Here is a 55,117-nt window from a genome sequence, read left to right as displayed (position 1 = left end):
GGGGCGCAGGCGCAAACACCGACGCCGTCGGCCCCGGCCGAAACGGCCGCGGTGCGGAGCTTCGCGATCCCGCCGCAGCCGCTGGCCTCCGCCCTCACCGCTTTCGGGATGGCCGCCAATCTGGAGGTGGTCTACCCCGCCGGCATGACCGGCACCGCCCGTTCGCCCGGCGTCACCGGACGCTTCCCGGCGACCGAGGCGCTGGCCCGGCTGCTGGCCGGCACCGGCTTCTCCTACCGGATGACCGGGCCGACCTCGGTCACGCTGGTGGAGCTGCGCACCGACGGCAGCGTCACGCTGGATCCGGTCATGGTGCGGGGTGCCGGGGCCGGCCCCTATGGTCCCGACAGCGGCTACACCGTCCGCCGCAGCGCCGCCGGCACCAAGACCGACACGCCGATCCTGGAGACGCCGCAGTCCATCTCGGTGGTCACCGCCCCGCGGATCGAGGCGATGGGCGCCACCAACGTGAAGGAGGCGCTGAGCTACACCCCCGGCATCGAGATCGCCCCCTACGGCACCGATTCCCGTTTCGACTGGGTCCAGCTCCGCGGCTTCGACGTCTACACGCCCGGCTTCTACCTGGACGGGCTGCAACTGCGCAACATCGACACCTGGTCGGTGTGGCGGGTCGAGAATTACAGCGCGGAGCGGATCGAGGTGCTGCGCGGCCCCTCCTCGGTCCTCTACGGGCAGAGCGGGCCGGGCGGGCTGGTCAATGTGGTGAGCAAGCGCCCGACCGCCACGCCGCAGGGCGAGCTGCGGTTGCAGCTCGGCACCGACGCCCACCGCCAGCTCGCCGGCGACGTCTCCGGTCCGGTCGATGCGGAGGGGCGTGTGCTCTACCGCTTCATCGCGCTGCTCCAGGATGCCGAACTGGCGGCGGAGGGCATGCCGAACGACCGCGTGTTCGTGGCACCGTCCGTCACCCTGCGCCCGAACGACGACACCACGCTGACCCTGCTGGCGCAGTACAGCAAGAGCTGGTCCGGCACCCTGACCCGCAACGCCCCGGAGGTCGGGTCGCTGATCGCCACACCGGCCGGCACCAAGGTTCCGTCCTCCACCTACAACGGGGAGCCCGATTACAACCATGTCTTCCAGCAGCAATGGTCGCTGGGCTATCTGCTGGAGCATCGGGTGAACGACGCGGTGACCCTGCGCCAGAACGCCCGTTACAACCATCTCGACATCGACTACCGGCAGGTCAACGGGCGCAACTTCATCGCCGTCAACGGCGACGAGACCGACCCGGCCAACTACCGGACGGTGCGGCGCAGCGTGTTCACCAGCGACGAGACGCTGGGCAGCCTGACCATCGACAACCAGGCGCAGTTCGACCAGCGCTTCGGACGGTGGTCCAACCGGGTGCTGGGGGGTCTCGATTACCAGCGCACGCGGGTGGATCAGGTCACCGTGTCCGGCGGCAGCGTGGCCCCGCTCGACCTCTACGCGCCCGTCTACGGTTCCCCCGTCATCCCGGCGGCGCCCTATTGGGACGGGCGGACCACGGTGTCGCAGTTGGGCGTCTATCTGCAGGACCAGCTCAAGTTCGACGAACGCTGGGTGCTGACCGTCGGCGGCCGCTACGACCGCGCGCGCGTCCAGGCGGTCAACGAGGTGGACGGCACCGATATCGACGACACCGTCCACCGGCTGACCGGCCGGGCCGGGCTGGTCTATCTGCACCCGAGCGGGCTCGCCCCCTATGTGAGCTATTCGGAATCCTTCGTGCCGAGCGCGGTCGTGGACCCCGCCACCGGCAAGCTGATGGAGCCCGAGACCGGCCGCCAGTACGAAGCCGGTCTGCGCTACCAACCGCCGGGGACCGACGACACCTACGGCATCGCCGTGTTCGACCTGCGCCGCCGGAACTACGTCACCTACGATCTGGACGCCATGCCGCGCCAGACCGGCGAGGTCACCGTGCGCGGGGTGGAGCTGGAAGCGGTGGTGCAGCCCCTGCCCGGCCTCACCCTCACGGCCGCCTATGCGTGGACGCCCAAGGCCGACGTCACCGCCAGCAGCAACCCCGACGAGGTCGGCAAGCAACTGAACGCCGTGTCGAAGCACCGCGGCTCGCTGTGGGCCGACTACCGGCTCCCCGGCGGGCTGAAGTTCGGTGCCGGCGTGCGTTACAACGGCTCAAACCACGGTATGGGGGAAACCACGGTGGCCGCCGTGCCGTCCTACACGCTGTTCGACGCCATGATCGGCTACGAGTTCGAGGACTGGAACCTCGCGCTCAACGCCCGCAACCTCACCGACAAGGAGTACATCGCCAATTGCTCCTACGGAAGCTGCTACTACGGCGAGCAGCGCACGGTGATGGCGACGGTCAGCCGGCGCTGGTGACCGCTCACCGGCAGGCGCGGAAGCGCCCCATGTCGAGGTGGAAGTGGTCGCGGTGGGCGGCGTTGTAGTCCGGCCCGAGCACCACGTCGAAGAAGCGGCAGGCGCCGTTCCGCGCGTCGCGCAGGAAGGCGGCCTTGCGTGGGTCGGCGCTGTCCCAGTCGGCGGGCAGGGCGATGCGGGTGCCGTCGGCGAGCGTGAAGCCGGCGATGTCGATGGCGTTGCCGGTGGCGTGCTCGCTGCGCCGCCCCTCCGCCCGGCCGTACAGGTTGCGGCAGGAATAGGTGCCGAGATGCCGCACCCCCACCACCCGGCTGCCGAAATGCGCCTCGGCCGCCGGCTGCAGCGCGTGCCGCTCGAACAGCAGCCACGCCGCGGCGACGGCGCAGGTGGCGGTGACGCCGTCGTTGAAGCGTACACCCGTGCGCTCCACGCGCACGGCGTCGGTGAAGCCGCAGCCCTCTGCAGTCTGCCGGTCGGGCACGGGGGTGAAGGGCTGGCCGGCGCCGTGCAGCACCAGACGGCACAGCACCCCGTCCTCCTCCAGCCGGTGCAGCTTGTGGCGGGTCAGCAGGCCGGGCTCCGCGTCGATGCGCAGCGGCGCCCAGGGGTCGTACGCCTCGGGCAGCACGATCACCCCCTGCCACACCAGCGGGGCCAGCACGGCCAGCCCCGCCAGCACCAGCAGCGACACCCAGCGCAGCAACCGCCCCATCAAGCCCTCACCCTGCCGTCCCCGACCCACCCTTGAACGCGGCGGCGGGACGATCGTCCCCGCCCGGTGTTCCCCAGGAAGCACCGGAAGGGAGGCGATTTCATGGACGAGACGACGCTGCGGCGGATGGCCGAGGCGCTGGGCGACACCCCGGTCTTCGACAAGCACCAGACCGGGGAGATCATCACCATCCGCCTGCGCGACCTGCTGGAGGATGTCCGCAGCTTCGACCCCATCTCGGTCGATGAGGTGCTGATGACGCTGGCGAAGCGCGCCGCGGCGGCTCAGTAGCCGACGGTGACCGCGGCGTTGACGATGTAGATCAGGTCGTTGCGGTCGCCCTTGTCGGGCAGAACCACGCCGCTCGGCGTCACCATGCCGCCCGGCACCACCTCGACCGTCACCTGACCGTAGGGGAAGACGGCGCGCACCGCGTCGTGATCGACCTTGTCCGCGTCGTCGGGCACGGCCAGCCGCACATGCACCTTCATGCGGCTGCTGTCGCCGCCGACGAGCGTGCGCATGCCGGGAAGCGAGTTGCGCTCGATGGCGTTGCGCACGGCGCGGCAGGCGGCCTTGGTCACGTCCTGCCCGTGCAGGTCGGCCCCCATGCCCAGTTCGATGAACATCACGTGATCCATACCCGGTGTCTCCGTCCCTCATGTGTGCGGTACCGTGCGGGACACCGGTTTGCCCAGGAATTGGGCAACTGGCGCCGCCGCTGGCAGCGGCATGATGCCACGGTCTGCGCCGCAGCGCGCTCCCGATGGTGGCACAGCGCTTGAATAAGGCCGGGCAAACCACCCGTTGGAGACTGTCATGCGTTTCGCCAAGTTCCTCGGGGCCGTCGGCTTCGCCGCCGCCCTGTTCGCCGCCGCCGCACCCGGACCCGCGCGTGCCGACGCGCTGGAAACCATCACCAAGGCGGGCGTGCTCAAGGTGGCGGTGCCGCAGGACTTCCCGCCCTTCGGCTCGGTCGGCCCCGACCTGAAGCCGCTCGGCTACGACATCGACACCGCCACCCTGATCGCCAAGGAGCTGGGCGTGAAGGTGGAGCTGGTGCCGGTGACCAGCACCAACCGCATCCCCTACCTGACCACCGGCAAGGCCGACCTCGTCATCTCCAGCCTCGGCAAGAACGCCGAGCGCGAGAAGGTCATCGACTTCTCGGTCGCCTACGCCCCCTTCTTCAACGGCGTGTTCGGGCCGGACAACGTGAAGGCCGACAAGGTGGACGATCTCGCCGGCAAGGCGGTGGGCGTGACCCGCGGCTCGGTGGAGGACATCGAGCTGTCGAAGGTGGCACCGGCGTCGGCCAACATCCGCCGCTACGAGGACAACAACGGCACCATCTCCGCCTTCCTGTCGGGGCAGGTGGAGCTGATCGCCACCGGCAACGTGGTGGCCGCCGCCATCCTGGAGCGCAACCCGCCGCGCAAGCCGGTGTCAAAGTTCCTGATCAAGAACTCCCCCTGCTTCATCGGCGTGAGCAAGGGCGAGACGGCGCTGCTGGAAAAGGTCAACGCCATCATCGCCAAGGCGAAGACCGACGGCTCGCTCGACGCCATCGCCCAGAAGTGGCTGAAGGCCCCCCTGCCGAAGGACCTCTGACACCCCCGTCCCCGTCATCCCCGCGACGGCGGGGATGACGGGACTGGCGATTTCCACCGGCGACGGGATACCCCATGGCCTACAGTTTCGATTTCCCCGCCGTGTTCGATTACACGCCGGTGCTGGTGGACGGCGTGGTGTTGACGGCGGCGCTGACCGTGGTCAGCACGGTCGCCGGGGTGTCGATCGGCATCGCCGGGGCGGCGGCCCGCACCTCCGGCGTCAAGGCGCTGGACACCGCCGTCGGCGTGTATGTGGAGGTGATCCGCAACACGCCCTTCCTGGTGCAGCTCTTCTTCATCTTCTTCGGCCTGCCGACCCTGGGGATACGGCTGCCGGAGTGGCAGGCGGCGGTGCTGGCGATGGTGGTCAACCTCGGCGCCTACTCCACCGAGATCATCCGCGCCGGCATCCAGGCCACGCCCAGGGGCCTGATCGAGGCGGGGGAGAGCCTCGCCATGACGCGGGCCGAGATTTTCCGCCACATCGTCATCAAGCCGGCGATGAAGAAGATCTGGCCGGCGCTGTCCAGCCAGATCGTCATCGTCATGCTGGGCTCGTCCGTCTGCTCGCAGATCGCGGCGGAGGAGCTGACCTTCGCCGCCAACTTCATCCAATCCCGCAATTTCCGGCCCTTCGAGGTCTATTTCGTGGTGACCGCCCTCTATCTGGGGCTGGCGGTGCTGCTGCGCTGGCTGCTGGCACGGTTCGGAAACCTGGTGTTCGCGCGGAGGGCTGCCCGTGCCTGAATTCACGACCTGGGACATCCTCTACAACCTGATCCTGGCGGCGCGCTGGACGGTGGTGCTGTCCATCCTGGCCTTCATCTGCGGCGGCATCGCCGGGCTTCTGGTGCTGCTGGGCCGCGTGTCGCCGCTCCCCTGGCTGCGCCGGACGATGAACCTCTACATCGAGCTGTTCCAGGGGACGCCTCTGCTGATGCAGATCTTCATCGTCTTCTTCGCCTTCCCGCTGATGGGGGTGGAGACGACGGCCTGGACCGCGGCGGTGGTGGCCCTCACCCTCTTCACCAGCGCCTATCTGGCCGAGATCTGGCGCGGCTGCGTGGAATCGGTGCCCAAGGGCCAGTGGGAGGCGTCGGAAAGCCTCGCCATGAGCTTCACCGAGCAGATGCGTTACGTGATCCTGCCGCAGGCGCTGCGCGTGGCGGTGCCGCCTACGGTTGGTTTCTCGGTGCAGGTGATCAAGGGCACAGCGGTGACGTCCATCATCGGCTTCGTGGAGCTGACCAAGGCCGGCACCATGATCACCAACGCCACCTTCCAGCCCTTCCTCGTCTACGGCCTCGTCGGCCTGCTCTATTTCGCGCTGTGCTACCCGCTGTCGGTGTACGCCAAGCGCCTGGAAAGGACGCTCCATGTCGCTCGTTAAGCTGACCGGCATCCACAAGTCCTACGGCGACAACGAGGTGCTGAAGGGCATCGACCTGAAGGTGAACGAGGGTCAGGTCGTCGCCCTGATCGGCCGCAGCGGCTCCGGCAAGAGCACGCTGCTGCGCACCATCAACGGGCTGGAACGGATCAACCAGGGCTCCATCGAGGTGGACGGCGCCTGCGTCGATCCCGGCCAGTCCGACCTGCGGGCCCTGCGCCTCAAGGTCGGCATGGTGTTCCAGCAGTTCAACCTGTTCCCCCACCTGACCGCCGGCCAGAACGTCATGCTGGCCCCGGTGGTGGTGAAGAAGCAGTCCAAGGCCGACGTCCGCACCATCGCGGAGGAGGCGCTGGCCAAGGTCGGGCTGGCCGACAAGTTCGACGCCTACCCCGACCAGCTCTCGGGCGGCCAGCAGCAGCGCGTCGCCATCGCCCGCTCGCTGGCCATGAAGCCGCGGGTGATGCTCTGCGACGAGATCACCTCCGCCCTCGACCCCGAGCTGGTGAACGAGGTGCTGGCTGTCGTCCGCAAACTGGCCGAGGAGGGCATGACCCTGCTGCTGGTCACCCACGAAATGCGCTTCGCCCGCGAGGTCTGCGACACCCTGGTCTTCATGCACAAGGGCCGCATCGCCGAACAGGGCGCCCCGGAGGAGGTCTTCACGAAGCCAGCGACGCCGGAACTGGCGCAGTTCATTGGGATGGTGACGGAGCGGTAGGGACGCCGAGGTCAACGGCCGGGTCTACGCGATGAACTGACCCGGCCAATACCCAACTAAGAATGCTTCCTGGTGCAGACTCGTAATTCCAATTGCGGTAATTTCCGCAAGATTGTTTCGGAAGAATTTAACAAACATCTATTTCTCCTCTTCATCAATATACGAAACACTTATAGGCTCACCGTTCTTGCAGTTTTGAATGAAAATTTCTTTTGAAATTGGCCCAACTGCTCCCACATTTTTTTCAGAGTCGAAAATTATCAAACGCCAAAGATTTTCCCCACCAAAATCTAGATAGACCTTAGCGCCAGAATCGGCCCAGTTATGGAGAAGACGACTTCGCCCCCACCAATTTATCTTATAAGCAAGCGGATTATTCTGAACCGGCCCGCTGATACCAATGTTAAAGTAAGTCAAATCAAACGAGTTTCGCAATCCATCAACCACCCAAATCATATTTTTGTAAAACGCTTCTCGCTCATATCTTTCAGTATGATGAATGATGGAATGCTGAAATTCGATTACAAATCCATAGGGAGTTTTGATATCGGCAATATGTCTCTCTCCGGAATAGGGGTCGATATGGCTTACCTCTTGCCAATCCATTGGGAAGCAATTTTTCCATGCACGATGCCAATTAGTCTCGGTTTCCCACCATGGATCACAAGGTGGACAGCCTTTATGAGCCCAGTGCCAAATTTTCACGCGCCCGCATTTGGCAACCATTTCAGCATCACAATTAGGGCAGTGCCCTTTTAATTTTGGCTGTGCTTCCGACTTTTTGCCATCTACGATCGCATATCGCATACATCGCCTCATTCATTTATCAGCTTCTGCTGACTGCGCGTAAGGTATAAATTTTTCGGTTAAAATTCCAATCAAGTTTAACTCTAGCACTCCAAGCGAGCCTGCCACTCTCAGGGCTATTTGAGGAGATTTGCTTCCACACCTCCCCATAAAATGTAGCGAGGCTGGCTAGCAATATCAGTGCGAACCCCATCAGCACCGGTGAGTTGATCGAGAGGGAATGATCCTCTTGCCTGACCGCATCAAGAAGCACTCCAGCATCGTAGCAGCCTTCTAAAAGGGGCTATTATTTGGCGGCAAGATCCATATCATTTCTCGCCATAGCACCCTCGCCCCACCGGGGAGAGGGTGGAGCCGGAGGCTCCGGGTGAGGGGGCTGCGCCGCGGCTGTCGGGCGCTACGGAACCTCTCCCGCCCCGGGAGAGGTCGGCGCCGGCAGGCGCCGGGTGAGGGTCTGCGCCGGGGCTCCGCCCAAGATTGCTGCCGAGGACCCTCACCCGGACGGCTGACGCCGTCCACCCTCTCCCGGGGCGGGAGAGGGTTACCCCCCCCACCCGGCGCTGCGCGCCACCCTCCCCCGCTGGGCGGGGGAGGGTTCTTTCATCACGCCACCGCCGCAATCGGCTTCGGCAGCAGAGGGCTGTCCACCTCGATCAGCTCGCCCGCGCGCAGCGAGAACGCCGGGACGAACATCTGGTCGGCCGTCACCGTCTCGCCGCTGTTGTCGCTGAGCTGCCAGCGGCCGGGGAGGAGGTCGAGGACGGCCACGTCGGCGGCCATGCCGGGGGTCAGCGCGCCGATCTCGTCGGACATGCCCACCATATGGGCAGGGTTGGTGGTGACGGTCTTCATCACCTCCATCAGCGGCACGCCGAGCGCCAGCAGCTCGGTCATCGCGTGGGCGAGGCTGAAGGGGGCGACGCCGAAGAAGGGGTTGGCGCTGCGGTCCGCGTCGTTGGCCGCACTCGGGGCTTTCACGTTGTAGCCGTGCATGTCCGCCCCCAGCGTCGTCGGCAGGATGCCGGCGGCCAGCGTGCGGCGCGCCATCTCGAAGCTGAAGTGGGAGCCGTGGCCGACATCCACCGTCAGCCCCAGCTCCAGCGCCTTGTGGATGATCGGGTGCACCTCGCCGGTCTTGGTGGAGATGAAGCCGCCGGGGTGGCGGGTGAAGGGGTGGGCCAGGATGTCGCCCGGCTCCAGGATGGGGATCAGCTCCTCCACCAGCAGGTCGGGGTCGACCGCCTCGCCGTCCTCCGCGTCCGGCCACAGACGGCCGAGATGGACGTAGAGCGGCACGCCGACGCCGACCGCGATCTTCTTGGCGAGCTTCATCACCTCCAGCCCCCAGCGGGACGCTCCGCCCATCTCGCAATGGGCCTTGATGCCCTTCACGAGGTCGCGGTTGGCGAGGCCGACGCGGATGGTCGCCTCCACATCCACGCAGTCGGGGCGGTAGAGCTGCGGGTAGTAATGCCCCTCCAGACCGCCCACCAGATAGGCGGACAGGAAGCACAGCGTGCGCGAGCGCGACGGCTCGGCGATGAAGCGGCGGAAGCCCGGCAGCGTCATCAGGCTGGGGCCGCCCTGGTCCACCAGCGTGGACACGCCCGACCGCACGCCCACCATGTCGGGGTTCAGCCCGAAGCGGCCGGTCACCCCCTCGTACACATGGGCGTGGGTATCGATCAGGCCGGGGGCGACGAGGCGGCCGGTCACGTCGATGACGCGCGCGGCGGCCTCCTCCGGCAACCGGTCGGCCACCGCCTTGATGCGGCCCCCCTGGATGCCGACGTCGCCGGCCGCGTCGCGCCCGCTGGCGGGATCGAGGATGCGCCCACCCCGGAGGATGAGATCGAAGCTGTGCGGTTCTGACATGCTCTGGCCTTGCTGAGCGAGGGTTCCCGATGCGGCGAAACGCCTTTTGCGGATGGTTCGCAATCCCCGTGCCACGCGAGTGTTGGGCCCGTCAACCCTCCGCACACTGAGGGATTCCGCCGAACCCCGCGGGCGGCCGATGGATTGGCGCCACCATGCGCCCACGCGTTGGGCACAGGCTAATGCTCAGTATGCTGACAAATGCCCGCGCCGTGGGCAGTGTCCATGCGGCATGTGGTCGCGCGACACTGCCGGACCCCTGCGCCCACGGGATTCCCGCCGCTGGCACGCCGCTTGCTGAAGTTCCGGGCAGGGATTGGCCGGCATCCCCGGAGCACGGGGCCGGATCCAGGCACACAGGGAAAGAGACAGGAGAGACCCGCCATGGCGGAATTCCTCCAGCATTGCGTCAACGCGCTCGTCCTGGGCGGCACCTACGCGCTGCTGGGCATCGGCCTCACGCTGATCTTCGGCATCATGCGCGTGGTGAACTTCACGCATGGGGAGCTGTACACCTTCGGCGCCTACATGGCCTTCGTGCTCGGCAGCCTGCTGGGGCTGGACTTCTTCCTGTCGCTGCTGCTGGCGGCAACGCTGGGGGTGGCGCTGGGGGCGGTGATCGAGTTCGTGCTGCTGCGCCCGCTGAAGGGGGCGGACATCGACACCACCATGCTGGTGATGATCGGCGCCGGCATCGCCATGCAGGCGTCCGAACAGCTCACTTGGGGCGGGGTCGCGAAGATGGTGCCGCACCCCTTCCCGCCCGACCCGCTGGTGTTCGGGCCGGTGGCGGTGGCGCCGGTGCGGCTGTTCGTGCTGGGCGTGGCGGTGGCGCTGCTGGTCGCCTTCTACCTGCTGATCAACCGCACCCGCCTCGGCGTCGCCATGCGCGCCACCTTCCAGGATCCGGACACCGCGGCCCTGATGGGCGTCAACAAGGGGCTGATGTACACGCTGACCTTCGCCATCGGCTCGGGCCTTGCCGCCATCGCCGGGGCGCTGCTGGCGCCGATCTTCCTGGTCTACCCGACCATGGGCGATCTGGTGTCGCTGAAGGCCTTCGCCATCGTGATCCTGGGCGGGCTCGGCAACATCGCAGGCGCCAGCATCGGCGGCTTCGTGCTGGCCTTCGTGGAGGAGTTCGGGGCCGGCTACCTGTCGTCGGGTTACCGCGACGCCATGGGCTTCCTGCTGATCATCGCCGTGCTGATCCTGCGGCCGCAGGGCCTCTTCGCCGCGAAGGAGCGCATCGGATGACGACCGACCGGATGACGACCGACCGGATGACTGGCCCCCTCCTCGGCTGGCTCTTCGTCCTCGTGATGGCCGTGGGGCCGCTGTGGTTCGGCGACCTCTATGTGCTGCACGTGCTGACCTCCACCGGCATCTTCATCATCGGGGCGATGAGCCTGAACCTGCTGCTCGGCTACACCGGCCAGCTCAGCCTGGGACACATCGCCTTCTTCGGCATCGGCGCCTACACCAGCGCGCTGCTGGCGCTCGGCTTCGACCTCGATCTCGGCGGGTCGGAACCGGTGGTGTTCGGACCGAAGCCGGTGTGGGTGGCCTTCCTCGGCGGCATCCTGGTGGCGGCGTTCTTTGGCTTCCTGATCGGCAAGCTGGCCTTCCGCGTGCGCGGTGCCTATTTCGTGATCGTCACCATCAGCTTCGCCCAGGTGGCGCGGATGGTGGCGCTGAACTGGGTCGACCTGACCGAGGGGCCGATGGCGCTCAGCGGCATCCCGCCGCTGTCGGTCTGGCTGCCCGGACAGGGCGTGGTGCCGCTCTACGCCAAGGAATACAACTATCTGATCGTGCTGGCGGTGGCCGTCATCAGCTTCCTGGTGATCCAGCGGCTGGTCGACAGCCGGGTCGGCCGCGCCTTCGTGGCGCTGCGCGAGAACGAGCCGCTGGCCCGCTCGGTCGGCATCGACGTGACGCGCTATCTGGTGGTCGCCACGGTGATCGCGGCCGGCATGGCGGGGGCCGCCGGCGGCCTCTACACCCACTACATCCGCATCGTCGATCCCGACGTGTTCCTGTTCATCTACACCGTCACCATGGTGATCATGGTGCTGACCGGCGGCAAGGGCACGCTGGCCGGCCCGGTGGTCGGCGGCCTGCTCTTCGGCATCATGCCCGAACTGCTGCGCGAGGTGGCGCGGCCCGAGGTGCAGTGGATCGTCTACGGCGTCGCCATGATCGTCGTCGTGTTCTTCGTGCCCCGCGGCATCGTGCCCGCCGTCGGCGGCCTGTGGGCGCGCACCGTGGCCAAGCGCGAGCGCCCGGCGTCGGCGACGCTGGTCGCCGGCAAGGAGACCTCGGCATGAGCGCCGCCCTGGAGCTCGAAGCCGCACCCGCGCTCGAAGTGCGCGAGGTGGCCGTGCATTTCAGCGGGCTGGTCGCGATCGCCTCGATGAGTTTCCGGGTGCCGGAGGGGCGGATCGTCAGCCTGATCGGCCCCAACGGGGCCGGCAAGACGACCGCCTTCAACGTCATCACCGGCTTCCTGCGGCCGACCAAGGGGTCGGTGCTGTTCCGCGGCACCGACATCACGCGGCTGACGCCCGACCGCATCGCCGCACTCGGCGTCGTGCGCACCTTCCAGCGGACCAGCATCTTCGCCGGCTGCACGGTGTTCGACAATGTGCTGACCGCCATGCACCTGCAGGGCAAGGCGGAGACCTGGGCAGCGCTGCTGCGCCTGCCGTCCGCACGCCGGGAGACGGAGCGCCAGCATGTGGCGGTCCGCGAGATCCTGGAATTCGTCGGGCTGACCCACCGGGCGGACGAGCTGGCGAGCAACCTCGCCTATGGCGAGCAGAGGCTGCTCGGCATCGCCATCGCGCTCGCCGCCTCGCCGAAGCTGATCCTGTTCGACGAGCCGGCCGCCGGCCTGAATCCGTCGGAGACGGAGGAGTTCATGGCCGTGGTCAAGCGCATCCGCGACCGCGGCGTGACGGTGCTTCTGGTCGAGCACGACATGCGGATGGTGATGTCCATCTCCGACCTCGTGGTCGTGCTGAACCACGGCCGCATCATCGCCGAGGGGCCGCCCGAGGCCATCCAGTCCAACCCCGACGTGATCCGCGCCTATCTGGGACAGGGGGTGAAACGTGCTCAAGCTTGACGGCATCACCGTCTGCTACGGCCAGATCCCGGCGCTCCGCCGGGTCTCGCTGACGGTGGAGGAGGGGGAGCTGGTCACCCTCATCGGTGCCAACGGCGCCGGCAAGACCACCACCTTGCGCGCCATCAGCGGGCTTCTGCCGCTGACGGAGGGCTCGATCACCTTCCGCGGCCAGTCGATCGGGGGGGCGGCGCCGCGCGTCGTCCTCGGCCAGGGCATCGCCCATTGCCCGGAGGGGCGGCGGGTGTTCCCGCAGCTCAGCGTGCGCGAGAATCTGGAGATGGGCGCCTATCTGCGCCGCGACCACGCCGCGGTGAAATCGGACATGGAGCGGCTGTTCCACCGCTTCCCGCGGCTCCAGGAGCGGTTGCAGCAGGCGGCCGGCACCCTGTCGGGCGGCGAGCAGCAGATGCTCGCCATCGCGCGGGCGCTGATGTCGCGGCCGAAGCTGGTGCTGTTCGACGAGCCGTCGCTGGGCCTCGCCCCCAACCTCGTGGAGCAGACCTTCGCCATCGTGTCCGACATCCGGCGCGAAGGCACCACCGTGCTGATGGTGGAGCAGAACGCCTACGCGGCCCTCGACATGTGCGACCGCGCCTATCTGCTGGAAAGCGGGCAGGTGGTCCAGCACGGCACCGGTCAGGCGCTGCTCGCCAACGAATCCATCCAGAAGGCCTATCTGGGCGCGTAAGCGCGCCGAGCGGAGCGGAGACGACAATCATGGACACCCCACCAACGGCGGCCGGCGTCGGCGCCCGGGTCCGGCGGAAGGAGGACGAGCGGCTGCTGCGCGGGCGCGGGCGCTTCGTCGGCGACATCGCCATGCCCGGCATGCTGGAGCTGGCCTTCGTGCGCAGCCCGGTCGCGCACGCCCGCATCCGCGGGTTCGAGATCCCCGAGGAGCACCGGGACGCGGTCTTCACCTGGGCCGACATGGCCGCGGCCGGCATCAGGCCGATCCGCGCCGTCTCCGGCCTGCCCGGCTTCAAGGTGTCGGAACAGCCCGCACTCGCCGACGGCAAGGTCCGCTTCGTCGGCGAGCCGGTCGCCGTCTGCGTCGCCGCCACGCGGGCGGAGGCCGAGGACATCGCGGCGCAGATCTTCGTCGATGTGGACGAGCTTCCCGTCAACACCGACATGCTGGAGGCGGTGAAGCCCGGCGCGCCCAAGGTGCACGAGCACTGGGCCGACAACGTGTTCCTGGAGACCAACGTCGGCGGCAGCATCGCGGACGTCGCCGCCACCGCCCCCATCAAGGTGTCCCGCAGCATCCGCACCGCGCGCCAATGCATGGTGCCGATGGAGGGCAAGGGCGTGCTGGCCCACTGGGACCGGCAGGCGGAGCAGATCGTGCTCACCGCCTCCACCCAGCTTCCCCACATCGTGCGCGCCGGTCTGGCGGAATGTCTGGGCATCGAGCAGGGTCTCGTCCGGGTGATCGCACCCGACGTCGGCGGTGGCTTCGGCTGGAAGGGGCTGTTGCAGCCGGAGGAGGTGGTGGCCGCCTGGCTCGCCATGAAGCTCGACCGCCCGATCCGCTGGACCGAGGACCGGCGGGAGCATCTGGTCGCCGCCGCCAACTGCCGCGAACACCATTACGAGATCACCGCCTACGCCGACGAGCGCGGCAAGCTGCTGGGGCTGGAGGCGGACGCCTGGGTCGATGCCGGCTCCTACTCCGTCTACCCGTTCTCGGCCTGCCTGGAGGCGGCGCAGGTCGGCAGCATCCTGCCCGGCCCCTACGATTTCCAGAATTACCGCTGCCGCACCTTCTCCGTCGCCACCAACAAGCCGCCCATCGTCCCCTACCGCGGGGTGGCGCGCACCGGCGTCTGCTTCGCCATGGAGCAGATGATCGACGCCGTCGCCGAGGCCGTGGGCCGCGAGCCGTGGGAGGTGCGGGCCGAAAACCTCGTGCCGCCGGAGAAGATGCCCTTCGACAACATCACGAAGAAGCATTTCGACAGCGGCGACTACCCGGAATCCGTCCGGCAGGCGGTCGCCGCCATCGGGCTGGAGGGCTGGCGCGCGCGCCAGACGCAGGGGGAGCCGGACGGCCGCATGATCGGCGTCGGCTTCGCCACCTATTGCGAGCAGGCGGCGCACGGCACCGCCGTCTATCACGGCTGGGGCATCCCCATGGTGCCGGGGCACGAGCAGGCGCAGGCCCGCGTCACACCGGACGGCGGGTTGGAGCTGCGCGTCGGCGTGCAGTCGCACGGGCAAGGCATGGAGACCACCTTCGCCCAGGTCGCGCACGAGGTGCTGGGCATCCCGATCGCCAAGATCAAGCTGGTGCATGGCGACACCGGCCTGACCCCCTACTCCACCGGCACCTGGGGGTCGCGCAGCATGGTGATGGCCGGCGGTGCGGTCGCCACGGCCAGCCGGCAGATCGCCGAGCGGCTGCGGAAGATCGGCGCCCACCTGCTCCAGGCCCGCGTCGAGGACACGGTGCTTCGGGGTGGCGCCGTGCACGCCGGTGCGGCCAGCGTCTCCATCAAGGAGATCGCCCACACCTGGTACCGGGCACCCCAGCTCCTCCCCGCCGACGTGGACCGTGGCGGGCTGGAGCTGACCGCCGGCTACAAGCCCAAGAGCGACCACGGCACCTTCTCCTACGCCACCCACGCGGTGGCGGTGGCCGTCGATCCCGATCTCGGCACCGTCGAGATCCTGGATTACGTCGTCGTCGAGGACGCCGGCACCATGGTCAACCCCATGGTGGTGGACGGCCAGATCTGCGGCGGCGTGGCCCAAGGCATCGGCACCGCGCTGTACGAGCGGGTGCCCTACGACGAGACGGGGCAGCCGCTCTCCTCCACCTTCGCCGACTACCTCATCCCCGGCTTCACGGAGGTCCCGCATGTGCGGATCATCCACATGGTGACCCCATCCCCCTACACCGAGTTCGGGGTGAAGGGCATCGGCGAGGGCGGCGCCATCGCCCCCCCGGCGGCCCTCTGCAACGCCATCAACGACGCGCTGCGCCCGCTGGGTGCGCGCGTCACCAGCTCCCCCATGACGCCCGACGCCATCCTGTCCGCCATCGCGGAGGCCGGACGATGAAGGCGGCACTCTTCGACTACGAGCGGCCGGACGGGCTGGACGGCGCGCTCGCCCTGCTGTCCCGCGACGACCTGTCGGTGCGGCCTGTGGCGGGGTCGCAGTCCTTGGGGCCGATGCTGAATCTGCGGCTGGTGCAGCCGGACCTGCTGGTCGATGTCTCCCGCCTGCCGGAGCTGACCGGCATCCGGCGCGACGGCGACCATCTCGTCATCGGCGCCAGCGTCACCCACGCGCGGCTGGAGGACGGCGATTATCCCGACGTGACCGGCGGCGCGCTGGCGCGGGTGGCGGCGGGCATCGCCTACCGCCCGGTGCGCAACCGCGGCACCATCGGCGGCAGCCTCGCCCACGCCGACCCGGCGGCGGACTGGGTGTCGGCGCTGACCGCCATGGGGGCGTCCGTGGTGCTGGCCGGCCCCGCCGGGCGCCGCACCGTGCCCATGGACGGCTTCATCCTCGGCGTCTTCGAGACCGCCCTGCAGCCCGGCGAGGTGATCGCGGAGGTCCGCGTGCCGGCCTTCTCGCCCGCCGCGCGCTGGGGCTATTACAAGGTCTGCCGCAAGACCGGGGAATTCTCGCACGCCACCGGGGCGGTGCTGCTCGACCCGCCGCGCGGGGTGGCGCGGGCGGTGATCGGCGCCGTCTCCGGCCCGCCGCTGGTGATCGACGATCCCGCCGTCTTCACCGACCCCGCCCGCCGCGACGCGGTGGCCGCCGACCGGCTGGCGACCAGCTCCATCGCCGGCGACCCAGCCGCCATCCGCACCCACATGGTGGCCCTCGCCCGCGCGATCGCCCAGGTGAATCCATGACGAAGACCATCACCCTCACCATCAACGGCCGCCGCGTGACGGCCCAGGTCAGCCCGCGCACCCATCTGGCCGATTTCCTGCGCGAACAACAGCTCCTCACCGGCACCCATCTCGGCTGCGAGCATGGGGTGTGCGGGGCCTGCACACTGCTGATCGACGGGCAGCCGGCCCGCTCCTGCATCACCTACGCCGTCGCCTGCGACGGGCGGGCGGTGACCACGGTGGAGGGGCTGGACGCCGACCCCACGGCGGCCGAGCTGCGCGACGCCTTCTCCGCCGAACACGGCCTGCAATGCGGCTTCTGCACCCCCGGCATGCTGGTCGCGGCGCGCGACGTGGTGCTGCGCAAGCCCGACGCGGACGACCGCCAGATCCGTGTGGAGATGAGCGGCAATCTCTGCCGCTGCACCGGTTATGTCGGGATCGTCAACGCCATCCGGCGCGTGCTCGACGCGCGCAAGACCAACGCGGGATAACCCCACCCATGCCGCAGATCACCCAGAGCCTCGTCGTCCAATACCCGCGCCCGCAGGTGTGGGCGATGCTGGCGGACGCCGAACAGGTCGTGCCCTGCATGCCCGGCGCCTCCCTCACCAAGCCGCCGGAGGGCAGCAGCATCGCCGGCCAGATGCGGGTGAAGCTCGGCCCCATCACCGCGCAGTTCGGCGGCCAGGGCGAGCTGGTCATGGACGACGCCACCCACACCGGCGTGCTGCGCGGCCAGGGCAACGACGCCAAAAGCAACTCCCGCGCCAAGGGGGAGGCGGCCTTCGCGGTGACGGAGGCCGACGGCGGTGCGGCCACCACCATCGCGCTGACGGTGGACTACACCCTGTCCGGCACGCTGGCCCAGTTCAGCCGCGGCGCCATCGTGCAGGAGCTGGTGCAGCGCCTGACCGCCGAGTTCGCCCGCAACCTTGAGGCCCGGCTGGCGGCGACGGCACCGGCCACCACTCCGGCGCCCACCGCCGCCGCGCCGGAACCGGCCCTGGAAGCCGCCGCCGGCCCCGCCGCCGCCATCCCGGCCCCGGCTCCCGCCCCCGCTCCCGCCGGGGAGCTGAACGCCGGCGCCCTGCTGTGGGCCATGGTCAAGGACTGGGTCAAGGGCCTGTTCGCCGGCCGCCGCGCGGCGCCCTGACCATGCCGGCCCCCACACGAGCGGGTGGGGGCGGGCGTGGCGGAAACGGTCCCGTTCCGATTAGGATGCGACACCCGATGGACCAAACGGTAGCGCCCCATGCCCACAGACGACACGCTGTCCGACGACTCCTACCATTCGTTGGCGCAGCGCCCCGGCTTCCTGATCCGCCGCCTGCACCAGATCCATGTGGCGATGTTCATGGAGGAATGCGCGGAGTTCAACATCACCCCCGTGCAGTACAGCGTGCTGACCGTGCTCGCCTCGATGCCCGACATCGACCAGGTGACGCTGGGGGCGCAGATCGGCATTGACCGCACGACCATCACCGGGGTGCTCGCCCGGCTGGCCGACCGCGGCCTGATCACCCGCCGGGCGAGCGCGGTGGACCGCCGCATGCGGCTGGCCGCGATCACGCCGGAGGGGCGCAAGCTGCTGCGCCGGATGGACCGCAAGGCCCAGCGCGCCCACGACCGCACCATCGCCCCGCTGCCGAAGGAGGAGCGCGCCGCCTTCCTGCGCTCGCTCGCCCATCTGGTGGACGCCTGCAACGACTACGGCCGCACCTCGCTGCACCTGCCCTGAGCGGGGGCTTGAGCGGGGCCCTGGGCAGGGCCCTGGGCAGGGGATGCGGCCGGGAGGACCGGCCATGACCCCCGATTTCGCCGCCAATGCGCCCGTCGCCGACACCGCCACCCTGGTCGCCGCCCGCCGCATGGCCGCCGCCGTCCCGCTGTGGACCGGCTGCGGCCGGGCGGCCGCGCTGATCGGGCTGGAGCCCGGCGTGCTGCTGCACGCCGGCCCCGCCTTCCGCGACCCCGCCGCCGTCTGCGCCCCGATCCTGAACGCCGCCGCGTCGGCGCTGGTGTTCGAGGGGCTGGCGGACGGGTTCGTCACGGCGCGCGCCATGGTGCGGAACGGCGCCGTCACGCTGCGCCCGGCGCAGGATCTGGGGGTGGTCACGCCGCTCGCGTCCGTGGTGTCCGCCTCCACATGGCTCCAGGTGGTGGCGGACCCGCGTACGCCCGGTGTACGCGCGTACAGCCCGCTCAACGAGGGCGCCGGGCCGGCCCTGCGTTTCGGGCTTGCCGGACCGGCGGTCGTGGAACGTCTGGTCCTGCTGCGCGACGTGGTGGGAACGGCGCTGGCGACGGCGTTGGCCGAACCGGTGGCCTTGTGCTCCATCGCCCGCATCGCCCTGGCGGAGGGGGACGAGCTGCATGCCCGCACCGGGGCCGCCACCCTGCGTCTGGTCGAGCTGCTGCGCCCGCGCCTCGCGGGGCATGGCGAAGCCCTGGCCTTCCTCGACGGGGCCGGCCAGTTCTTCCTCAATCTGTGGATGGCGGCCTGCAAGGCGATGATGATGGCGGGTGATGGCGTTCCGGGGGCCGCCCTGGTCACCGCAGCCGGCGGCAACGGGGTGGAGTTCGGCCTGCGCCTGTCCGGCGGCCAGGGCTGGACCAGCGCCCCCGCCGGCGTGCCGGAAGGACCCGACGCCGGGCCGCCCGGAGCACCGAAGCGTCCCCGTCTTCCCGCCATCGGCGACAGCGCGGTGGTGGACGCCATGGGCTTCGGCGCCCTGGCGCTCGACGCCGCCCCGGCGCTCCGCGCCGACCTCGGCGCCGCGGCGGACAGCGTGCCCGCCGACCTCGGCGCCCGGCTGCTGCTGATCGACCACCCCGTTCTCGGCCGCCGCGTCGGGCTGGACGCGCGGGCGGTGGTGGCGGGCGGAGCCGCCGCCCCGGTTTGCCTCGGCGCGCTCGACCTCGCCGGGGAGGCGGGCATCGTCGGCCGCGGCATCGCGTGGCAGCCGACGGCCTGCCACCGGGAGGCGGTGGCGGCGCTCTGACGGCGCGTCCATCTCCCCGGGGCAACCCTGGCCCCCCCGCCGCTGTTCCTCCCTGCGACACGGTTCGCAAGGAGGACGACGCCATGGAGCACGCCAACGACAGCCGCCGCCGCACGGTCAGCCGGGCCGAGGCCGAGGAGGCCGTGCGGACCCTGCTGCGCTGGGCCGGCGACGACCCGTCGCGCGAGGGGCTGCTGGGCACCCCCGGCCGGGTGGCGCGGGCGTTCGAGGAGTGGTTCGGCGGCTACGACGCCGATCCCGTCACCGACCTCCAGCGCACCTTCGAGGAGGTGGAGCGGTATGACGAGATGGTCGTGCTGCGCGACATCCGCTTCACCTCCCACTGCGAGCACCATCTGGCGCCCATCCTCGGCGTCGTCCACATCGGCTATCTGCCGGCCGGGCGGGTGGTGGGGATCAGCAAGCTGGCGCGCGTCGTCGACACCTTCGCCCGCCGCCTGCAGATCCAGGAGAGGATGACCGCGCAGATCGCCAACAGCATCGCCGACGTGCTCCAGCCGCAAGGCGTCGCCGTGGTGGTGGAGGCGTCGCACCAGTGCATGACCACCCGCGGCGTGCACAAGACCGGCGTCACCATGGTGACCAGCCGCCTGCTCGGCGTCTTCCGCGACAATCCCTCGACCCGCCGCGAATTCCTCGACCTGATCGGCAACCCGGTGTCGCGCCCCGCCTGACCCACGCGACGATCCGCCCGCCCCGCCTGTTGTCCACCCAGGCAGCAGGATGGAGAGCACGCATGGACAAGGACCAGCCGGACGACACCCGCAAGCCGGAAAAGGCGGAGGACGGCAAGCCCCAGACCGGACCGAAGACCGGGCAGAAGATCGACGAGAAGGCCCAGGAAGAGGCCGCGGAGGAGCGCAAGGAAGGCGGCTACCAATAGGAACCAGCGCCTCCCCCGCTCCGCAGCGGGGGAGGCGCTACGCCCCGTATCAGTCGAACGCCAACCCCACATAGTTCTCCGCCAGCGCGGTCGCCGCGGCGCGGGAGCTGGTGACATAGTCCAGCTCCGCCTGCCGGATGCGCCGCTCGAAGGGGGTCTCCTCCTCCGTGCGGTGGAGCATGGTGGTCATGTACCAGGAGAAGCGCTCGGCCTTCCAAATCCGGCGCAGCGCGGTGGCGGAATAGCCGTCGAGCCCGTCGCTGCGGCCCTCGCGGTAGAAGGCGTCCAGCGCGCGGGCCAGCACCAGCACGTCGGCCACCGCGAGGTTCAGCCCCTTGGCCCCCGTCGGCGGCACGATGTGGGCGGCGTCGCCGGCCAGGAACAGGCGGCCGTGGCGCATGGTGTCGCAGACGAAGCTGCGCATGGCGATGATGCCCTTCTGGAAGATCGGCCCCTCCTTCAGGCTCCACCCCTCCACCGTCTCCAGCCGGGTGTGCAGCTCGGCCCAGATGCGGTCGTCGGACCAGTTGGCGATGTCGTCCGTGGGATCGCATTGGATGTAGAGCCGCTGCACCTCCGGCGAGCGGGTGCTGAGCAGCGAGAAGCCGCGCTCGTGGCTGGCGTAGATCAGCTCGTGGTGCGAGGGCGGGGCGTTGCACAGGATGCCCAGCCAGCCGAACGGGTAGATCTTCTGGTACTCGGTGCGGAGTGCTGCCGGGATCGCCTGCCGGCTCGGCCCGTGGAAGCCGTCGCAGCCGGCGATGAAGTCGCAGCGCAGCTCCTCCTCCGGCCCGTCGGGCGTGCGGCGGTAGCGGATCGACGGGCGGTCGCCGTCCAGCCCGTGCAGCGACGTGCCGGACACCCCGAAGCGGATGTCCCCGCCGTCGGCCAGCCGGGCCGCCACCAGATCCTTGATCACCTCGTGCTGGGCGTACACCGTCACCCGCTTGCCGCCGGTCAGCCCGGCCATGTCGATGTGGTGGCTGCGGCGGTCGAAGCGCAGCGTGATGCCGCTGTGGAAATGCCCCTCCCGCATCATGCGGTCGCCCAGCCCCATGGCGTTCATCAGGTCGACCGTCCATTGCTCCAGCACGCCGGCGCGGATCGTGCCCTCGATCTCCTCGCGCGTGCGGCTCTCGACGATGACGGACGCGATGCCCTGGCGGTGCAGCATGTGGGCCAGGAACAGCCCCGCCGGCCCGGCGCCGACGATGCCGACCTGGGTGCGTTCGACCGTGGTGCCCATGCCCCTTCCCTCTCCCTCGTTCGTCCCGGAAATGGCCGTTGTCTCCCGGCGAACCATATGATTGGCTGACCCAACATTGAAATGGACGAAGCCGGCGAACTCTTGCACTTTTCACCAGGACGATCCGCCACCGACGACCGATGACCGCCCCGATCCCGACCTTCATGCTGTATGGCGAACCGCCGGGAGAGGTGGAGCCGGGCTTCGTCCATGTGGAGTCCATCCCGACCCGCGGGCGGCTGGTGGATTGGACAATCCGTCCACACCGGCACACCGGCCTGCGCCATGCGCTGCTGGTGTCGGGCGGTGGCGGGCTGTTCCGCGTGGACGAGGCGGTGCGCCCCTTCCGCGCGCCGGCCTTCCTCGCCGTGCCGGTCGGGGTGGTGCACGGCTTCGACTTCGAGCCGGAGACGCAGGGACAGGTGCTGACCATGTCCGACGGCTTCGTGTCCGACGCGTTGGCCGGGGTGCGGGAACCGGCCTTGCGCACGGCGCTGGAGATGCCGCTGCTGCACGACCTCGATCCCGGCGATCGCGCGCTGCCGGATCTGGCCCACGCCTTCGCGGCGGTGGAGCGGGAATTCCTGTGGTCGGGCGTCGGGCGGGCCAGCGCCATCGCCGCCCATGTCGCCCTGATCCTGGTCACCGTCGCCCGGCTGGGGCAGGACGGCAGCGCCGCGGCCGACATCGCGGGTCCGGACCTGCGGCTGGTCGGACGGCTGCGCCAGCTCGTCGAGCAGCGCTTCCGCGAGCATTGGGCGGTGGAGGCCTACGCCGACGCGCTGGGGGTGACGGCGGGGCGGCTGAACACCGCCTGCCGGCGCGTCGCCGGCTGTTCCACGCTCCAGCTCGTCCACAACCGGCTGCTGCTGGAGGCCAAGCGCAACCTGATCTACACGGCGATGACCATGAGCGAGGTCGGCTACCACCTGGGCTTCGAGGACCCGGCCTATTTCTCCCGCTTCTTCACCAAGCGGGAGGGGATGACGCCGCTCGCCTACCGGCAGCGGCACGTGCGCGGTGCGGAGGATTGACGCGGATCAACGCCGGCGCCGCGGGACCTTCCGTAAACTTGGCCAATCTTCAGGGGAGCCCGCCATGAACACCGCCGCCGCCGTGCCGAAACCCGGAGCAGCCAAACCCGACAAGGGCGCCATCGCCCGCTTCATCGATGCCTGGCGCGACCGCCGCGAACTGGCGGCCATGGCACCGGGCGAGTTGGACCGGATGCTGGGCGACGCCGGCCTGTCGCACACGGATCTGCCCAGCGTTCTGGACCACGCCCGGCAGGTGGGGGTTCTGCTGCCCGCCGCCCTGACCCTGCACGGGGTGGACGCGGACGCGCTGGCGCACGAGCGGCTGGACCTGCTGCGCGACATGCAACGGGTCTGCTCCGGCTGCCGCAGCACCGCCGCCTGCCGCCGCTTCCTGGCCGACGGCAACGCCGCCGAGCACGCCCGCATCTGCCCCAACGCCTACAGCATGGACCGGCTGGACGGGGTGTGCGGCTGACCGGCCATCACGCCATCGCCCTCACGCCATCAGGGCCACGCCCAGGTGACGTTCCAGCAGCGCGTGATCGTCGCGGGCCGCTGCGGCGGGTCCGCTGTGGACGACGCGGCCGCGGTCGAGGATGACGAGGTCGCGGCAGAACTCCAACGCCCGGTCGATCTGCTGCTCCACCAGGATCACCGTCATCGACAGGCCCGTCAGCGCCTCCATGAGCTGGTCGCAGATGACCGGCGCCAGCCCCTCCAGCGGCTCGTCGAGCAGCAGCACCGCCGGCTCGCCCAGCAGGGCGCGGGCGACGGACAGCATCTGCTGTTCGCCGCCGGACAGGTTGCCGGCGCCGTTGCGCCGCCGCTCCTTCAGCCGGGGGAACAGGGCGTAGGCGGTCTCGATGCGGTCGCGCGGCCCGCCTTTCAGCCCGGTGATCAGGTTCTCCTCCACCGTCAGCATGCGGAACACGTCGCGCGTCTGCGGCACATAGCCGAGACCGGCGGCGGCGCGGCGCGCGCTGTCCAGCCCGGTGATGTCGCGACCGCCCAGCCGGATGGTGCCGGCGTGGCGGGTGGTCTGGCCGACCAGCGTCGCCATCAGCGTGGTCTTGCCCACCCCGTTGCGGCCGAGCACCGCCAGCCGGCCGCCGGCCGGCACCGTCAGCCCGACCCCCTCCAGAATCCGCGTCTGGCCGTAGCCGGCGATCAGGCCGTCGATCTCCAGCGCGGCCGATTTGGGCGTGGCGGTTTCAGGCGCGATGGGCGGCATGGCCCCGGCTCCCCAGATAGACCTCGCGGACGCGCTCGTCCGCGGCGATGTCGGCGGCGCTGCCGCTGCACAGGAGCCGCCCCTGCGCCAGCACGATGATGCGCCGGGCAAAGCGGAAGACGAGGTCCATGTCGTGCTCGATCATCAGCACGGCCAGATCCGGGGGCAGCCGGTCGAGCGCGTCGAGGATGCGCTGGCTTTCCGAATGCGGCACGCCCGCCGCCGGCTCGTCGAGGATCAGCACCTTCGGTTTGAGCGCCAGCGCCAGCGCGATCTCCAGCAGGCGCTGCTGGCCGTAGGCGAGCTGGCCGACCGCGGTGTCCGCCACCGCCCCCAGCCCCATGGTGGCGAGCAGCCCGGCCACCTCTCCGGCCAGCCCCCTGGTCCGCCCGACCGACGCGAAGAGCGCCCAGGTCCGCCGCTCGCGCTGAAGTATGGCGAGCTCCAGATGCTCGCGCACGGTCATCGACCGGAAGAGCCGCGCCACCTGGAAGCTGCGGACGAGGCCGAGGCGCACCCGCGCCTGCGCCGACAGGCCGGTGATGTCCCGCCCCTCCAGCCGCACGGTCCCCGCGGTGGGGCTCAGCACCCCGGTGACGAGGTTGACGAAGGTGGTCTTCCCCGCCCCGTTCGGCCCGATCAAGGCGCAGCGGTCGCCGGGGTGGAGTTCCATGTCGATGTCGGCCGAGACCTGCAGGCCGCCGAAATTCTTCGACAGCCGCTCGACCTGGAGCAGCGCGGCGGTCATGGCGCCCTCCGGCGGACCAGCCCGGCGATGCGCGCGACCCCACCGGTGATGCCGCCGGGGGCGAACAGCACGATCGCCATCAGGAACAGCCCGATGAACAGCATCCAGTGGAACGGGTTGGTGGAGGCCAGCACGTGATGCACCCCCATGAAGGCGACGGTGCCCACCACGGCACCATACAGATGCCCGGCCCCGCCCAGCACCAGCATGACCAGCGCCTCCGCCGACCAGGTGAAGCTCAGGCTGTCCAGCCCGACGATGCCACTGGTGACCGCGGTCAGCGCCCCCGCCACCCCGGCGAAGACGCCGGACACCGTGTACATGCCGACCAGATGCCCCCGCGGCGAGCCGCCGAGTGCCGCGACGCGCAAGGGGTCCTCCTTCACGCCGCGGCAGGCCAGCCCGAAGGGCGAGCGCACGATGCGCTGCGCCACCACGACGCCCACCACCAGCACCGCCAGCGCGAACAGGTAGGAGGTGCGCCCGTACATGTCGAAGCGGAACAGCCCCAGCACCGGGTCGGGCTCGACGCCCGACAGCCCGTCGCTGCCGCCGGTCAGCCAGCGCAGCTTGTTCGCCAGCTCCTGCAGGAGCTGGGTGACGGCGATGGTCAGCATCAGCAGCGTCAACCCGTGCGCGCGCAGGACCAGGGCGCCGGTCGCCAGCGCCATCAGCCCGCCCGCCACGCCGCCGACGACCAGCAGCAGGATGGGGTCGGCCACCAGATGCACCGCCGCGATGCCGGCGGCGTAGGCGCCGGTGCCGAACAGCGCCGCCTGCCCCAGCGTGGCGATGCCGCAGAAGCCCAGCACCAGATCGAGCGACAGGACATACAGGCACGTCGCCAGGATGCGGGTGAGCAGCCCCAGATCCTCGGGAAAGATCCAATAGGCGGCCAGTCCGCCCCCGGCGATCAGCGCCACCGCCACCGCATCCCGGAACGCCCGCGACGGGCGCGGCGGAATGGCGGTGATCGCTGCGGCGGTGGCGCCAGCGGGTGCCTTGGTCACGGCCGCGGTCATGCGGATTTCCCCTGGAAGAAGCCGTGCGGCCAGCGGAACAGGATGATCATGATGGCGGCGTAGAAGAAGAACTCGCCGAAGCTGGGGTACAGATACTTGCCGGCGGTGTCGATGATGCCGAGCGACAGCGCCGCCGCCGCCGACCCGAAGATGCTGCCGGCCCCGCCGACCGCCACCACCGCCAGGAACAGCACGATGTAGCGCAGCGCGTAATAGGGCTCCAGCGGCAGCAGCTCCGCCCCCAGCACCCCGCCCAGCGCCGCCAGCCCGACCCCCAGCCCGAAGGTGATCGCGTAGAGCCGCTCGGTGCGGATGCCGAGTGCGGCCGCCATCTCCGGATTCTCCACCGCGGCGCGCAGGCGGATGCCGAAATCCGTGCGCTCCAGCAGCCCCCACAGCCCGAGCAACGCCGCCACCCCCACCACGATCACGAAGGCGCGGTGCGCCGGGATCTCCTTGGGGCCGAGATCGACCGTACCGGTCAGGAACTCCGGCAGCGGGATGCGCTTCAGGGTCGGTCCGAAGATGTAGTTGACGGAGGCCACCACCACGAAGGTCAGCCCGATGGTCAGCAGCACCTGCGCCAGCTCGTTGGCGGAGCCGTAGATGCGGCGGTAGAGCAGCCGCTCCAGCGGCAGGGCCAGCGCCACCGTCAGCGCCACCACCGCCAGCAGCGCCACCAGATAGGGAACCCCCATCGCCTGCACGGCGTAGGAGGCGAGATAGCCGGCCACCATGGCGAAGGCGCCATGCGCGAGGTTCACCACCCGCATCAGGCCCAGCGTCACCGACAGCCCGACCGAGATGATGAACAGGATCATCCCGTAGGCGATGCCGTCGATGACGATCCCGTAGACGGTCTGCATGGGTCGGGCTCCGGATGGGACGGGGTCGCGGCGGGGCCCCCTGCGAGACCCTTACTTCCCGCCCTTGTAGCCGTAGTCGGGCTGGTCGGGAATGGCGGCGATCTCCTTGTTGATCAGGCCGTCGGCGCCGCGCACCGTCTCGCGGATGTACATGGTCTGGATGACGGTGCGCGAGGCGGGATCGAGCTTCAGCGGCCCGCGCGGGCTTTCCCAGCTCAGGTTCTTGATGGCGTCCACCGCCTTGGCACCGTCGGACTTGCCGCCCGTGGCCTCCACCATCTTGTAGATCAGGTGGGTGCCGTCATAGGCGCCGACCGAGGTGAAGGTCACCGTCTGGGTCGAGCCGAACAGCTCCTTGTGCTTGGCGACGAAGGCCTTGTTCATGGCGCTGTCGTGCGCCTGGCTGTAGTGGAAGGAGGTCACGATGCCCAGAGCGGCGTCGCCCAGCGCCGGCAGGTCCGGCTCCTGCGTGATGTCGCCGGGGCCGAAGAACTTGATGCCGGCGGCCTTAAGCCCGGTGTCGTTGAACGCCTTGGCGAAGGCCAGCGTGGTCGGGCCGGCGGGCAGGAAGGCGTAGATGGCCTCCGCACCGCTGTCCTTGATGCGTTGCATGAAGGGGGCGAAGTCGGTGGACTTCAGCGGCATGCGGATGGTGTCCACCACCTGCCCGCCGGCCTTCTCGAAGGTGGTCTTGAACGCGGTCTCGCCGTCGATGCCGGGCCCGTAGTCGCTGACCGCGGTGATCACCTTCTTCACGCCCTGCTTGTGCACATAGTCCGCCAGCGGCACGGACGCCTGCCAGAGCGTGAAGGACGTACGCACGTACAGCGGCGACTTCTCGGTGATGGCGGACGTCGCGGCGTTGAAGATGACGCAGGGGATCTTCGCCTCGTCGATCAGCGGGGCCACCGCCAGCGCGTCGGGGGTGAAGAAGAAGCCGGCGAGGTAGCCGACCTTCTCCTTGACGATCAGCTCCTGCGCCAGCGCCTTGCTCTGGGCCGGGTTGGCCTGGTCGAGGTCCTTGAAGACGAACTCGATGGTGTCGCCGCCCACCGTCTTGCCGTGCTGCGCCTGATAGACCTCGATCGCCTGCTTGAAGGTCTGGCCGGCCGTCGCGAAGGGGCCGGAGAAGGGGGCGATGACGCCGACCTTGATGGTGGCGGCGAGCGCCGGCCCGGCCATCAGGGCCAGACCGACCGCGGTCCCGAACAGGGCGGTGCGCAGCACTGGGCTCATGTCTCTCTCCCATCCAGCCTCTGGCGGGCCGTCGCCGCCGCTCGCGGCCGACCCTGCCGTCGTTGTTTTTTGGAATTGTTCCGACCCGAACCTACCGTGTGGCGGATCGTCGCGTCAAGGGCGATTATTGGTCCGCGCGTGCGGTTATCGCACCAACAACGCGCGCGTGTCCGACGCCGCGGCCTGGAGCACCGGCAGGAAGCGGCCGGTCATCTCCGCGCGGTCGACCCGCGCCGCCTGGGCGCTGACGTTGATCGCGGCGACCACGGTGCCGGCGGTGTTGGCGACCGGCACGGCCAGCGAGCACAGGCCGATCTCCAGCTCCTGGTCGAGCATCGACCAGCCCTGGGCGCGCACCCGATCCAGCTCCTCCAGCAGGAGCGCCCGGTCGGTGATGGTGCGGCTGGTGAATCGACGCAGGGTCACGCGGTCGAGATAGGCGGCGACCTCGGCCTCCGGCAAATGGGCCAGCAGGACGCGCCCCATGGAGGTGCAGTAGGCGGGCAGCCGGCTGCCGACGTTCAGCCCCACCGACATGATGCGCTTGGTGGCGGAGCGGGCGATGTACAGCACCTCGTCCTCGTCCATCACGGCGGCGGAGGAGGATTCCTGCAGCTCCCGGCTCACCCCCTCCAGCACCGGCCCGAGGATGGTGGCGAGCGGGGCCGAGGACAGGAACGAGTAGCCCAACGCCAGGATGCGCGGGCGCAGGAAGAAGGTTCGCCCGTCGGTGCCGGCGTAGCCCAGCCGCTCCAGCGTCAGCAGGCAGCGCCGTGCGGCGGCGCGCGGCAGGCCGGTGATGCGGGCCACGTCGGCGATGGTCAGGTTCGGCTCCCGCTCCGTGAAGGCGCGGATGACCGACAGGCCGCGGGCCAACGAAGTCATGAAGTTCGGATCGTCGGCGTCTATTGGCGCGTCCACACCCGCATTCGGCTCCGCCGCCATCATCCGCTTCCTCCGCGCCTGCCCCGTTATGGGCGATAACCGAACGATACATGCGTTTTTCGCCCTTGACAAGGGGGTCGAGCGCGCGCAGTGTCCGCTCAACGAATGCGGAGGATGAGACACCCATGACCGGCGGCTCCGGCGGCGGCCCGTTGCCCGACTCCCTGCCCGATCCCCTTCTGGACCCGCTGTTCACCACGGCGGAGGCGGCGGCGGCCTTCGCGCCTTCGCGCCGGCTCCAGGGCATGCTGGATTTCGAGGCGGCGCTGGCGCGGGCGGAGGTGCGGGCGGGCGTGATCCCGGCGGCGGCGGCCGGTCCCATCGCCGCGGCCTGCGACGCGTCGCTCTATGACCTCGCGGCCCTGGGTGCGGAGGCGGCGCTGGCCGGCAACACCGCCATCCCGATGGTCAAGCACCTGACCCGCCGGGTCGCCGAAACGGACGCCGACGCCGCGCGCTTCGTCCATTGGGGCGCCACCAGCCAGGACGCCATGGACAGCGGGCTGGTGCTGCAACTGCGCGATTTCCTGCGCGGGCTGGACGGCGACCTGTCCCGCCTTGCCGACGCGCTGGCGGATCTGGCGCGGCGGCATCGCGACACGCCGGTGGTGGCGCGCACTTGGCTGCAGCACGCGCTGCCCACCACCTTCGGCCTGAAGGCCGCGACCTGGCTGGACGCGGTCGGCCGCGACCGCGCGCGCATCGCCGCCGCACGCGGCCGGCTGGCGCTCCAGTTCGGCGGCGCGGCGGGGACGCTGGCGGCGCTGGGCGACCGCGGTATGGCGGTGGCCGAGGCTCTGGCCGACGAGCTGGACCTGCCGCTGCCCGCCCTGCCCTGGCACGCCACCCGCGACCGTGTGCTGGAGTTGGCGACGGCTCTGGGGCTGCTGGCGGGCACGCTGGGCACCATCGGGCGCGACCTGTCCTTGCTGATGCAGGTGGAGGTGGCGGAGGCGTTCGAGCCGGCAGCCCCCGGCCGCGGCGGCTCCTCCACCATGCCGCACAAGCGCAACCCGGTGGCGGCGGCGGTGATGCTCCAGGCGGCCGTGCGCGCGCCGGGGCTGGTCGGCGGGCTGCTGGCCGGCATGGTGCAGGAGCATGAGCGCGGGCTGGGCGGCTGGCACGCGGAATGGCAGGCGCTGCCGGATTTGTGCCGCATCGTCGCCGGATCGGCGCGCCATGCGGCCACGGCCGTCGCCGGGCTGGAAATCGACGCGGCGCGCATGCGCGCCAACCTCGACCTCACCCACGGCGCCATCATGGCGGAGGCGGTGACCATGGCGCTGGGCGAACGGCTCGGCCGCATGGCGGCGCACGGCCGGGTGTCCGAGGCCACCAAGCGCGCCGCCGCAGCGGGCCGCCCGCTGCGCACGGTGCTGGCCGAGGATTCCGTCATCGCCGGCGCGCTCGACGCGGACGCGCTGGACCGCCTGTTCGACCCGCTGGGCTATGTCGGCTCGGCCGGGGATTTCATCGACCGCGCGCTCGCCGCGCATGGGAAAGCCAAGGAGACACAGCCGTGACGCCCACCATCATCACCGTCGCCGTCAACGGGTCCGTCCCGCGCAAGAAGGACAACCCCGCGGTGCCGATCACCCCGGCGGAGGTGGTGGAGTCCGCCCGCGGGGCGTTCGAGGCGGGGGCGACGGTGCTGCATGTGCACGCCCGCAACGCCGACGAGACCTCCTCCTCCGACCCCGCCTATTTCGCGGCGGTGCAGGAGGGGGTGCGGGCGGCCTGCCCCGGCATGATCGTGCAGTTCTCCACCGGCGGCCGCGGGCGCGACGCCAGCCTGCGCGGCAGCGCCCTGCCGCTGAAGCCGGACATGGCGTCGCTGTCCACCGGGTCGGTCAACTTCCCCGGCATGATCTACGAGAACCACCCGGAACTCATCGACAGCCTCGCCGGCTCCATGCTCGAGCACGGGATCAAGCCGGAGATCGAGATCTTCGACCTGTCCATGCTCTATTCCGCGCAGGCGCTGGTGAAGCGCGGGCTGCTGCGCACGCCGCTGCACGTGCAGTTCGTAGTCGGGCTGAAGAACGCCATGCCGGCGCGCCGCAAGGCGGTGGAATTCATGCTGGCCGAGCTGAACGAGCTGCTGCCGGGCTCCACCTGGACGCTGGCCGGCGTCGGGCGCCATCAGGCGGAGGTGCACGACTGGGCGCTGGAGCTGGGCGGCCATCTGCGCACCGGGCTGGAAGACAATCTGCGCGTCGGCACCGACCGTCTGGCCGCCAGCAACGCCGAGCTGGTCGGCATCGCGGCCGCCGCCTGCGCCCGCCACGGCAGCCGCCCGGCGACGCCGGCGGAGGCGCGGGCGCTGCTGGGGCTGGCGGGGGCTTAAGCCCCCGCGTTGCGCGCCCACCCAACCCTCCCCCACTTCGCAGGGGAGGGCTTTCTTATGCCCCCTCCCCCGTCGGAGATGGTGGAGGGTTGGGGTGGGGGCCCGATGCGACCGCCTCCCCCTTCTTCCGGTCGGCATGTCCGAGCGGCTTGTCGGGTGCGGCGACGTCGCGCACGCGCTGCTTCAGCTCGGTGATGTCCGGGAACCGCCCCTCCTCCTTGCGCGACCACACCACCGTGCCGGCCGTGCGCACGATGAAGACGCCGCCGGTGCCGGGCACCAGCGTGACGCCGCCGAGCTCGTCCTCGAAGGTGGTCAGCAGCTCCTGCGCCATCCAGGCGGCGCGCAGCAGCCAGCGGCACTGGCGGCAATACTCGATCTCGACGACAGGCAAGCTGGCGGGCGGGGTGGTCATGGTCGGCAGAGTCCCATGCGGTTCGCGGGCGGCGCCAGCCTAACACGACCGGCCTGGGAATCTCCCGACCTCCGACGGCGGCGGCCCGGTCGGAAGATTCCCAGGCCCGAATCACGCCGCCGACGAGCCGCGGCGATTCGCGGTTCCGGTCGGTGGAGTCCCAGGGAGAGGCCGTCCGGCGCGGTCCCTTCGCTGGGAGTCCACCGACCGGATATGGGAATGTGGCGACCGCGACTCGGGCTTTCCCGTGGAGTCTGCCGACCAAGCAAATAGAAACGAATAACAGCTACTAGTTCCGTCGGCGGATTCCCAACGTCGGCAGATTCCCATTTGACCATTCCTTCGCGGAAACGGTTAATACGGCCATGACCGACGTCCGTGAACTTCTCCTCGAACATGGCCTCGACAAGGCCCGTCAGCTCGTCCTCGACAAGGCCGAGCGGCAGCGGCTGGACATCGCCGCCGCCGTGATGGCGGAGGAGGAGCACCAGCTCGGCATCTGCCACGCCGGCTTCGCGCTGACCTCGCTGCCCCACAAGGACACGCACGAGGAAGTGTGGCGCAAGGAGGGGCACCGCGTCACCCTCCTCGTGGAATCCGGCCGCGACCGGCAGGCCAAGCCGATCGGCATTCCTTACGGGTCCAAGGCCCGGATGATCCTGATCTACCTCCAGACGCAGGCGGTGCGCACCAGCTCGCGCGAAGTCGAGCTCGGGCGGTCGATGAAGGCGTGGATGACCGCCATGGGCATGGGCACGACGGGCGGGGCGACCTACCGCCTCGTCACCGAGCAGGCCCGGCGCATCGGCGCCTGCCGCCTGACCTTCTTCACCGACGTGGCCGGTGGCGAGCTGCGCACCAACGGCGCCTTCGTGGAGAACGAGTTCAGCCTCGCCGGCACGATGAACGACAACCAGCCGACCCTGTGGCAGGAGTGCGTGCGGCTGAACGAGGCCTTCTACCGCTCGCTGATCGACCACCCGGTGCCGGTGTCGGAGACGGCGCTGCGCCACCTCGCCAACAAGTCGATGGCGATCGACGTCTACATCTGGACCGCCTACCGCCTGCACGCCCTGACCAAGACCACCAAGGTGAGCTGGCCGGCGCTGTTTTCGCAGTTCGGTTCGGGCTTCGCGCTGCTCAAGCACTTCAAGCCGGCCTTCATCGACAGCCTGAAGACGGCACTCGCCGCCTACCCCGACGCGCGCATCGACGTGGAGGAGGCCGGCGTGGTGCTCCACCCCTCGCGTCCACCCATCGCCAAGGCACGGGAGCGGATCGGGATCATGTGACGGGTTGGGAGTCTGGCGACCGTCGCTGGCGCTGGGACTCTGCCGACCGGGTGGGAATCCACCGACCGGCCCGGTCAGACGGCTCCCGCCATGCGGCGCGCCCGGCGCTTCGCCAGCACGCCGTGATGCGGGCCGAACAGCACCGCCAGCACCAGCACCGCACCGGCGACCACCGCGATCATCCCCGCGGCGTTCAGCGACCAGTCCATCCCCAACAGCAGCAGCAGCGGTCCGGCGAGCGTGTAGCCGAGCAGCCCGCTGCCGGTCCCGATGGCGAGGCTGAGCGCGAACTGCCGGCCGTAGCGGTCGGTCAGCATCCGCGCCGCCGCCGCCGGGCAGGCGAGCATGGCGACGACGAGGATGGAACCCACCGCCTCGAAGCTGGCGACCGCGGCCAGCGCCAGCAGCAGCACCAGCCCGTAATGGAAAAGCCCCGCCGGGATGCCGATGGCCGAGGCGAGCGCCGGGTCGAAGGAGGTGATGCGCAGCTCCTTCCAGAACAGCGCGATCAGCAGCCCGACCGCCAGGTTCATGGCCGCCAGCGTCACCAGCTCGCGCGGCAGCTCGGCCAGCGCCGCGGGGTCGAGCAGGGAGGCCAGCCCGGTCGGCGCCAGCCACAGCACATCCTCGAGCTGGCCGTAGAGCACGCAGTCGGCGTCGAGATCGACCGCGTGGGCGGCGGCCTGTTCGATCAGCACCACACCGCCGGCGAACATGACGGTGAAGACCACCCCCATGCTGGCCGCCGCCTCCACCCGGCCCAGCCGCCGCACCGCCTCGATCAGCACCGCCGCCAGCGCCGCCGCCGCGGTGGCACCCAGCATCACGGTGACGGTGTCGCGGCTGCCCGCCAGCACGAAGCCGACGACGATCCCCGGCAGCACCGCGTGCGAGATCGCGTCGCCCACCAGCGCCTGCCGCCGCAGCACCAGGAAATTGCCGAGCATCGCACACAGCGAGGAGGCCAGCACCGCCGTCAGCCCGGCGGGCAGGTCGAGTTGCAGGAAGTCGAGCAGGGTCATCGGGCGGTTCCCTCCCGCAGCCGCGCCAGCGTCGCCTGCGGCAGCACGCGGGTGGCGTCGTCGATGCCCCAGAGGGCGGTGTCGGGGATGGCGTTGGGGTCGGTGCGGGTCAGTCGCTCCCACAGGGCGAGGTTGCGGTCGGCCCGCTCCGCCGCCGCTTCGCCCCTGGGCGTCAGGGCGCCGTCGCGGGTGGTCAGTCCGCGGGCGCGCAGCCACAGGGCGACCGTGCCCGACACCGGAGCGGCAGGGCCACGGCGGCGGTCGGACAGCGCCTTCACCACCGCCAGCCGGAAGCCCATGCTGCCCTGGCGGAGCAGGGTGGCGACGACGCCGCGGCGCGGGGCGAACAGCAGGCTGAGCAGGAACAGGGTGCCGGCGACCAGCACGATGACGGCGCCGGTCGGCAGGCCCGGCAGCGCCGCCGACAGGGCGGCCCCGACGGCCCCGCTGACCCCGCCGAACAGCCCGGCCAGCAGCAGGATGCGGTCGAGCCGGTCGGACCAGAAGCGGGCGGCCACCGGCGGGATGACCAGGAAGGCGACGACCAGCACCAGCCCGACCGTCTGCAACCCGGCCACCGTCACCACCACGACCAGCGCCAGCAGCAGCAGATCCAGCCGCTGCACCGGCCAGCCGATGCCGCGCGCGAAGTCGGGATCGAAGCAGATCAGGCGGAATTCCTTGAACAGCGCCACCGACGCCAGGATGGCGAGCGCCGCCAGCCCCGCCATGGTCCACACCTCCCCCTCCGTCATGCCCGCGGTCTGGCCCAGGATGAAGGTGCCGAGCCCCGCCTGTCCGCCGGTCGGCAGGCGCTGCGCCACCGACAGCAGCACCACCCCCAGCCCGAAGGAGGATCCCAGCACCGCGGCGATGGCGGTGTCCTCGGTCAGCCGCGTGTGGTGGGACAGCAGGTGCACCAGCCACACCGCCAGCGCCCCGCTGGCCGCCGCCCCCGCCAGCAGCAGCGGCAGGTTGCGGCTGGACAGCCCGAGCGCCGAGCCCGCGATGAAGGCCAGCACCACGCCCGGCAGCGTGGCATGCCCCAGCGCGTCGCTGACCAGCGCCCGGCCGCGCAGCAGGGTGAAGGTGCCGACCAGCCCGGCCGCCGTACCCAGCAGCACGGCGCCGATCAGCACGATGCGCGTGTTGTAGCCGGCCTGAAAGCTCAGCGCGGCGAGCAGATCGGCCAGCATGGCGTCACTCCGCCGCCCCGGCGCGGCGCGCCGGGAACGACAGCAGCCGGGGATCCCCGTCCTGGCGCGCGGTGGCGTAGGCGCGGGCCAGCGTCTCCTCGGTCACGGTGCGGGCGACGGGTCCGTCGGCGATCTTCTCCACGTTCAGCACCAGCGCGTGGTGGAAGCGGTCGGTGACGGTCTGCAGGTCGTGGTGCACGCAGATCACCGTGCGCCCCTGGCGGTCCAGCGTGTGCAGCACGTCCAGGATGGCGCGCTCGGTCGCCGCGTCCACCCCGGCGAAGGGCTCGTCCATGAAGTACAGCCTCGCCTCCTGCGCCAGGGCGCGGGCGAGGAACACGCGCTGCTGCTGGCCGCCCGAGAGCTGGCCGATCTGCCGTCCGGCGAAGTCGGCCAGCCCCACCATCTCCAGGCAGGCCAGCGCCCGCTCGCGGTCGGCGCGGCGCACCGGGCGCAGCATCCCGATGCGGCCGTAACGGCCCATCGCCACCACATCCAGCGCGGAGACGGGAAAGTCCCAATCGACGCTGCCGCGCTGCGGCATGTAGCCGATCTCCCCGCGCATGGCGGCGACCGGCCGGCCGAACACCCGCACCTCCCCCGACAGCGCCGGAACGAGGCCGAGGCAGGCCTTGATGAAGGTGGATTTCCCCGCCCCGTTGGGACCGATCACCGCGACCAGCCCGCGCGGCGGCGCGGTGTAGTCGATGGACCAGAGGACTGGCTTGTGGTGGTACGCCACCGACAGGCCGCGCACGCTCAGCGGCGACGCGGCGTCGGCATCGATGGCGGTGGCGGCCCCGGTGGCGCTGGTTCCGGCCGGTTCGGTGCGGAAGCGGGTCAGCGATTGCAGGAAGCTCATGCCCGTCATCCCCCTCACAGCGCCGCAAGCCGGCCGGCCATGCCGCGGGCCGGGACCGCGCCGCCCAGCGCGCGGGCGATGGTCGTCACATTGTGGTCGATCATGCCGACATAGGTCCCTTCGTAGCTGCCCGGCGCCCCCATGGCGTCGGAGAAGAGGGCGCCGCCGATGGCCACCCTGTGGCCGCGCGCCGCACTGCCTTCAACCAGCGCGCGGACATTCCGGTCCGACACCGTGGTCTCGACGAAGACGGCGGGGATGTTGCGGGTGACCAGGGTGTCCACCAGCTCCTGGATGCGGCGCAGGCCGGTCTCGCTCTCCGTGCTGATGCCCTGGATGCCCAGCACCTCGAAGCCGTAGGCGCGGCCGAAATAGCCGAAGGCGTCGTGCGCCGTCACCAGCACACGCCGCTGCGGCTCCACCGAGCCCAGCACCCGCCGCGCGTAGGCGTCGAGATCGCGCAGGGTGGCGGTGTAGGCCGCGGCGTTGGCGGCGAAGGCGTCGGCGTCGGCGGGCCGGAAGGCGGTCAGCCGCTCCAGCGCCTTGGCCGTCGCGCGGATCCAGCCGCCCACGTCCATCCACACATGCGGGTCGTACTGGCCCTCGAACTCCTTGGGCGAGAGCAAATAGTCGTCGCCCAGATCCTCGGTCACCGCCAGCACCGGCCGGCCGCTCGAGGCGACCCGGACCAGCGCGTCGGTCATCTTTCCTTCCAGCAGCAGGCCATTGTAGACGACGATGTCGGCGCCCATCAGCCGGCCGATGTCGGCGCGGGTCAGCTTGTAGGTGTGCGGGTCCACGCCGGAGCCCAGCAGCACCTCCACCCGCCCCCGGTCCCCCACCAGATGGCGCAGGATGTCGCCGACCATTCCGGTGGTGGCGAGTGCGGTGAATCCCCCCTGCGCCGCCGCACTTTGCAGCGGAAGCAGCGCCGTGGCCGACAGCGCAGCACCACCGGCGAGCATGGCGCGGCGGGAGAAAGCCGGAGTGCGGCTGTGCGTCATCCTGTCCCCTGCCCTCAGAGTTATGCCTTGGCTAAACTCTTGTGCGATGCCTGTCTGTTGTCAAGGGGTCACCGACTCTCTTAAGGTGCGTCGGCCGATCGATCAGCCGTGAGCAGCCCAGTGACCGAAGACGACAACGCCGCGACCCGCCGGGCGGCGGCGTTCCAACGCATCCGCGACGCCCACCAGACCGAGGTGGCAGAGGACTATGTCGAGCTGATCGAGGACCTGATCGCGTCGAACGGCGAGGCGCGGCTGGTCGATGTGGCGGAATACATGGGCGTCACCCACGGCACCGCGGCCAAGGTGATCCAGCGCCTGCAACGGGAGGGGCTGCTGCACAGCCGCCCCTACCGCTCGATCTTCCTGACCGACAGCGGCCGCAGCATGGCGGCGGACGCGCGGCGGCGCCATCAGGTGGTGATGGCCTTCCTGCTCGCCATCGGGGTGGACGAACGCACGGCGGAGGCCGACTCCGAGGGCATCGAGCATCATGTCAGCGAGGAGACGCTGGCCGCCTTCGAGCGCTTCACCCGCCGGTCCGGCGGCGGCACCGGCTGAAATCGCCGCACCGCGGCGCAGGAGAGGCCCGCGGGTCGCGTATAAGGCTCCAAGACCGGGTGGGGTTCCCGGATCAGATGGGCTGACGGGCTTGGGTGTTCCCAATCGAGAACGGTCGCGCGACGACGGCGAGGCCACGGACGAGGAGCTGATGGCGGAAGCGGCCGCGGGCGACCGTGCCGCCTTCGGCGTGCTCACCCGGCGGCATCTGCGGCGCAGCATCGCCGTGGCGCAGCGCGTCGTCGGCAACGCCAGCGACGCGGAGGAGGTGGCGCAGGACGCCTTCCTCCAGGTCTGGGCCAACGCCGACCGCTGGCGCGGCGACGGCACGCGCTTCACCACCTGGCTCTACCGCATCGTGGTCAACCGCGCCATCGACTACCGCCGCAAGCGCCGCTTCGAGCCGATGGACGAGGCCATGGAGTTTCCCGACCCGGCGGTGGGGGCCGAGACGCTGGTGGGCGAGCGCCAGATCGGCGCCGAGGTCGATGCCGCCATCGCCGCCCTGCCCGACCGCCAGCGCGCCGCCCTCAGCCTCTGCTATTACGAGGAGATGAGCTGCGCCGAGGCGTCGGAGGTGATGCAGATCTCCGTCTCCGCCATGGAAAGCCTGCTGGTGCGGGCGCGCCGCGTGGTGCGGGCGCGGCTGGCGCCGCTGCTCCGGCACAAGGATGAGACCAGCACCTAGGCCCGGCACGCGGGCAAGGGCCGCGACCGCGGCCCCGCGGGCACATGCCCGCGAAGGCAAGCGGCCGGATGGCCGCGCCCGCCGTTTGAGGGCGAGACCAAAATTCAAGCCGGCACGCCGGCCCTTCCCGACGACTTCCGTTCGTGTATAGTCCGCGCCATGCGGCGGAGCTTCACCACGGGACCGGGTACGTTGCGGCGGATCGCGTTGCTGATCGGCGCCGTCGCCTTCCTGTTGCAGGTGACCGCCTGGACGGTCGGCGCGCCGGCCGCCGCCGCCGGCATGACCATCCCCGTCTGCACCACCGACGGCGTGCAACTCGTCCTCTTCGGGCCCGACGGCCAGCCGGCCCCCGACAAACCCGACCAGGGGGCCGACCACGAGGCCATGGGCTGCCCGCTCTGCCCGCTGGTGCAGGGGTTGTCGATGCCGCCGCCGGTCCTGGCCCCGGTCACACCCGCCGAGGTGCTGCGGCACGGGCCGACGATGCTGCCGGGCGACCGGATCGCCGCCGGCTGGTTCCACTCCACCCTCCAGGCGCGCGCACCCCCGGTCGCCGGCTGACGGACCCCGCAGCGGGTCCGCCCTTCGCGATTTCCGCTGACGGTCCCCGGCGCGTCCATCGCGGCCGGACGTGACCCTTCGGCGCACACCCGATTGCCGAGACCACCGATGACGACCCATGCGTACGGCCGCGATGCGGCCGGCGCCGGCGCCCCTGCCACCGACCTGTACCGGGCGGTGTGGCGCTGGCATTTCTATGGCGGGCTGATGGTCCTGCCTTTCCTGATCCTGCTGGCGGTGACCGGCGGGGCCTATCTGTTCCGCGACGAGGTCGACGGCCTCGTCCACCGCTCCCTGAAGCAGGTGGAGCTGCGCCGGACGGCGGAGCTGCCGCCCGCCCGCCTGATCGACGCGGCGCTGGCGGCACAGCCCGGCACCGCGCTGAAGATCACCACCCCGGCGACCCCCACCGCCTCGGCCGAGGTCACCGTGAGGACCGCCGCCGGCGAGCGGCTGGCCGTCTATGTCGACCCCTACGACGCGCGGGTGCTGGGCACCCTGCCCGACCGCGGCACCGTGATGTGGGTGGTGCGCCGCCTGCACAGCCTCGCGGAGTTCGGCCCGATCGCCAACGGGGTGATCGAGATCGTCGGCGGCTGGACGCTGCTTCTGGTCGGCACCGGCGTCTGGCTGTGGTGGCCGCGCGGAAGGACGGGCGGGCAGAGCGGCGGGGTGGTCAGTGTCCGCGGCACGCCGCGGCGCCGCCTGTTCTGGCGCGACCTGCACGCGGTGACCGGGGCCTTCGCCGGGCTGTTCATCGTCTTCCTGGCGGCGACCGGCATGCCCTGGTCGGTGTTCTGGGGCGCCACCGTCAACGAATGGGCCAACGGCAGCAACTACGGCTACCCCGCCGGCCTCTATGTGGACGTGCCGATGTCCGACGAGCATCTGGCCCACGCCGCCGGCGGCGCCACATGGTCGCTAGAGCAGGCCAGGCTGCCGGAATCGGTGGGCACCACGGCCGGCGGGCCGGTCGGTGTCGACGCGGCGGTCGCCGCCTTCGACCGGCTGGGGGTGGCGCGCGGCTACACCGTGGCCCTGCCCTCCGGCGCGAAGGGCGTCTATTCCGCCTCGGTCTACCCCGACGACCTGTCGCGCCAGCGCGTCGTGCATCTCGACCAGTACAGCGGCAAGCCGCTGATCGACCTGTCCTACGCCGATTACGGCCCGGCCGCCAAGGCCATGGAATGGGGCATCAACGTCCACATGGGGCAGGAGTTCGGGCTGGCCAACCAGCTCCTCATGCTCGCGGTGTGCCTCGCCATCGTCGCCCTGTCGGTCTCGGCGGCGGTGATGTGGTGGAAGCGGCGCCCGCGCGGCTCGCTCGGCATTCCCCCCGCCCCGTCCGATCGCCGCGTGATGCGCGGGCTGCTCGCCATCATGGCCGCGGTCGGGCTGCTGTTCCCGCTGGTGGGCGCCTCGCTGGTCGTGATGCTCGCCCTCGACCTCGTCCTCACCCGCGCCCGGCCGCGCCGGGCCTTCGCCTGACCAATCCCCACGGAGTATCATCCATGAAGCGTCTCGTCCTCGCCGCCGCCATCACCGCTGCCACTGCCGCCCTGCTCGCCTGGAGCCCGGCCGCCCTCGCCGACCATCACGAGGCGAAGGCCGGCGCCATCGCCGTCAGCCAGCCCTGGGCCCGCGCCACCGCCCCCGGCGCTCCCGCCGGTGCGGCCTACCTGACCGTCACCAACAGCGGCAAGGAGGCGGACCGCCTGATCGCCGCCAGCACCCCCGCGGCCAAGACCGCCGAACTGCACACCCACATCCACGACAACGGCGTGATGCGCATGCGCCAGGTGGAAGCGATCGACGTGCCCGCCGGCGGCACCGTGGCCCTGAAGCCCGGCGGCCTGCACGTGATGCTGATGGGCCTGACCGCCCCGCTGGCCCAGGGCTCCAGCTTCGACGTCAACCTGACCTTCGAGAAGGCCGGCAAGGTGACCGTCCCCGTCGCCGTCCAATCCGCCGGCGCCGCCGCCCCCACGGGCCACAAGGGTCACTGATGAAAGACCTTCGCCCGCCGGAGGCGGGCGAGGGCATAAAAAAACCTCCCCCGCCCAGCGGGGGAGGTCGCCCGCGACGCGGGCGGGTGGGGGCTTCGGCGGGGAGAACCGTTCAGCCGGGTGGTGTCGCCCCCCCTCCTCCTCCTCCCGCGCCGCCTCCTCGCGGCGGTCGTGAATCAGCTCGTCCACGAGGCTGACGTCCGCCGGGACGTAGGTGCGGATTTGGGCGCGGACCCGTTCCAGTGTCTCGGAGTATGGCTCCGTTTCCCGCCCCATCGCATCCTCCATCCCGGCGTCACTGTCATGATGCCATCTTGAACCGGCGCCAACCACTCCCTCACATCAGCAGGTTCGGCAGGAACAGCGAGATCTGCGGGACGAAGATCAGCACGCCGACCAGCGCCAGGATGGTGGCGACCAGTGGCAGGGACTCCAGGAAGTATTCCTCGATCGGGCAGTCGAGCAGGCTGCACACCGCGAACATCGCCACGCCCACCGGCGGGGTCATGCCGCCGAAGGTGACCATGGTCATCATGACGATGCCGAAATGCACCTCGTCCACGCCGAGCTGGCGGACGATCGGCAGGAAGATCGGGGTCAGCAGCAGCACCAGCACCGTCGCCTCGACGAAGCAGCCGGCGATCAGCAGGAACACCACGATCATCAGCATCATGACTGCCGGGTTGCTGGTCAGCTCCAGCATGGCGGCGGCGATGGTCTGCGGCCCCTGCTCGAAGATGATGGCGTAGCCGACCATGCCCGAGAACATGATGATCAGCACGATCAGCCCGTTGTCGAGCAGCCCGTGCAGCAGCGCCTCCATGGCGCCGGCCCAGGTCAGCTCGCGGTGCAGCAGAACCCCGACGATGACCGCGTAGACCACCGCGAAGGCGCCGACCTCCGACGGGGTGAAGAAGCCGCCGCGGATCGCCACCAGCAGCGCCACCGGGAACAGCAGCGCCCATTTGGCGTCGTAGACGGCCGCCCCGACCGACCGCCAGCTCGGCCGCTCGACCATCGCCGAGCGGTAGCCGCGGCGCTTGGAGATCAGCCACACCGTGAACATCAGCCCGACCATCATCAGCAGGCCGGGGATCACGCCGGCCAGGAACAGCCGGCCGATCGACACGTTGCCGACGAAGCCGTAGAGGATGAGGCCGAGGCTGGGCGGGATGGTCGCGGTGATCAGCGAGCCGACCGCGATGGTGGCGCAGGTGAAGCCGCGCGAATAGCCGTTGCGGATCAGGTCGGGGCCGAGGATCCGGGCCTCCATCGCCGCGTCGGCGACGGCCGAGCCCGACACGCCGCCCATCAGCGTGGACAGCACGATGCAGACCTGCGCCATGCCGCCGGCCATCCAGGAGACCAGCACCTCCGAACAGCGGATCAGGCGCGAGGTGATGCCGGTCTTGTTCATCATGTGCCCGGCCAGCACGAAGAACGGCACGGCCAGCAGCGGGAAGCTCTGCGACGCGGTGGCGACCTGCTGCACCCCGATCGCCGTCGGGATCACGTCGCTCATCACGAAGAAGGAGAAGCCGGAGATGCCGATGGCGAAGGCGACCGGCGCGCCGAGCATCATCAGGCCGAAGAACAGGGCTGCCAGAAGGGTCACAGCGCGGTCTCCTCGAAGTTCGGGGCGGGGGCGCGCAGTTCCGTGAAGACCAGCTTCGGCTCGTGGCGCAGCGAGCGCAGGGTGGCGATGAGCTGACCCGCCAGCGTGATCGCCAGCAGCAGGCAGCCGACCGGCACCGCCGCGGTGACGAAGCCGTAGCTGATGCCGCTGTCGCCGAACTCGCGCGGCAGGTTGGACAGGGTGAGCTCGTAGCCCAGCACCACCATGGTCAGCAGGAAGGCCAGGATGACGAGGCTGAGCGCCGCGTCGAGCAGCGCCCGCGACCGCGCCGGCACCCAGCGCACGAACAGGTCGACCGCGATCAGGTTGCGTTTGCGCATCGCCATGTCGGCGCCGATGAAGGAGGTCCAGACGAACAGGAGCTGCGCCACATCCACCGACCACACGACCGGATGGCCGAAGGACCGGAGGATGCCGGCGAAGAAGACCAGGAGGACGATCGTCGCCAGCAGGATGCGGCCGACGATCGACTCCAGTTGGAATATGAAGGACGACATGACGCGGCTCCCGGAGCGTGTCTCGAAGCGTCGTGGATGTACGAAAGGATCGGGGGCGGCGAACCGGCCGCCCCCCTTCGATCAATTCCGGCGTGAGGCCGGCCGCGAGGGCCGGCCCCCCACGGCTGGCAGCGTCACTTCGCCATCATGCCGTCGATCTGCGCCTTCAGCTCGGTGTAGCCCAGCTTGGCGTAGACACCGGCGGTGGCGTCGCGGAACGGCTTGGTGTCCACCTCGGTGATGGTGACGCCCTTGGCGGCCATGTCCTTCTCGATCTGGGCGAGCGACGCCTCGGTCCCGCGCGAGGCGATGTCGCCGGCGGCGAGTGCGGCGTTGCGCAGGATCGGCTTGAACTCCGCGGGCAGCCCGTCGAACCACTTGGCGCTGCCGACGATGCCGGTGATCAGGTTGAAGTGGCCGGTCTTGGTCACGTACTTCGTGACCTCGTACAGGCGGGAGTTGTAGCTGGCGGGGTGCTGCGCCTCCACCGCGTCGATGACGCCCTGCTGCAGCGCCGGGTACACCTCGGCCCAGCCCATCGGGGCCGGGGTGGCGCCCATGGCGCGGATGGTCTCCATCCACACCGGCGCGCCGGGGGTGCGCATGCGCACGCCGGAGAGGTCGGCGGGCTTGGTGATGGGCTTGTTGGTCAGCAGATGGCGCTCGCCCTGCCACCAGTTGAAGGACAGCACCTGAAGCCCGGCGGTGTCGTGCAGCTTCTTCACCCAGTCCTCGAACATGGGCGAGGTCACCACCTTGCGCACGCCGTCATAGCCGGACGCCAGGTAGGGGCCGGACAGCACGCCGAATTCCTTGACGTAGTTGGCGAGGCGGCCGCCGTCCACCACCACCGCGACGCCGGCGCCGTAGCGCGCCTGCTCGATCACGTCCTCGTCCTTGCCGAGCTGCGAGCCGGGGAACAGGCGGACGACCATGCGTCCCTTGGTCTGCTTCTCGACGTCGGCCTTGAACGCCTCCAGCCCCTTGTAGAGCGGGTCCTGGGTGGTGAGTGCCGTGTTGATGTTCAGGCTGTAGTCGGCGGCGAGCGCCACCGAGGCCGTTCCGGCCAGCATCGCTCCGGCCACGGTTGCGGAGATGGCGACGGCGCGCCAGGAGCGGGTCATGAAGCTCATTCGTTCCCTCCCAAGGGATGTTGCCGTCGTTGGACGGCCGGTGTTGAACTGTGACTGGTATGGTAGTATGTAAGAATGGTGTTGGCAACGACTTTGCGCATGGGGCACAATCAGCCCATAAGCGTGACGGCCGGAACGGCCGCGCGGGCGTCGGGGAGGACAAGGACCGGAATGCTGACCAGGATCGAACCGGACTCCGCGGAGCCCATCGCGCGCCAGGTCTTCAAGGCGCTGCGCCACGCCATCGTGACCATGCAGGTGGAGCCGGGCCAGGCCCTGTCGGAGAAGGACGTGGCCAGCCGGCTGGGCGTCAGCCGCCAGCCGGTGCGCGAGGCCTTCATCAAGCTGGGCGAGGCCGGGCTGGTGGTGATCCGCCCGCAGCGCGGCACCTTCGTGGTGCGCATCTCCGTCCGTCAGGTGCTCGACGCCCGCTTCGTGCGCGAGGCGGTGGAGGTCGCCGTCGTCCGCAAGGCGGCGGCGGAGATGCCGGCGTCCGGGATCGCCGCCCTGCACGACAACCTGATGGCCCAGCGCGCCACCGCCCGGCAGGGCGAGGCGGAGGGCTTCCTGGCGCTGGACGAGGCGCTGCACCGCACCATCGCGCTCGGAGTCGGCTGCGACTACGCCTGGCGGGTGGTGGAGGAGACCAAGGCCCAGATGGACCGCGTCCGCTACCTCAGCCTGCCGCACGCCACGCCGGTGGACCGGCTGATCGCCCAGCACGAGCGCATCGTCGACGCCATCGCCGCGCACGACGCGGACGCGGCGGAGGCCGCGCTGTGCGTGCATCTGCGCGAAATCCTGACCTCGCTGCCCGAGCTGGAGCAGCGCTTCCCCGCCCTGTTCAACGACGACACGGTCCCGGCCGCCGAACCCGTGCGCGCGGCCTGAGCCCGACTTTCCTTCCGGAGTCCGCTTCCATGAAGATCCAATCCGCCTCCGTCATCGTGACCTCGCCCGGACGGAATTTCGTCACGCTCAAGATCGTCACCGACGAGGGCCTGTACGGCATCGGCGACGCCACCCTGAACGGGCGCGAGCTGGCGGTCGCCGCCTACCTGAACGAGCACGTCATCCCCTGCCTGATCGGCCGCGACCCGCACCAGATCGAGGACATCTGGCAGTATCTCTACAAGGGCGCTTACTGGCGCCGCGGGCCGGTCACCATGTCGGCCATCGCCGCGGTGGACACGGCGCTGTGGGACATCAAGGCCAAGGCGGCGAACATGCCGCTCTACCAGCTCCTGGGCGGCAAGAGCCGCACCGGCGTGATGGTCTACGCCCACGCCAACGGCCGCGACGTGCCGGAGACGGTGGACCGCGTCGGCGCCTATCTGGAGAAGGGCTACAAGGCGGTGCGGGCGCAGTCCGGCATCCCCGGCGTGGCCGGCGTCTACGGCGTCGCCAAGGGCAAGGGCGCCTTCTACGAGCCGGCGACCCGCGGCCTGCCGGAGGAGTCCGTCTGGTCCACCGAGGCCTATCTGGACTTCGCGCCGCAACTGTTCGAGGCGGTGCGGGTGGCGCACGGCATGAACTTCCACCTGCTGCACGACGTGCACCACCGCCTGACCCCCATCGAGGCGGCACGGCTCGGCAAGAGCCTGGAGCCCTACCGCCTGTTCTGGATGGAGGACCCGGTGCCGGTGGAGAACCAGGAATCCTTCCGCCTGATCCGCCAGCACACGACCACGCCCTTGGCGGTGGGCGAGGTGCTGAACAGCATCTGGGACTGCAAGGACCTGATCGAGGAGCAGCTGATCGACTACATCCGCACCTCGGTGGTGCACGCCGGCGGCATCACCCACCTGCGCCGCATCGCCGACCTGGCCTCGCTCTACCATGTGCGCACCGGCTGCCACGGGGCGACCGACCTGTCGCCGGTGTGCATGGGGGCGGCGCTGCACTTCGACCTGTGGGTGCCGAACTTCGGCGTCCAGGAGCACATGGAGCACAACCCGGAGACCGACGCCGTCTTCCCGCACGCCTACAGCTTCAAGGACGGCTACATGCACCCCGGCGAGACGCCCGGCCACGGCGTGGACATCGACGAGGAGCTGGCCGCCAAGTACCCCTACAACCCGGCTTATCTCCCGGTGGCGCGTCTGGCCGATGGCACGCTTTGGAGTTGGTGATGCGCACGACAAGGATGATTACTGCGGTGTTCATTTAAAACTGTAGATAATCCTGAGTTGCATCCCTAGCGTTCCTCCGACGCCGGCCCCGGCCGGTCACCCGGAGGAACGCACCCATGAGCGACGGCAACCCTTCAGCGACCGAACGGCTGGGCCGGCGGCCCAACATCCTCGTCATCATGTGCGACGAGATGCGCTACCCGCCGGTCTACGAGAACGAGGCCCTGGCGGCCTTCCGTGCCAAACACCTGCCGACCCAGGAGCGGCTGCGCCGGCACGGGATGGAGTTCAGGCGGCACTACATCGCCTCCACCGCCTGCGCCCCCAGCCGCACCACCATCTACACCGGGCAGTACCCGTCGCTGCACGGGGTGAGCAACACGCCAGGCGCCGCCAAGCTGGATTCGGACCCCGACTGCTTCTGGCTCGACCCCAACGGCGTGCCGACCATCGGGGCCTATTTCCGCGCGGCCGGCTACCGCACCCACTGGACCGGCAAATGGCACGCGTCCTTCGCCGATCTGGTGGTTCCCGGCACCCACACGGGGCTCGTCAGCTACCAGCCGGACGGCGCCCCCGATCCGGAGAAGGAGGCGCTCTACCGCGAGGCCAACCGGCTGGACGAGTACGGTTTCGACGGCTGGATCGGGCCGGAGCCGCACGGCACGGCGCCCAACAACAGCGCGTCCTCCGCCGCCATCCCGCCGAACGCCTCGGCCGATGCGCGCTCGGGGCGCGACCAGGGCTTCGCCGACCAGGCGGTCGCGCTGCTCGACCAGCTCGGCGCCCAGCGGGAGGGCGGGCCGTGGCTGTCGATCGTGTCCTTCCTGAACCCGCACGACATCACGCTCTACGGGCTGCTGGGCGGGGCGTCGCCGGCCTTCGACTTCTCGGTCGATGACACGGTGCCGGACGAGCTGTTCGACGACGCCTTTGAGGCGTCGGCGAAGGAGGATCTGGACGGCAAGCCGAGCTGCCAGAAGAGCTACCAGACCAGCTACAAGCAGTGGATCCAGCCGATCACGGACTGGAAGACCTACTTCCGGCTCTACTACCAGCTCCAGAAGACCGTCGATGCGCAGATGGCGCGGGTGCTCGACGCGCTGGAGGCGAACGGGATGGCCGACGACACCATCGTGCTGTTCACCTCCGATCACGGCGACCTGCTGGGCGCGCACGGCTACCTGCACCAGAAATGGTATCAGGCCTACGAGGAGTCGGTGCATGTGCCGATGATCGTCGCCAATCCGAAGCTGTTCCCCCAGCCGGCGGCGGTGGACACGGTGACCAGCCATGTGGATCTGGTGCCGACCCTGCTGGGCCTTGCCGGGCTGGACGCCGAGGCGATCCGCCAGCGCATCGCGCCGCGCTACACCGACGCGCTGCCGCTGGTCGGCCGCAACCTGTCGGGGCTGGTGCTGGGCGATGTGACGCCCGATGCGGTGCGCGACCCCGTCTATTTCATGACCGACGACGACCCCAGCCGCGGCATGAACCAGACGGGCTGGACCGGCCGCGAGTACGACTCGGTGATCCAGCCCAACCACATCGAGACGGTGGTCGCGGTGCTGGACGACGGCAAGCTGTGGAAATACTCCCGCTACTTCGACAACCCGCAGTTCTGGAGCTCGCCCGGCGATCCCGGCGCCAGCGGCGTGCAGGATCTGATCGAGCGGCAGATCCGCCAGCCCTCCGACGACGAGGGGACGCGGGTCGTGCTGTTCAAGCAAACGATCAAGCTCACACCGGCCCCGGAGGAGTACGAAATGTACTGCGTCACCGACGACCCGATGGAGCTGACCAACCGCGCCGCCGCCACCGACGCCGAATCGGTGGCGGCCCGGGACACGCTGTCCGCCATGCTGGCCGAACAGTCGGCGGCGAAGCGCCTGACGCCGCAGAGCGGCACCGTTCCCGGCGAACCCTGACCGCCCTCCCCGCCCGGCCCCGGCCCCGCTGCGGGGGGCGGGGCCGGGGCGTTCCTCTCATCCGGCCATTGCGCGGAATGGCTGAAACAGCTAACTGTTGCGCATACGAAATCGTGGTAGGGGAGATACGGTGATGATGGTGCGGTCCGGCATTCTGCTCGCGGCGCTCGCCCTTGGTCTGGCGGCGGGTCCGGCCCTTGCCGATGTCGCGGCGGGCGACAAGTGCGCGGCGGGTCTCAACGCCAACTCCAAGATGATCTACGACGCGACCAAGCCGCGCATCAAACCGGGCGTGACGGTCGCTGACGAGCTGAAGTCGGTGGTGCGTCCCATGGTCATGGGCGGCAAGCTCAGCCGTTCCGATGCCCAGGCGGCGGCCGAGCCGGCCGGCAAGTGCCTGGCGCTCATCAACGGCTGATCGAAGACGTCCGAACGGCGGCCCGACCAGGGGTGGGACCATGTGGGGAACGGTTGCTCGCGTCCGTATGCTGGCCCATGCCCTGCTGGCGGTGCTGGTGCTGTGGTCCCTTCCGGCGGCGGCCCAGTCCGCGGCCGGCACCGCGGCCGGGGCGCCGGCCGCCGGCGGGGCGCTGAACGCGACCAGCTATCTGGAGCGGTTCCCGATCTCGCCGCCGGACACCTCCAGCCCTCGCGCCACGATCGAGAGCTTCCTGCTGATCATGCAGGAGGCGGAGCGCCTGTGGGTGGGTGCCCGCGGCAGCCTCGCCAGCCGGCCGGGCTCTCAGCCGAACGCGACCGAGCAGCGCGCCATAGCGCTTGCCGACGTGCTGCTGCACAAGGCGATGGAGGTGTTCGACTTCAGCCGGATCCCGAAATCCTCGCTGGAGGCGGATTCACTGGTCGCGGTCCTGCAATTCAAAGAGATCCTGGACCGCGTGGCCCTGCCCGATCTCGGCGATATCCCCGGTGCCGCCGCCGGCACCTTCGCCGACGCCAAGGCGCAGCAGGTCCTGCCGGGGTCCTGGACGATCCCTTACACCGACCTGACCATCGTGCGGCAGGAGGCCGGGGACCAGATCGGCCGCTATCTGGTGTCGGCGCGCACGGTGGACCGGATCGAGAATGATTACCGGATCATCGTCAACAACCCGGTCCGCAAGGACGAGGGCGTCGACCTCTTCGAATACCAGCGGCGCAGCCCCGGCGGGCTGATGCCGCCGGCTTGGTTCACCCTGGTGGAGAACGGGCCGTCCTGGCTGATGGCGGACCACAACGGCCAGCCGGTCTGGAAATGGCTGGGCCGGCTGGTGGCGCTGATCGTCTTCGTGGCGATCCCCGTGCTGTTCCACCTCTGGCTCCGCCGCCGCCCGCTGCCGGATGGGGAGGCGGCGCGCAGCCTGCGGCGCATCCTGCTCCCCATGGTCATCATTCTGTGCATCTACGCCTTCCGCCACATCGTGCGGGAGGAGATCAACCTGACCGGGTCCTGGACCTTCGCCGGTTCCATGGTGACCGAGGTGATCATCTGGACGGTGGCGGCCTGGTCCGTCTACCAGGTCAGCAACGCCCTGTCGGCGTGGCTGCTGACCAGCCGCCGGCCGGGGACCGAGGCGCTGGACGTCAGCCTGCTGCGCACCGGGGTGCGGGTGTTCGGCCTCTGCCTGTCGGTGCTGGTGCTGGGCTACGGGGCGACGCAGGTGGGCATCCCCGTCTATGGCGTGGTGGCCGGCCTCGGCATCGGCGGCCTCGCCATCGCGTTGGCGGCGCAGCCGACCATGGAGAACCTGATCGGCGGCATGATCCTCTACGCCGACCAGGTGCTGCGGGTCGGCGACCTCTGCAGGCTCGGCACCCTGACCGGTACGGTGGAGATGATCGGCATCCGCTCCACCCGCATCCGCGCCGTGGACCAGACCCTGATCACGGTGGCGAACGCCGATCTGGTGAAGATGCAGATCGTCAACCTGTCGCGCCGCGCCAGCATCCACCTGCACACCGTGCTGGGCCTTCGCTACGAGACCACGCCGGAGCAGCTCCGCGAGGTGCTGCGGCAGCTCCAGCGCGTGCTCGCCGATCATCCGATGATCAAGCCGGACCCCCGTGTCCGCTTCATCCGCTTCGGCGCCCACTCGCTGGACGTGGAGGTGTTCGCCTACGTCGCCACCACCGCCTGGCCGGAGTTCCTGAAGGTCCAGGAGGAGCTGTTCCTCACCTTCACCGACGTGGTGGAGAAGGCCGGGTCCGGCTTCGCCTTCCCGTCCACCACCACCTACCTCGCCCGCGACCCCGGTTTGACCAAGGACGGCAAAAGCGCACCGGTGCGGGAGCCGGCGCACACGGACGCATGATCCGTGTGCCGGACTCTTCGCACCTGCGACACAACGCCGCGCGACGCCGCGGACTTCCCTCGTTTATGGCATTGCCGAACGGGGTTTCGCGCCGGGGTGATGCATGGATTTCGGGTTTCTCTCGCTGCCTGTGATCACCCTGTCGCTGCTGTTCGGTTATTCCGTCTTCTTCGACGTCAGCGCGGTGCTGTTCCACCCCATCGAGGTGCCGCTGACGCTCGACCAGCAGGGCTACAGCCGCCGCGTCATGTCGGCCCGGCTGGCGAACGAGGTGCGGCTCATCAAGCTGAAGGCGCGCACGGCCAAGGACGAGCGCCGCATGCTGCTGCCCGACGACGAATCGGCCATCTACACGCTGGGCGGCTATTTCGACTTCCTGACCCCGGTGCGCGCCACCCAGGAGCTGATGGGGCTGGTGGAGTTCAGTTTCGTCGGCGACGTGGTCACCCGCGACAACGAATACCGGCTGAGCGTGCGCGGCCGCAACAACCGCACCCAGCAGTTCTTCTTCGCCACCGTCGGCGCCCGGGATCCGGAGGATCTGGTCCGCCGCATGGCGATCGACATCGTGCGCTTCGTCGATCCCTACATCGTCGCCTCCTATCACTACGAGACGACGCGCGACCGGAAGGGCACCGACTACGCCGACACGCTGCGCGAGCTGCGCCATTGCGCGGCCGCCATGCCGGAGGGGGAGCGGCACTGGGCGCACAATCTGTGGGGCCTCGTCCTCCTCCAGGAGGGGCGGCCGGACGAGGCGATCGAGCGGTTCCGGCAGGCGCTGCGGCTGCGGCCGGACTTCGTGCCGGCGCTGCACAACTGGGGCAACGCGCTGCTCGCCAAGGGCGAGCACGAAGCGGCCATCGCCAGGTTCCGCGAGGTGCTGGCGCTCGACGGCGAGAGCCGCCAGCGCACGCCGCACGCCTACACCGGCTGGGCGACCGCGTTGCGCGCGCTGGGCCGGCCGGAGGAGTCCGCCGTCCTGTACCGCGAGGCCATGCAGGCCGACCCCCGCTTCGCCGAGGCCTACAACGGCTATGGCGAGCTGCTGCGCCAGACCGGTGATCTCGCCGGTGCCCGCGCCATGTTCGAGCGCGCCGCCGACCTCGACCCCCTGCGCACGGAGTTCGCCACCAACCTCGCCTCCCTGCCGGAGTGAGGCGGACCTTCCCCTCGTCAAGCGTCATCCCCGAACGCACCACCCACCCACCGGATCGCGTTGAAGCCCCGACCATGGGGTTACATCGTGTGCATCCTGCCGCTTGCGGCTGCATTCGATACAGTAACGGCACGGGCGTGCTGCCGCCGCCGTTGTATCGCGTGCCTGCACGGACGTGCTCGTTGCGAGCTGGGATGAAACGAATGAGTGACGCCATTTTCCGGGATAGCGCGGTTACCCCGCAGGACCTGACGGAGGCGATCCGCGCGGTGCTGGCGGACTGCGGCTGTCTGGCGGCCGATGCCGCCGCGCCGGCCGACGACGACGACCTCTACGGGCTCGGCCTGACCTCGCAGGGGTCGGTGCACCTGATGCTGGCGCTGGAGGACCGGTTCGGGATCGAGTTCCCGGAGCGGCTGCTGCGCCGCCGCACCTTCTCCAGCGTCGCCGCGATCCGCGAGGCGGTCGCCGGGCTCATCGACGGAACCGCCGCCGCGTGAGCGATCTCGTCCAACGCGCCGCGGCCATCGCGGCGGAGGTCGCCGGTGCATGCGCGCACGCGGTGGACCGGGACGCCAGATTCCCACACGAGTCCTTCGCCGCCCTCAAATCAGCCCGCCTGCTGGGTGCGATGGTGCCGCGCGACTTCGGCGGCGAGCAGGCGGGGCTGGCCGACATCGCCGGCGCCTGCCACGCGCTGGGCCGCGCCTGCGGCTCGACCGGGCTGATCTATGCCATGCACCAGATCCAGGTCGCCTGCATCGTGCGCCACGGCCAGGGATCGGCGTGGCACCGCGGGCTGCTGGAGCGGCTGGCGGCGGAGCAACTGCTTCTCGGGTCCGCCACCACCGAGGCCGGAGTCGGCGGCGACGTGCGGCGCAGCGTCTGCGCGCTGGGCACGGACGGCGCCCGCTTCGCCATCGACAAGCAGGCCAGCGTCATCTCCTATGGCGCCGACGCCGATGGGATTCTGGCGACCGCCCGCCGCGCCGCCGACGCGCCGCCGTCCGATCAGGTCATCACCGTGGTCATGAAGGACGATGCGCGGCTGGTCCCCTCCGACGGCTGGGACACGCTGGGCATGCGCGGCACCTGCTCCGTCGGCTACCGGCTGGTGGGGTCGGGGGGGCTGGACCAGATCCTCCCGCAGCCCTACGCCGAGATTTCCGCCCAGACCATGCTGCCGGTGACCCACATCCTGTGGAGCGCGGTGTGGCTGGGCATCGCGACGGAGGCGGTGGCGCGTGCCCGCGCCTTCATCCGCGCCGCCGCGCGCAAGACGCCGGGCACCATGCCGCCGGGCGCCGTGCGGTTGGCCGAGACGGTCGCCGGGCTCCACCAGACGCGCGCCGGGGTCGCCGACGCCATCCGCCAGTTCGAGGCGGCGGCGGACGCCGACCGGCTGTCCTCCCTGTCCTTCGCCGTCGCCATGAACGCGCTGAAGGTCAACAGCGCCACGGCGGCGGTGCGGGCGGTGGAGGGGGCGCTGCTGGTCTGCGGGCTGGCCGGCTACCGCAACGACGGGCCCTTCAGCCTGGGGCGCCTGCTGCGCGATGCCCATTCCGCCGCGCTGATGATCAACAACGACCGAATCCTTGCGAACAGCGCCGGGCTGCTGCTGGTCGACAAGGAGGACACGGGGCTGTTCGGCTGATGACCACGATCATGACCACCGCCGCCGCAGGGGCGGACGATTTCCGCGACGCGCTGATCCGGCACGGGCTGCTGATCCCCATGGGGGTGGACGGGCTGTACGGCCGCAGCGGCGTCTTCGAGGATGTGGTGGAGCGCTTCAACGCGCTGGTCACCGCGGCCGGCCAGCGCGACCGGGCGGAGGTGATGCGCTTCCCCCCCGCGCTCAACCGCCGCCATTTCGAGGAGAGCGGCTATCTGGAGAGCTTCCCGCAGCTCGCCGGCACCGTGCACAGCTTCACCGGCGGCGAGGCGGACCACCGCGCGCTCCTGAAACGGGTGGCGGCGGGGGAGGACTGGACCGCCGGCCAGACGGCGACCGGCGTGGTGATGACCCCCGCCGCCTGCTACCCCATCTACCCCACCCTGGCCGCCCGCGGGCCGCTGCCGGCCGAGGGCGCGCTGGTCGACGTCTACTCCTATTGCTTCCGGCATGAGCCGTCGCTGGACCCCGCGCGCATGCAGCTCTTCCGCATGCGGGAATACGTGCGCATCGGCACGCCGGAGCAGGTGACCGCCTTCCGCAGCGACTGGCTGGAGCGCGGCGAGGCGCTGATGCGCTCGCTGGGCGTGCCGGTGACGGTCGATCTCGCCAACGATCCCTTCTTCGGCCGGGCCGGGCGCATGCTGGCCGCCAACCAGCGCGACCAGGGCCTCAAGTTCGAGCTGCTGATCCCCATCACCAGCGCGGACAAGCCGACGGCCTGCCTCAGCTTCAACTACCACCAGGACCATTTCGGGCTGGCCTGGGACCTGCGCACGGCCGACGGCGATCTTGCCCATTCCGCCTGCGTCGGCTTCGGGCTGGAGCGGGTGGCGCTGGCTCTGTTCCGGCACCTCGGCTTCGACCCGCAGGGCTGGCCGGCCCCCGTGCGCTCGGTGCTGTGGGGGTAGCGCCATGGAAAGCTGCATCCCGCCCGCCGGCCGGTGGGCGCGGCACCCGCTGCATGATCCGGGGCGAGTCTGGCCGGAGACGAACTGCTACGTCGACCTGTGGATCGGGGTGCTGCACGCGCTGGGGCACGATCCCGCCGCCATGCTGGGCTTCACGGCGGCGCAGGATTTCGAGGGCGACCAGTTCACCTTCTTCAAGCCGCCGCCGGAGGATTTGCTGGTCCTCTACGGGCTGCGGCTCCAGGAGCTGGCGCTCTACGACGACCTCGCCGGGCACATCGCCGTGCAGCTCGGCCGCGGCCGTCTGGTGCTGGTGGAGGTCGATGGATTCCACCTGCCCGACACCGCCGGCACCACCTTCGGCACCCGGCACGAGAAGACCACCATCGCCGTGGCCGGGCTGGACCGTGCCGGCCGCCGGCTTGATTACTTCCACAACGCCGGCCGCTTCACGCTGGAGGGGGACGGGGTCGATGCCCTGCTCGCCCGCCCGCCCGGCGCCCTCTTCCCCTACGCGGAGTTCGTGCGACGGGACCGGTCGGCGCTGGACGGGGGCGCGCTGACCGACGCCGCGCGCACGCTGCTGGCCGGGCACCTCGCCCGCCGTCCGCGGGAGAACCCGGTGGCGGCGTGGCGGGCGGTCTTCCCCGAGCATCTGGCGGCGCTGACGGAGCGGCCGCTGGAGGCGTTCCACGCCTACGCCTTCAACATCCTGCGCCAGCTCGGCGCCAACGCCGAGCTGCTGGGCAGCCACGTCCGCTGGCTCGGCGACGACGGAATGGAGACGGTGACGGCCGCCTGCGACGCCCTGGCCCAGGACGCCAAGACCTTCCAGTTCCAGCTCGCCCGCGCCGTCGGCCGCCGCCGCCCCTTCGACGCCGACGCCCTGTTCGACCGCATGGAGCGGTCCTATGACACGGCGCTCGGCACCCTCGCGGCGCGCTGCGGGTAGGTGGCGGATGGTGTGCGTCGTGTTCGCGTCGGGCCCCCACCCCGGCCCCCCACCCCGGCCCTCCCCCATCTTCGACGGGGGAGGGAGAAGAAAAGCCCTCCCCCGCCCAGTGGGGGAGGGTT

General features: G+C 70.2%; 57 protein-coding genes (1 of these 57 running past the window's edge). 38 read left to right on the top strand and 19 right to left on the bottom strand.

The genetic code is table 11. The annotated features are described in order from the left end of the window. Positions 1 to 2,355, top strand: partial view of a TonB-dependent siderophore receptor gene (locus HL658_RS08810; RefSeq protein ID WP_180281572.1) — the 3' portion only. Its footprint begins 93 nt before the window's first position; the window shows 2,355 of its 2,448 coding nt (coding positions 94-2,448); its start codon lies beyond the left edge, outside the window; the stop codon is at positions 2,353 to 2,355. A 4-nt stretch (positions 2,356 to 2,359) separates the two neighbouring features. On the opposite strand, the gene HL658_RS08805 is transcribed toward HL658_RS08810, so the two are convergent. Next, positions 2,360 to 3,067 carry an extensin-like domain-containing protein gene (locus HL658_RS08805; protein WP_180281571.1) on the bottom strand — a complete coding sequence of 236 codons (708 nt, stop codon included), beginning with the start codon at positions 3,065 to 3,067 and terminating at the stop codon, positions 2,360 to 2,362. Between the two features lie 102 nt (positions 3,068 to 3,169). Here HL658_RS08805 and HL658_RS08800 point away from each other — a divergent pair, with 102 nt between their 5' ends. Continuing rightward, the gene (locus HL658_RS08800) at positions 3,170 to 3,358 is read left to right on the top strand and encodes a hypothetical protein (protein ID WP_180281570.1); all 189 of its coding nucleotides are present in this window, start codon (positions 3,170 to 3,172) and stop codon (positions 3,356 to 3,358) included. Here HL658_RS08800 and HL658_RS08795 read toward each other — a convergent pair. After that, a complete protein-coding gene (locus HL658_RS08795; protein ID WP_180281569.1) occupies positions 3,352 to 3,708 on the bottom strand; it encodes a Lin0512 family protein in 357 nt (118 codons plus the stop codon). The two genes, HL658_RS08800 and HL658_RS08795, sit on opposite strands and share 7 nt — an antisense overlap. 178 nt (positions 3,709 to 3,886) lie before the next feature. Here HL658_RS08795 and HL658_RS08790 point away from each other — a divergent pair, with 178 nt between their 5' ends. The 4 genes from HL658_RS08790 (at position 3,887) to HL658_RS08775 (ending at position 6,791) form a co-directional block, all read left to right on the top strand. After that, the gene (locus HL658_RS08790) at positions 3,887 to 4,678 is read left to right on the top strand and encodes a transporter substrate-binding domain-containing protein (RefSeq protein WP_180281568.1); all 792 of its coding nucleotides are present in this window, start codon (positions 3,887 to 3,889) and stop codon (positions 4,676 to 4,678) included. Positions 4,679 to 4,752: 74 nt separating this feature from the next. After that, a complete protein-coding gene (locus HL658_RS08785) occupies positions 4,753 to 5,427 on the top strand; it encodes an amino acid ABC transporter permease (protein ID WP_180281567.1) in 675 nt (224 codons plus the stop codon). Next, positions 5,420 to 6,070 carry an ABC transporter permease subunit gene (locus tag HL658_RS08780; protein WP_180281566.1) on the top strand — a complete coding sequence of 217 codons (651 nt, stop codon included), beginning with the start codon at positions 5,420 to 5,422 and terminating at the stop codon, positions 6,068 to 6,070. The genes HL658_RS08785 and HL658_RS08780 overlap by 8 nt, the downstream gene beginning before the upstream one ends. Beyond that, on the top strand, positions 6,057 to 6,791 hold the full coding sequence (locus HL658_RS08775; RefSeq protein ID WP_180281565.1) for an amino acid ABC transporter ATP-binding protein: 735 nt from the start codon (positions 6,057 to 6,059) through the stop codon (positions 6,789 to 6,791). Before HL658_RS08780 ends, HL658_RS08775 begins: the two co-directional genes overlap by 14 nt. A 138-nt stretch (positions 6,792 to 6,929) precedes the next feature. Here HL658_RS08775 and HL658_RS08770 read toward each other — a convergent pair whose 3' ends face one another. Beyond that, positions 6,930 to 7,598, bottom strand: coding sequence for a competence protein CoiA (locus HL658_RS08770; RefSeq protein WP_180281564.1), 669 nt, complete (start codon positions 7,596 to 7,598; stop codon positions 6,930 to 6,932). Positions 7,599 to 8,201: 603 nt separating this feature from the next. Further along, positions 8,202 to 9,473: an amidohydrolase/deacetylase family metallohydrolase gene (locus HL658_RS08765; RefSeq protein WP_180281563.1), complete on the bottom strand. Its 1,272-nt coding sequence runs from the start codon at positions 9,471 to 9,473 to the stop codon at positions 8,202 to 8,204. Between the two features lie 384 nt (positions 9,474 to 9,857). Between HL658_RS08765 and HL658_RS08760 the strand changes: the two genes are divergently transcribed. From HL658_RS08760 to HL658_RS08705, 12 genes are all read left to right on the top strand, one after another. Further along, positions 9,858 to 10,730 (top strand): branched-chain amino acid ABC transporter permease, encoded by an 873-nt coding sequence (locus HL658_RS08760; protein ID WP_180281562.1) that lies wholly within the window; start codon positions 9,858 to 9,860, stop codon positions 10,728 to 10,730. Next, entirely contained in the window at positions 10,727 to 11,803 is a 1,077-nt protein-coding gene (locus HL658_RS08755) for a branched-chain amino acid ABC transporter permease (protein ID WP_246337400.1), read from the top strand. The genes HL658_RS08760 and HL658_RS08755 overlap by 4 nt, the downstream gene beginning before the upstream one ends. Further along, positions 11,800 to 12,603: an ABC transporter ATP-binding protein gene (locus HL658_RS08750; protein ID WP_180281561.1), complete on the top strand. Its 804-nt coding sequence runs from the start codon at positions 11,800 to 11,802 to the stop codon at positions 12,601 to 12,603. Before HL658_RS08755 ends, HL658_RS08750 begins: the two co-directional genes overlap by 4 nt. Continuing rightward, complete coding sequence (locus tag HL658_RS08745) at positions 12,590 to 13,294, top strand: ATP-binding cassette domain-containing protein (protein WP_180281560.1); 705 nt, start codon at positions 12,590 to 12,592, stop codon at positions 13,292 to 13,294. Before HL658_RS08750 ends, HL658_RS08745 begins: the two co-directional genes overlap by 14 nt. 29 nt (positions 13,295 to 13,323) lie before the next feature. Next, positions 13,324 to 15,672 carry a xanthine dehydrogenase family protein molybdopterin-binding subunit gene (locus tag HL658_RS08740; RefSeq protein WP_180281559.1) on the top strand — a complete coding sequence of 783 codons (2,349 nt, stop codon included), beginning with the start codon at positions 13,324 to 13,326 and terminating at the stop codon, positions 15,670 to 15,672. After that, complete coding sequence (locus tag HL658_RS08735; RefSeq protein WP_180281558.1) at positions 15,669 to 16,484, top strand: FAD binding domain-containing protein; 816 nt, start codon at positions 15,669 to 15,671, stop codon at positions 16,482 to 16,484. The genes HL658_RS08740 and HL658_RS08735 overlap by 4 nt, the downstream gene beginning before the upstream one ends. Continuing rightward, positions 16,481 to 16,960, top strand: coding sequence for a (2Fe-2S)-binding protein (locus tag HL658_RS08730; RefSeq protein WP_180281557.1), 480 nt, complete (start codon positions 16,481 to 16,483; stop codon positions 16,958 to 16,960). Before HL658_RS08735 ends, HL658_RS08730 begins: the two co-directional genes overlap by 4 nt. An 8-nt stretch (positions 16,961 to 16,968) precedes the next feature. Next, the gene (locus HL658_RS08725) at positions 16,969 to 17,622 is read left to right on the top strand and encodes an SRPBCC family protein (RefSeq protein WP_180281556.1); all 654 of its coding nucleotides are present in this window, start codon (positions 16,969 to 16,971) and stop codon (positions 17,620 to 17,622) included. A gap of 99 nt (positions 17,623 to 17,721) precedes the next feature. Beyond that, positions 17,722 to 18,207 carry a MarR family winged helix-turn-helix transcriptional regulator gene (locus HL658_RS08720; protein WP_180281555.1) on the top strand — a complete coding sequence of 162 codons (486 nt, stop codon included), beginning with the start codon at positions 17,722 to 17,724 and terminating at the stop codon, positions 18,205 to 18,207. Positions 18,208 to 18,271: 64 nt separating this feature from the next. After that, positions 18,272 to 19,471, top strand: a complete 1,200-nt coding sequence (locus tag HL658_RS08715; RefSeq protein WP_180281554.1) for an oxamate carbamoyltransferase subunit AllG family protein — start codon at positions 18,272 to 18,274, stop codon at positions 19,469 to 19,471. Between the two features lie 83 nt (positions 19,472 to 19,554). After that, complete coding sequence (gene folE / locus HL658_RS08710; protein WP_180281553.1) at positions 19,555 to 20,166, top strand: GTP cyclohydrolase I FolE; 612 nt, start codon at positions 19,555 to 19,557, stop codon at positions 20,164 to 20,166. Positions 20,167 to 20,228: 62 nt separating this feature from the next. Continuing rightward, on the top strand, positions 20,229 to 20,375 hold the full coding sequence (locus HL658_RS08705) for a hypothetical protein (RefSeq protein ID WP_180281552.1): 147 nt from the start codon (positions 20,229 to 20,231) through the stop codon (positions 20,373 to 20,375). Between the two features lie 49 nt (positions 20,376 to 20,424). Here HL658_RS08705 and HL658_RS08700 read toward each other — a convergent pair whose 3' ends face one another. Beyond that, entirely contained in the window at positions 20,425 to 21,621 is a 1,197-nt protein-coding gene (locus HL658_RS08700; protein ID WP_180281551.1) for a 4-hydroxybenzoate 3-monooxygenase, read from the bottom strand. A 140-nt stretch (positions 21,622 to 21,761) separates the two neighbouring features. Here HL658_RS08700 and HL658_RS08695 point away from each other — a divergent pair, with 140 nt between their 5' ends. Both HL658_RS08695 and HL658_RS08690 read left to right on the top strand, forming a co-directional pair. After that, positions 21,762 to 22,655 (top strand): helix-turn-helix domain-containing protein, encoded by an 894-nt coding sequence (locus HL658_RS08695; protein WP_180281550.1) that lies wholly within the window; start codon positions 21,762 to 21,764, stop codon positions 22,653 to 22,655. Between the two features lie 64 nt (positions 22,656 to 22,719). Beyond that, entirely contained in the window at positions 22,720 to 23,133 is a 414-nt protein-coding gene (locus tag HL658_RS08690; RefSeq protein WP_180281549.1) for a DUF6455 family protein, read from the top strand. A 21-nt stretch (positions 23,134 to 23,154) separates the two neighbouring features. On the opposite strand, the gene HL658_RS37660 is transcribed toward HL658_RS08690, so the two are convergent. From HL658_RS37660 to HL658_RS08660, 6 genes are all read right to left on the bottom strand, one after another. After that, positions 23,155 to 23,889, bottom strand: coding sequence for an ABC transporter ATP-binding protein (locus tag HL658_RS37660; protein WP_180281548.1), 735 nt, complete (start codon positions 23,887 to 23,889; stop codon positions 23,155 to 23,157). Then, positions 23,870 to 24,637: an ABC transporter ATP-binding protein gene (locus HL658_RS08680; RefSeq protein WP_180281547.1), complete on the bottom strand. Its 768-nt coding sequence runs from the start codon at positions 24,635 to 24,637 to the stop codon at positions 23,870 to 23,872. Before HL658_RS08680 ends, HL658_RS37660 begins: the two co-directional genes overlap by 20 nt. Beyond that, a complete protein-coding gene (locus HL658_RS08675; RefSeq protein WP_180281546.1) occupies positions 24,634 to 25,659 on the bottom strand; it encodes a branched-chain amino acid ABC transporter permease in 1,026 nt (341 codons plus the stop codon). The genes HL658_RS08680 and HL658_RS08675 overlap by 4 nt, the downstream gene beginning before the upstream one ends. Beyond that, positions 25,656 to 26,525: a branched-chain amino acid ABC transporter permease gene (locus HL658_RS08670; RefSeq protein ID WP_180281545.1), complete on the bottom strand. Its 870-nt coding sequence runs from the start codon at positions 26,523 to 26,525 to the stop codon at positions 25,656 to 25,658. Before HL658_RS08670 ends, HL658_RS08675 begins: the two co-directional genes overlap by 4 nt. 51 nt (positions 26,526 to 26,576) lie before the next feature. Next, complete coding sequence (locus HL658_RS08665; protein ID WP_180281544.1) at positions 26,577 to 27,761, bottom strand: ABC transporter substrate-binding protein; 1,185 nt, start codon at positions 27,759 to 27,761, stop codon at positions 26,577 to 26,579. 144 nt (positions 27,762 to 27,905) lie between these two features. Further along, the gene (locus HL658_RS08660; protein ID WP_246337399.1) at positions 27,906 to 28,646 is read right to left on the bottom strand and encodes an IclR family transcriptional regulator domain-containing protein; all 741 of its coding nucleotides are present in this window, start codon (positions 28,644 to 28,646) and stop codon (positions 27,906 to 27,908) included. A 185-nt stretch (positions 28,647 to 28,831) separates the two neighbouring features. Between HL658_RS08660 and HL658_RS08655 the strand changes: the two genes are divergently transcribed. Both HL658_RS08655 and HL658_RS08650 read left to right on the top strand, forming a co-directional pair. Then, positions 28,832 to 30,229, top strand: coding sequence for a 3-carboxy-cis,cis-muconate cycloisomerase (locus tag HL658_RS08655; RefSeq protein WP_180281542.1), 1,398 nt, complete (start codon positions 28,832 to 28,834; stop codon positions 30,227 to 30,229). Next, positions 30,226 to 31,053, top strand: coding sequence for a 3-oxoadipate:acetyl-CoA acetyltransferase (locus tag HL658_RS08650; RefSeq protein WP_180281541.1), 828 nt, complete (start codon positions 30,226 to 30,228; stop codon positions 31,051 to 31,053). Before HL658_RS08655 ends, HL658_RS08650 begins: the two co-directional genes overlap by 4 nt. A 55-nt stretch (positions 31,054 to 31,108) precedes the next feature. Here HL658_RS08650 and HL658_RS08645 read toward each other — a convergent pair whose 3' ends face one another. After that, complete coding sequence (locus tag HL658_RS08645; protein WP_180281540.1) at positions 31,109 to 31,468, bottom strand: Rdx family protein; 360 nt, start codon at positions 31,466 to 31,468, stop codon at positions 31,109 to 31,111. Between the two features lie 365 nt (positions 31,469 to 31,833). On the opposite strand from HL658_RS08645, the gene HL658_RS08640 reads away from it, so the two are divergent. After that, a complete protein-coding gene (locus HL658_RS08640) occupies positions 31,834 to 32,760 on the top strand; it encodes a replication protein RepA (RefSeq protein WP_180281539.1) in 927 nt (308 codons plus the stop codon). A gap of 74 nt (positions 32,761 to 32,834) precedes the next feature. Here the strand turns inward: HL658_RS08640 and HL658_RS08635 are convergent, their stop codons facing one another. From HL658_RS08635 to HL658_RS08620, 4 genes are read right to left on the bottom strand one after another with little or no spacing between them, the layout of a single operon-like run. After that, positions 32,835 to 33,782, bottom strand: coding sequence for a metal ABC transporter permease (locus HL658_RS08635; RefSeq protein WP_180281538.1), 948 nt, complete (start codon positions 33,780 to 33,782; stop codon positions 32,835 to 32,837). Next, positions 33,779 to 34,978, bottom strand: a complete 1,200-nt coding sequence (locus HL658_RS08630) for a metal ABC transporter permease (RefSeq protein ID WP_180281537.1) — start codon at positions 34,976 to 34,978, stop codon at positions 33,779 to 33,781. The genes HL658_RS08635 and HL658_RS08630 overlap by 4 nt, the downstream gene beginning before the upstream one ends. A gap of 4 nt (positions 34,979 to 34,982) precedes the next feature. Continuing rightward, entirely contained in the window at positions 34,983 to 35,840 is an 858-nt protein-coding gene (locus HL658_RS08625; RefSeq protein ID WP_180281536.1) for a metal ABC transporter ATP-binding protein, read from the bottom strand. 14 nt (positions 35,841 to 35,854) lie between these two features. Further along, a complete protein-coding gene (locus HL658_RS08620) occupies positions 35,855 to 36,844 on the bottom strand; it encodes a metal ABC transporter solute-binding protein, Zn/Mn family (protein ID WP_180281535.1) in 990 nt (329 codons plus the stop codon). A gap of 120 nt (positions 36,845 to 36,964) precedes the next feature. On the opposite strand from HL658_RS08620, the gene mntR reads away from it, so the two are divergent. From mntR to HL658_RS08595, 5 genes are all read left to right on the top strand, one after another. Then, entirely contained in the window at positions 36,965 to 37,405 is a 441-nt protein-coding gene (gene mntR, locus HL658_RS08615; RefSeq protein WP_343055039.1) for a manganese-binding transcriptional regulator MntR, read from the top strand. Then, a complete protein-coding gene (locus tag HL658_RS08610; protein ID WP_180281533.1) occupies positions 37,338 to 38,093 on the top strand; it encodes an RNA polymerase sigma factor in 756 nt (251 codons plus the stop codon). The genes mntR and HL658_RS08610 overlap by 68 nt, the downstream gene beginning before the upstream one ends. 159 nt (positions 38,094 to 38,252) lie before the next feature. Then, positions 38,253 to 38,657: a DUF2946 family protein gene (locus HL658_RS08605; RefSeq protein ID WP_180281532.1), complete on the top strand. Its 405-nt coding sequence runs from the start codon at positions 38,253 to 38,255 to the stop codon at positions 38,655 to 38,657. 108 nt (positions 38,658 to 38,765) lie between these two features. Then, positions 38,766 to 40,145, top strand: coding sequence for a PepSY-associated TM helix domain-containing protein (locus HL658_RS08600; protein WP_180281531.1), 1,380 nt, complete (start codon positions 38,766 to 38,768; stop codon positions 40,143 to 40,145). Positions 40,146 to 40,168: 23 nt separating this feature from the next. After that, positions 40,169 to 40,663, top strand: coding sequence for a copper chaperone PCu(A)C (locus HL658_RS08595; RefSeq protein ID WP_180281530.1), 495 nt, complete (start codon positions 40,169 to 40,171; stop codon positions 40,661 to 40,663). A 337-nt stretch (positions 40,664 to 41,000) separates the two neighbouring features. Here the strand turns inward: HL658_RS08595 and HL658_RS08590 are convergent, their stop codons facing one another. From HL658_RS08590 to HL658_RS08580, 3 genes are all read right to left on the bottom strand, one after another. Further along, complete coding sequence (locus HL658_RS08590) at positions 41,001 to 42,278, bottom strand: TRAP transporter large permease subunit (RefSeq protein WP_180281529.1); 1,278 nt, start codon at positions 42,276 to 42,278, stop codon at positions 41,001 to 41,003. Further along, positions 42,275 to 42,796: a TRAP transporter small permease gene (locus HL658_RS08585; protein ID WP_180281528.1), complete on the bottom strand. Its 522-nt coding sequence runs from the start codon at positions 42,794 to 42,796 to the stop codon at positions 42,275 to 42,277. The genes HL658_RS08590 and HL658_RS08585 overlap by 4 nt, the downstream gene beginning before the upstream one ends. Before the next feature lie 134 nt (positions 42,797 to 42,930). Beyond that, positions 42,931 to 43,929 carry a C4-dicarboxylate TRAP transporter substrate-binding protein gene (locus HL658_RS08580; protein ID WP_180281527.1) on the bottom strand — a complete coding sequence of 333 codons (999 nt, stop codon included), beginning with the start codon at positions 43,927 to 43,929 and terminating at the stop codon, positions 42,931 to 42,933. A gap of 171 nt (positions 43,930 to 44,100) precedes the next feature. On the opposite strand from HL658_RS08580, the gene HL658_RS08575 reads away from it, so the two are divergent. The 10 genes from HL658_RS08575 to HL658_RS08530 all read left to right on the top strand — a co-directional run bounded on the left by HL658_RS08575 (position 44,101) and on the right by HL658_RS08530 (position 54,995). Continuing rightward, positions 44,101 to 44,820, top strand: coding sequence for a GntR family transcriptional regulator (locus HL658_RS08575; RefSeq protein WP_180281526.1), 720 nt, complete (start codon positions 44,101 to 44,103; stop codon positions 44,818 to 44,820). Positions 44,821 to 44,849: 29 nt separating this feature from the next. Beyond that, a complete protein-coding gene (gene manD / locus HL658_RS08570) occupies positions 44,850 to 46,061 on the top strand; it encodes a D-mannonate dehydratase ManD (protein ID WP_180281525.1) in 1,212 nt (403 codons plus the stop codon). 116 nt (positions 46,062 to 46,177) lie between these two features. Beyond that, the gene (locus HL658_RS08565) at positions 46,178 to 47,989 is read left to right on the top strand and encodes a sulfatase family protein (protein ID WP_180281524.1); all 1,812 of its coding nucleotides are present in this window, start codon (positions 46,178 to 46,180) and stop codon (positions 47,987 to 47,989) included. 133 nt (positions 47,990 to 48,122) lie between these two features. Next, positions 48,123 to 48,407, top strand: a complete 285-nt coding sequence (locus HL658_RS08560) for a hypothetical protein (RefSeq protein WP_180281523.1) — start codon at positions 48,123 to 48,125, stop codon at positions 48,405 to 48,407. 67 nt (positions 48,408 to 48,474) lie between these two features. Next, positions 48,475 to 50,298, top strand: coding sequence for a mechanosensitive ion channel family protein (locus HL658_RS08555; RefSeq protein WP_180281522.1), 1,824 nt, complete (start codon positions 48,475 to 48,477; stop codon positions 50,296 to 50,298). A 103-nt stretch (positions 50,299 to 50,401) separates the two neighbouring features. After that, the gene (locus HL658_RS08550; protein WP_180281521.1) at positions 50,402 to 51,457 is read left to right on the top strand and encodes a tetratricopeptide repeat protein; all 1,056 of its coding nucleotides are present in this window, start codon (positions 50,402 to 50,404) and stop codon (positions 51,455 to 51,457) included. Positions 51,458 to 51,660: 203 nt separating this feature from the next. Further along, a complete protein-coding gene (locus tag HL658_RS08545; RefSeq protein ID WP_180281520.1) occupies positions 51,661 to 51,957 on the top strand; it encodes an acyl carrier protein in 297 nt (98 codons plus the stop codon). Then, positions 51,954 to 53,111, top strand: a complete 1,158-nt coding sequence (locus tag HL658_RS37955; RefSeq protein ID WP_180281519.1) for an acyl-CoA dehydrogenase family protein — start codon at positions 51,954 to 51,956, stop codon at positions 53,109 to 53,111. Before HL658_RS08545 ends, HL658_RS37955 begins: the two co-directional genes overlap by 4 nt. Beyond that, positions 53,111 to 54,043 carry an amino acid--[acyl-carrier-protein] ligase gene (locus tag HL658_RS08535; RefSeq protein ID WP_246337397.1) on the top strand — a complete coding sequence of 311 codons (933 nt, stop codon included), beginning with the start codon at positions 53,111 to 53,113 and terminating at the stop codon, positions 54,041 to 54,043. Before HL658_RS37955 ends, HL658_RS08535 begins: the two co-directional genes overlap by 1 nt. A gap of 4 nt (positions 54,044 to 54,047) precedes the next feature. Beyond that, positions 54,048 to 54,995: a DUF1839 family protein gene (locus tag HL658_RS08530; protein ID WP_180281518.1), complete on the top strand. Its 948-nt coding sequence runs from the start codon at positions 54,048 to 54,050 to the stop codon at positions 54,993 to 54,995. The last annotated feature ends 122 nt before the right edge of the window (positions 54,996 to 55,117 follow it).

Origin of the sequence: Azospirillum oleiclasticum, assembly GCF_013423485.1 — a bacterium.
Taxonomy (GTDB): Bacteria; Pseudomonadota; Alphaproteobacteria; order Azospirillales; family Azospirillaceae; genus Azospirillum; species Azospirillum oleiclasticum.
This window is presented reverse-complemented; position numbering and strand designations above follow the sequence as displayed.

Bases quoted from the DNA above. Each gene is read 5' to 3' on its own strand.
- HL658_RS08805 (WP_180281571.1), bottom strand. From the start codon at position 3,067: ATGGGGCGGTTGCTGCGCTGGGTGTCGCTGCTGGTGCTGGCGGGGCTG.
- HL658_RS08800 (WP_180281570.1), top strand. From the start codon at position 3,170: ATGGACGAGACGACGCTGCGGCGGATGGCCGAGGCGCTGGGCGACACC.
- HL658_RS08795 (WP_180281569.1), bottom strand. From the start codon at position 3,708: ATGGATCACGTGATGTTCATCGAACTGGGCATGGGGGCCGACCTGCAC.
- HL658_RS08790 (WP_180281568.1), top strand. From the start codon at position 3,887: ATGCGTTTCGCCAAGTTCCTCGGGGCCGTCGGCTTCGCCGCCGCCCTG.
- HL658_RS08785 (WP_180281567.1), top strand. From the start codon at position 4,753: ATGGCCTACAGTTTCGATTTCCCCGCCGTGTTCGATTACACGCCGGTG.
- HL658_RS08775 (WP_180281565.1), top strand. From the start codon at position 6,057: ATGTCGCTCGTTAAGCTGACCGGCATCCACAAGTCCTACGGCGACAAC.
- HL658_RS08770 (WP_180281564.1), bottom strand. From the start codon at position 7,598: ATGCGATATGCGATCGTAGATGGCAAAAAGTCGGAAGCACAGCCAAAA.
- HL658_RS08765 (WP_180281563.1), bottom strand. From the start codon at position 9,473: ATGTCAGAACCGCACAGCTTCGATCTCATCCTCCGGGGTGGGCGCATC.
- HL658_RS08760 (WP_180281562.1), top strand. From the start codon at position 9,858: ATGGCGGAATTCCTCCAGCATTGCGTCAACGCGCTCGTCCTGGGCGGC.
- HL658_RS08755 (WP_246337400.1), top strand. From the start codon at position 10,727: ATGACGACCGACCGGATGACGACCGACCGGATGACTGGCCCCCTCCTC.
- HL658_RS08750 (WP_180281561.1), top strand. From the start codon at position 11,800: ATGAGCGCCGCCCTGGAGCTCGAAGCCGCACCCGCGCTCGAAGTGCGC.
- HL658_RS08740 (WP_180281559.1), top strand. From the start codon at position 13,324: ATGGACACCCCACCAACGGCGGCCGGCGTCGGCGCCCGGGTCCGGCGG.
- HL658_RS08735 (WP_180281558.1), top strand. From the start codon at position 15,669: ATGAAGGCGGCACTCTTCGACTACGAGCGGCCGGACGGGCTGGACGGC.
- HL658_RS08730 (WP_180281557.1), top strand. From the start codon at position 16,481: ATGACGAAGACCATCACCCTCACCATCAACGGCCGCCGCGTGACGGCC.
- HL658_RS08725 (WP_180281556.1), top strand. From the start codon at position 16,969: ATGCCGCAGATCACCCAGAGCCTCGTCGTCCAATACCCGCGCCCGCAG.
- HL658_RS08720 (WP_180281555.1), top strand. From the start codon at position 17,722: ATGCCCACAGACGACACGCTGTCCGACGACTCCTACCATTCGTTGGCG.
- HL658_RS08715 (WP_180281554.1), top strand. From the start codon at position 18,272: ATGACCCCCGATTTCGCCGCCAATGCGCCCGTCGCCGACACCGCCACC.
- folE (WP_180281553.1), top strand. From the start codon at position 19,555: ATGGAGCACGCCAACGACAGCCGCCGCCGCACGGTCAGCCGGGCCGAG.
- HL658_RS08705 (WP_180281552.1), top strand. From the start codon at position 20,229: ATGGACAAGGACCAGCCGGACGACACCCGCAAGCCGGAAAAGGCGGAG.
- HL658_RS08700 (WP_180281551.1), bottom strand. From the start codon at position 21,621: ATGGGCACCACGGTCGAACGCACCCAGGTCGGCATCGTCGGCGCCGGG.
- HL658_RS08695 (WP_180281550.1), top strand. From the start codon at position 21,762: ATGACCGCCCCGATCCCGACCTTCATGCTGTATGGCGAACCGCCGGGA.
- HL658_RS08690 (WP_180281549.1), top strand. From the start codon at position 22,720: ATGAACACCGCCGCCGCCGTGCCGAAACCCGGAGCAGCCAAACCCGAC.
- HL658_RS37660 (WP_180281548.1), bottom strand. From the start codon at position 23,889: ATGCCGCCCATCGCGCCTGAAACCGCCACGCCCAAATCGGCCGCGCTG.
- HL658_RS08680 (WP_180281547.1), bottom strand. From the start codon at position 24,637: ATGACCGCCGCGCTGCTCCAGGTCGAGCGGCTGTCGAAGAATTTCGGC.
- HL658_RS08675 (WP_180281546.1), bottom strand. From the start codon at position 25,659: ATGACCGCGGCCGTGACCAAGGCACCCGCTGGCGCCACCGCCGCAGCG.
- HL658_RS08670 (WP_180281545.1), bottom strand. From the start codon at position 26,525: ATGCAGACCGTCTACGGGATCGTCATCGACGGCATCGCCTACGGGATG.
- HL658_RS08665 (WP_180281544.1), bottom strand. From the start codon at position 27,761: ATGAGCCCAGTGCTGCGCACCGCCCTGTTCGGGACCGCGGTCGGTCTG.
- HL658_RS08660 (WP_246337399.1), bottom strand. From the start codon at position 28,646: ATGACTTCGTTGGCCCGCGGCCTGTCGGTCATCCGCGCCTTCACGGAG.
- HL658_RS08655 (WP_180281542.1), top strand. From the start codon at position 28,832: ATGACCGGCGGCTCCGGCGGCGGCCCGTTGCCCGACTCCCTGCCCGAT.
- HL658_RS08645 (WP_180281540.1), bottom strand. From the start codon at position 31,468: ATGACCACCCCGCCCGCCAGCTTGCCTGTCGTCGAGATCGAGTATTGC.
- HL658_RS08640 (WP_180281539.1), top strand. From the start codon at position 31,834: ATGACCGACGTCCGTGAACTTCTCCTCGAACATGGCCTCGACAAGGCC.
- HL658_RS08635 (WP_180281538.1), bottom strand. From the start codon at position 33,782: ATGACCCTGCTCGACTTCCTGCAACTCGACCTGCCCGCCGGGCTGACG.
- HL658_RS08630 (WP_180281537.1), bottom strand. From the start codon at position 34,978: ATGCTGGCCGATCTGCTCGCCGCGCTGAGCTTTCAGGCCGGCTACAAC.
- HL658_RS08625 (WP_180281536.1), bottom strand. From the start codon at position 35,840: ATGAGCTTCCTGCAATCGCTGACCCGCTTCCGCACCGAACCGGCCGGA.
- HL658_RS08620 (WP_180281535.1), bottom strand. From the start codon at position 36,844: ATGACGCACAGCCGCACTCCGGCTTTCTCCCGCCGCGCCATGCTCGCC.
- HL658_RS08610 (WP_180281533.1), top strand. From the start codon at position 37,338: ATGTCAGCGAGGAGACGCTGGCCGCCTTCGAGCGCTTCACCCGCCGGT.
- HL658_RS08605 (WP_180281532.1), top strand. From the start codon at position 38,253: ATGCGGCGGAGCTTCACCACGGGACCGGGTACGTTGCGGCGGATCGCG.
- HL658_RS08600 (WP_180281531.1), top strand. From the start codon at position 38,766: ATGACGACCCATGCGTACGGCCGCGATGCGGCCGGCGCCGGCGCCCCT.
- HL658_RS08595 (WP_180281530.1), top strand. From the start codon at position 40,169: ATGAAGCGTCTCGTCCTCGCCGCCGCCATCACCGCTGCCACTGCCGCC.
- HL658_RS08585 (WP_180281528.1), bottom strand. From the start codon at position 42,796: ATGTCGTCCTTCATATTCCAACTGGAGTCGATCGTCGGCCGCATCCTG.
- HL658_RS08580 (WP_180281527.1), bottom strand. From the start codon at position 43,929: ATGAGCTTCATGACCCGCTCCTGGCGCGCCGTCGCCATCTCCGCAACC.
- HL658_RS08575 (WP_180281526.1), top strand. From the start codon at position 44,101: ATGCTGACCAGGATCGAACCGGACTCCGCGGAGCCCATCGCGCGCCAG.
- manD (WP_180281525.1), top strand. From the start codon at position 44,850: ATGAAGATCCAATCCGCCTCCGTCATCGTGACCTCGCCCGGACGGAAT.
- HL658_RS08565 (WP_180281524.1), top strand. From the start codon at position 46,178: ATGAGCGACGGCAACCCTTCAGCGACCGAACGGCTGGGCCGGCGGCCC.
- HL658_RS08560 (WP_180281523.1), top strand. From the start codon at position 48,123: ATGATGGTGCGGTCCGGCATTCTGCTCGCGGCGCTCGCCCTTGGTCTG.
- HL658_RS08555 (WP_180281522.1), top strand. From the start codon at position 48,475: ATGCTGGCCCATGCCCTGCTGGCGGTGCTGGTGCTGTGGTCCCTTCCG.
- HL658_RS08550 (WP_180281521.1), top strand. From the start codon at position 50,402: ATGGATTTCGGGTTTCTCTCGCTGCCTGTGATCACCCTGTCGCTGCTG.
- HL658_RS08545 (WP_180281520.1), top strand. From the start codon at position 51,661: ATGAGTGACGCCATTTTCCGGGATAGCGCGGTTACCCCGCAGGACCTG.
- HL658_RS08535 (WP_246337397.1), top strand. From the start codon at position 53,111: ATGACCACGATCATGACCACCGCCGCCGCAGGGGCGGACGATTTCCGC.
- HL658_RS08530 (WP_180281518.1), top strand. From the start codon at position 54,048: ATGGAAAGCTGCATCCCGCCCGCCGGCCGGTGGGCGCGGCACCCGCTG.